At 64.3% G+C, this 54614-nt stretch carries 65 protein-coding genes and 4 tRNA genes (1 of these 69 running past the window's edge); 12 read left to right on the top strand and 57 right to left on the bottom strand.

Features of this window, described 5'->3' with window-relative positions; translation table 11 throughout:
* Both EJ105_RS18630 and EJ105_RS18625 read left to right on the top strand, forming a co-directional pair.
* On the top strand, nt 1-916 hold the 3' portion of the coding sequence (locus EJ105_RS18630) for a glycosyltransferase family 2 protein (RefSeq protein ID WP_250167524.1). Its footprint begins 65 nt before the window's first position; only the last 916 of its 981 coding nucleotides appear in the window; its start codon lies off the left edge, out of view; it ends in the stop codon at nt 914-916.
* 83 nt (nt 917-999) lie between these two features.
* A tRNA-Cys gene (locus EJ105_RS18625) sits at nt 1000-1073 on the top strand.
* Nucleotides 1074-1148: 75 nt separating this feature from the next.
* On the opposite strand, the gene EJ105_RS18620 is transcribed toward EJ105_RS18625, so the two are convergent.
* The 50 genes from EJ105_RS18620 to EJ105_RS18380 all read right to left on the bottom strand — a co-directional run bounded on the left by EJ105_RS18620 (nt 1149) and on the right by EJ105_RS18380 (nt 43440).
* The gene (locus tag EJ105_RS18620) at nt 1149-2150 is read right to left on the bottom strand and encodes a tyrosine-type recombinase/integrase (RefSeq protein ID WP_250167523.1); all 1002 of its coding nucleotides are present in this window, start codon (nt 2148-2150) and stop codon (nt 1149-1151) included.
* A 28-nt stretch (nt 2151-2178) separates the two neighbouring features.
* Entirely contained in the window at nt 2179-2556 is a 378-nt protein-coding gene (locus EJ105_RS18615; protein WP_234049865.1) for a MarR family transcriptional regulator, read from the bottom strand.
* 65 nt (nt 2557-2621) lie between these two features.
* Nucleotides 2622-2900 carry a hypothetical protein gene (locus tag EJ105_RS18610; protein ID WP_250167522.1) on the bottom strand — a complete coding sequence of 93 codons (279 nt, stop codon included), beginning with the start codon at nt 2898-2900 and terminating at the stop codon, nt 2622-2624.
* Nucleotides 2901-3049: 149 nt separating this feature from the next.
* On the bottom strand, nt 3050-3340 hold the full coding sequence (locus tag EJ105_RS18605; protein ID WP_250167521.1) for a hypothetical protein: 291 nt from the start codon (nt 3338-3340) through the stop codon (nt 3050-3052).
* Between the two features lie 276 nt (nt 3341-3616).
* Nucleotides 3617-3850, bottom strand: coding sequence for a hypothetical protein (locus tag EJ105_RS18600; RefSeq protein ID WP_250167520.1), 234 nt, complete (start codon nt 3848-3850; stop codon nt 3617-3619).
* Between the two features lie 8 nt (nt 3851-3858).
* Entirely contained in the window at nt 3859-4242 is a 384-nt protein-coding gene (locus EJ105_RS18595; RefSeq protein ID WP_250167519.1) for a hypothetical protein, read from the bottom strand.
* A 345-nt stretch (nt 4243-4587) separates the two neighbouring features.
* A complete protein-coding gene (locus tag EJ105_RS18590) occupies nt 4588-4809 on the bottom strand; it encodes a hypothetical protein (protein ID WP_250167518.1) in 222 nt (73 codons plus the stop codon).
* Between the two features lie 457 nt (nt 4810-5266).
* Complete coding sequence (locus EJ105_RS18585; protein ID WP_250167517.1) at nt 5267-5542, bottom strand: hypothetical protein; 276 nt, start codon at nt 5540-5542, stop codon at nt 5267-5269.
* A complete protein-coding gene (locus EJ105_RS18580) occupies nt 5535-5702 on the bottom strand; it encodes a hypothetical protein (protein WP_250167516.1) in 168 nt (55 codons plus the stop codon). The genes EJ105_RS18585 and EJ105_RS18580 overlap by 8 nt, the downstream gene beginning before the upstream one ends.
* A gap of 519 nt (nt 5703-6221) precedes the next feature.
* The gene (locus EJ105_RS18575) at nt 6222-6386 is read right to left on the bottom strand and encodes a hypothetical protein (protein ID WP_250167515.1); all 165 of its coding nucleotides are present in this window, start codon (nt 6384-6386) and stop codon (nt 6222-6224) included.
* Between the two features lie 189 nt (nt 6387-6575).
* Nucleotides 6576-8315, bottom strand: a complete 1740-nt coding sequence (gene terL, locus EJ105_RS18570; protein ID WP_250167514.1) for a phage terminase large subunit — start codon at nt 8313-8315, stop codon at nt 6576-6578.
* A 102-nt stretch (nt 8316-8417) separates the two neighbouring features.
* Nucleotides 8418-8867 (bottom strand): hypothetical protein, encoded by a 450-nt coding sequence (locus tag EJ105_RS18565; RefSeq protein WP_250167513.1) that lies wholly within the window; start codon nt 8865-8867, stop codon nt 8418-8420.
* 14 nt (nt 8868-8881) lie between these two features.
* A complete protein-coding gene (locus EJ105_RS18560; protein ID WP_250167512.1) occupies nt 8882-9067 on the bottom strand; it encodes a hypothetical protein in 186 nt (61 codons plus the stop codon).
* A 9-nt stretch (nt 9068-9076) separates the two neighbouring features.
* Nucleotides 9077-9262, bottom strand: coding sequence for a hypothetical protein (locus EJ105_RS18555; protein ID WP_250167511.1), 186 nt, complete (start codon nt 9260-9262; stop codon nt 9077-9079).
* Nucleotides 9262-9492, bottom strand: a complete 231-nt coding sequence (locus tag EJ105_RS18550; RefSeq protein ID WP_250167510.1) for a hypothetical protein — start codon at nt 9490-9492, stop codon at nt 9262-9264. The genes EJ105_RS18555 and EJ105_RS18550 overlap by 1 nt, the downstream gene beginning before the upstream one ends.
* Nucleotides 9489-9737, bottom strand: coding sequence for a hypothetical protein (locus tag EJ105_RS18545; protein ID WP_250167509.1), 249 nt, complete (start codon nt 9735-9737; stop codon nt 9489-9491). Before EJ105_RS18545 ends, EJ105_RS18550 begins: the two co-directional genes overlap by 4 nt.
* Nucleotides 9737-12868: a non-contractile tail sheath protein gene (locus EJ105_RS18540; protein WP_250167508.1), complete on the bottom strand. Its 3132-nt coding sequence runs from the start codon at nt 12866-12868 to the stop codon at nt 9737-9739. The genes EJ105_RS18545 and EJ105_RS18540 overlap by 1 nt, the downstream gene beginning before the upstream one ends.
* Nucleotides 12865-13566, bottom strand: a complete 702-nt coding sequence (locus tag EJ105_RS18535; protein ID WP_250167507.1) for a phage tail fiber domain-containing protein — start codon at nt 13564-13566, stop codon at nt 12865-12867. The genes EJ105_RS18540 and EJ105_RS18535 overlap by 4 nt, the downstream gene beginning before the upstream one ends.
* A 54-nt stretch (nt 13567-13620) precedes the next feature.
* Nucleotides 13621-19146, bottom strand: a complete 5526-nt coding sequence (locus EJ105_RS18530) for an LPD23 domain-containing protein (RefSeq protein ID WP_250167506.1) — start codon at nt 19144-19146, stop codon at nt 13621-13623.
* Between the two features lie 12 nt (nt 19147-19158).
* Nucleotides 19159-21297, bottom strand: a complete 2139-nt coding sequence (locus EJ105_RS18525) for a hypothetical protein (RefSeq protein ID WP_250167505.1) — start codon at nt 21295-21297, stop codon at nt 19159-19161.
* Nucleotides 21298-21413: 116 nt separating this feature from the next.
* Nucleotides 21414-21920 carry a virion core protein, T7 gp14 family gene (locus EJ105_RS18520; protein WP_234049847.1) on the bottom strand — a complete coding sequence of 169 codons (507 nt, stop codon included), beginning with the start codon at nt 21918-21920 and terminating at the stop codon, nt 21414-21416.
* The gene (locus tag EJ105_RS18515) at nt 21893-22420 is read right to left on the bottom strand and encodes a hypothetical protein (protein ID WP_250167504.1); all 528 of its coding nucleotides are present in this window, start codon (nt 22418-22420) and stop codon (nt 21893-21895) included. Before EJ105_RS18515 ends, EJ105_RS18520 begins: the two co-directional genes overlap by 28 nt.
* Before the next feature lie 2 nt (nt 22421-22422).
* Nucleotides 22423-24909, bottom strand: a complete 2487-nt coding sequence (locus EJ105_RS18510) for a phage nozzle protein (RefSeq protein WP_250167503.1) — start codon at nt 24907-24909, stop codon at nt 22423-22425.
* Nucleotides 24900-25496 carry a hypothetical protein gene (locus EJ105_RS18505; RefSeq protein WP_347881331.1) on the bottom strand — a complete coding sequence of 199 codons (597 nt, stop codon included), beginning with the start codon at nt 25494-25496 and terminating at the stop codon, nt 24900-24902. The genes EJ105_RS18510 and EJ105_RS18505 overlap by 10 nt, the downstream gene beginning before the upstream one ends.
* A gap of 57 nt (nt 25497-25553) precedes the next feature.
* Nucleotides 25554-26489 carry a major capsid protein gene (locus tag EJ105_RS18500; protein ID WP_250167501.1) on the bottom strand — a complete coding sequence of 312 codons (936 nt, stop codon included), beginning with the start codon at nt 26487-26489 and terminating at the stop codon, nt 25554-25556.
* Between the two features lie 364 nt (nt 26490-26853).
* Nucleotides 26854-27108, bottom strand: a complete 255-nt coding sequence (locus EJ105_RS18495) for a hypothetical protein (protein ID WP_250167500.1) — start codon at nt 27106-27108, stop codon at nt 26854-26856.
* On the bottom strand, nt 27105-27884 hold the full coding sequence (locus EJ105_RS18490) for a lysozyme (protein ID WP_250167499.1): 780 nt from the start codon (nt 27882-27884) through the stop codon (nt 27105-27107). The genes EJ105_RS18495 and EJ105_RS18490 overlap by 4 nt, the downstream gene beginning before the upstream one ends.
* An 8-nt stretch (nt 27885-27892) precedes the next feature.
* Nucleotides 27893-28705, bottom strand: coding sequence for a capsid assembly protein (locus EJ105_RS18485; RefSeq protein WP_250167498.1), 813 nt, complete (start codon nt 28703-28705; stop codon nt 27893-27895).
* Between the two features lie 2 nt (nt 28706-28707).
* Complete coding sequence (locus EJ105_RS18480) at nt 28708-28887, bottom strand: hypothetical protein (protein ID WP_234049839.1); 180 nt, start codon at nt 28885-28887, stop codon at nt 28708-28710.
* Nucleotides 28884-30458: a portal protein gene (locus EJ105_RS18475; RefSeq protein ID WP_284145528.1), complete on the bottom strand. Its 1575-nt coding sequence runs from the start codon at nt 30456-30458 to the stop codon at nt 28884-28886. The genes EJ105_RS18480 and EJ105_RS18475 overlap by 4 nt, the downstream gene beginning before the upstream one ends.
* Before the next feature lie 568 nt (nt 30459-31026).
* Nucleotides 31027-31377 carry a dATP/dGTP diphosphohydrolase domain-containing protein gene (locus tag EJ105_RS18470; protein WP_250167496.1) on the bottom strand — a complete coding sequence of 117 codons (351 nt, stop codon included), beginning with the start codon at nt 31375-31377 and terminating at the stop codon, nt 31027-31029.
* Nucleotides 31377-31859 (bottom strand): 5' nucleotidase, NT5C type, encoded by a 483-nt coding sequence (locus EJ105_RS18465; protein ID WP_250167495.1) that lies wholly within the window; start codon nt 31857-31859, stop codon nt 31377-31379. The genes EJ105_RS18470 and EJ105_RS18465 overlap by 1 nt, the downstream gene beginning before the upstream one ends.
* The gene (locus EJ105_RS18460; protein ID WP_250167494.1) at nt 31856-32596 is read right to left on the bottom strand and encodes a hypothetical protein; all 741 of its coding nucleotides are present in this window, start codon (nt 32594-32596) and stop codon (nt 31856-31858) included. The genes EJ105_RS18465 and EJ105_RS18460 overlap by 4 nt, the downstream gene beginning before the upstream one ends.
* A gap of 100 nt (nt 32597-32696) precedes the next feature.
* A complete protein-coding gene (locus EJ105_RS28120; RefSeq protein WP_255684170.1) occupies nt 32697-33002 on the bottom strand; it encodes a GIY-YIG nuclease family protein in 306 nt (101 codons plus the stop codon).
* The gene (locus EJ105_RS18455; RefSeq protein WP_250167493.1) at nt 32974-34836 is read right to left on the bottom strand and encodes a DNA polymerase; all 1863 of its coding nucleotides are present in this window, start codon (nt 34834-34836) and stop codon (nt 32974-32976) included. Before EJ105_RS18455 ends, EJ105_RS28120 begins: the two co-directional genes overlap by 29 nt.
* Nucleotides 34833-35003 (bottom strand): hypothetical protein, encoded by a 171-nt coding sequence (locus EJ105_RS18450; protein ID WP_234049833.1) that lies wholly within the window; start codon nt 35001-35003, stop codon nt 34833-34835. Before EJ105_RS18450 ends, EJ105_RS18455 begins: the two co-directional genes overlap by 4 nt.
* Nucleotides 35004-35032: 29 nt before the next feature.
* The gene (locus EJ105_RS18445) at nt 35033-35236 is read right to left on the bottom strand and encodes a hypothetical protein (protein ID WP_250167492.1); all 204 of its coding nucleotides are present in this window, start codon (nt 35234-35236) and stop codon (nt 35033-35035) included.
* Nucleotides 35236-36699 (bottom strand): DnaB-like helicase C-terminal domain-containing protein, encoded by a 1464-nt coding sequence (locus tag EJ105_RS18440; protein WP_250167491.1) that lies wholly within the window; start codon nt 36697-36699, stop codon nt 35236-35238. Before EJ105_RS18440 ends, EJ105_RS18445 begins: the two co-directional genes overlap by 1 nt.
* Nucleotides 36700-36859: 160 nt before the next feature.
* Complete coding sequence (locus EJ105_RS18435; protein WP_250167490.1) at nt 36860-37093, bottom strand: hypothetical protein; 234 nt, start codon at nt 37091-37093, stop codon at nt 36860-36862.
* Nucleotides 37093-37338: a helix-turn-helix domain-containing protein gene (locus EJ105_RS18430; RefSeq protein ID WP_234049829.1), complete on the bottom strand. Its 246-nt coding sequence runs from the start codon at nt 37336-37338 to the stop codon at nt 37093-37095. Before EJ105_RS18430 ends, EJ105_RS18435 begins: the two co-directional genes overlap by 1 nt.
* A gap of 76 nt (nt 37339-37414) precedes the next feature.
* Entirely contained in the window at nt 37415-37873 is a 459-nt protein-coding gene (locus EJ105_RS18425; protein WP_234049828.1) for a hypothetical protein, read from the bottom strand.
* A complete protein-coding gene (locus EJ105_RS18420; RefSeq protein ID WP_250167489.1) occupies nt 37873-38577 on the bottom strand; it encodes a hypothetical protein in 705 nt (234 codons plus the stop codon). The genes EJ105_RS18425 and EJ105_RS18420 overlap by 1 nt, the downstream gene beginning before the upstream one ends.
* A gap of 9 nt (nt 38578-38586) precedes the next feature.
* On the bottom strand, nt 38587-38733 hold the full coding sequence (locus tag EJ105_RS18415) for a hypothetical protein (RefSeq protein ID WP_250167488.1): 147 nt from the start codon (nt 38731-38733) through the stop codon (nt 38587-38589).
* Nucleotides 38730-39482: a Rha family transcriptional regulator gene (locus EJ105_RS18410; RefSeq protein ID WP_250167487.1), complete on the bottom strand. Its 753-nt coding sequence runs from the start codon at nt 39480-39482 to the stop codon at nt 38730-38732. The genes EJ105_RS18415 and EJ105_RS18410 overlap by 4 nt, the downstream gene beginning before the upstream one ends.
* Nucleotides 39483-39565: 83 nt before the next feature.
* Complete coding sequence (locus EJ105_RS18405) at nt 39566-39901, bottom strand: hypothetical protein (RefSeq protein WP_250167486.1); 336 nt, start codon at nt 39899-39901, stop codon at nt 39566-39568.
* The gene (locus EJ105_RS18400; RefSeq protein WP_250167485.1) at nt 39898-40158 is read right to left on the bottom strand and encodes a hypothetical protein; all 261 of its coding nucleotides are present in this window, start codon (nt 40156-40158) and stop codon (nt 39898-39900) included. The genes EJ105_RS18405 and EJ105_RS18400 overlap by 4 nt, the downstream gene beginning before the upstream one ends.
* Nucleotides 40155-40397, bottom strand: a complete 243-nt coding sequence (locus EJ105_RS18395) for a hypothetical protein (RefSeq protein WP_250167484.1) — start codon at nt 40395-40397, stop codon at nt 40155-40157. The genes EJ105_RS18400 and EJ105_RS18395 overlap by 4 nt, the downstream gene beginning before the upstream one ends.
* A 69-nt stretch (nt 40398-40466) precedes the next feature.
* The gene (locus tag EJ105_RS18390; RefSeq protein ID WP_250167483.1) at nt 40467-40712 is read right to left on the bottom strand and encodes a hypothetical protein; all 246 of its coding nucleotides are present in this window, start codon (nt 40710-40712) and stop codon (nt 40467-40469) included.
* Nucleotides 40712-40900: a hypothetical protein gene (locus tag EJ105_RS18385; protein WP_250167482.1), complete on the bottom strand. Its 189-nt coding sequence runs from the start codon at nt 40898-40900 to the stop codon at nt 40712-40714. The genes EJ105_RS18390 and EJ105_RS18385 overlap by 1 nt, the downstream gene beginning before the upstream one ends.
* A gap of 74 nt (nt 40901-40974) precedes the next feature.
* The gene (locus EJ105_RS18380; RefSeq protein WP_250167481.1) at nt 40975-43440 is read right to left on the bottom strand and encodes a DNA-directed RNA polymerase; all 2466 of its coding nucleotides are present in this window, start codon (nt 43438-43440) and stop codon (nt 40975-40977) included.
* Nucleotides 43441-43793: 353 nt separating this feature from the next.
* On the opposite strand from EJ105_RS18380, the gene EJ105_RS18375 reads away from it, so the two are divergent.
* The 3 genes from EJ105_RS18375 (at nt 43794) to EJ105_RS18365 (ending at nt 46162) form a co-directional block, all read left to right on the top strand.
* The gene (locus EJ105_RS18375; protein ID WP_250167480.1) at nt 43794-45644 is read left to right on the top strand and encodes an ABC transporter ATP-binding protein; all 1851 of its coding nucleotides are present in this window, start codon (nt 43794-43796) and stop codon (nt 45642-45644) included.
* 123 nt (nt 45645-45767) lie between these two features.
* Nucleotides 45768-45843 (top strand) — tRNA-Asn (locus EJ105_RS18370).
* A 242-nt stretch (nt 45844-46085) separates the two neighbouring features.
* Nucleotides 46086-46162: transfer RNA gene (locus EJ105_RS18365), tRNA-Pro, on the top strand.
* A 28-nt stretch (nt 46163-46190) separates the two neighbouring features.
* Here EJ105_RS18365 and EJ105_RS18360 read toward each other — a convergent pair.
* Entirely contained in the window at nt 46191-46337 is a 147-nt protein-coding gene (locus EJ105_RS18360; RefSeq protein WP_197023028.1) for a hypothetical protein, read from the bottom strand.
* A gap of 211 nt (nt 46338-46548) precedes the next feature.
* On the opposite strand from EJ105_RS18360, the gene EJ105_RS18355 reads away from it, so the two are divergent.
* Nucleotides 46549-46833: a hypothetical protein gene (locus tag EJ105_RS18355; protein ID WP_024278987.1), complete on the top strand. Its 285-nt coding sequence runs from the start codon at nt 46549-46551 to the stop codon at nt 46831-46833.
* Nucleotides 46834-47023: 190 nt separating this feature from the next.
* On the opposite strand, the gene EJ105_RS18350 is transcribed toward EJ105_RS18355, so the two are convergent.
* Entirely contained in the window at nt 47024-47878 is an 855-nt protein-coding gene (locus EJ105_RS18350; RefSeq protein WP_024278986.1) for a transporter, read from the bottom strand.
* Nucleotides 47879-48435: 557 nt separating this feature from the next.
* On the opposite strand from EJ105_RS18350, the gene EJ105_RS18345 reads away from it, so the two are divergent.
* The 3 genes from EJ105_RS18345 to EJ105_RS18335 are packed head-to-tail and all read left to right on the top strand — an operon-like array spanning nt 48436 to nt 50489.
* Entirely contained in the window at nt 48436-49272 is an 837-nt protein-coding gene (locus EJ105_RS18345; protein ID WP_250167479.1) for a hypothetical protein, read from the top strand.
* A gap of 54 nt (nt 49273-49326) precedes the next feature.
* Nucleotides 49327-49944, top strand: coding sequence for a chromate transporter (locus tag EJ105_RS18340; protein ID WP_250167478.1), 618 nt, complete (start codon nt 49327-49329; stop codon nt 49942-49944).
* Entirely contained in the window at nt 49941-50489 is a 549-nt protein-coding gene (locus EJ105_RS18335; protein ID WP_024278983.1) for a chromate transporter, read from the top strand. The genes EJ105_RS18340 and EJ105_RS18335 overlap by 4 nt, the downstream gene beginning before the upstream one ends.
* A 12-nt stretch (nt 50490-50501) precedes the next feature.
* Here EJ105_RS18335 and EJ105_RS18330 read toward each other — a convergent pair whose 3' ends face one another.
* The 3 genes from EJ105_RS18330 to EJ105_RS18320 all read right to left on the bottom strand — a co-directional run bounded on the left by EJ105_RS18330 (nt 50502) and on the right by EJ105_RS18320 (nt 52468).
* A complete protein-coding gene (locus EJ105_RS18330; protein ID WP_250167477.1) occupies nt 50502-51023 on the bottom strand; it encodes a DUF192 domain-containing protein in 522 nt (173 codons plus the stop codon).
* Nucleotides 51023-51598, bottom strand: coding sequence for a cold-shock protein (locus EJ105_RS18325; RefSeq protein WP_024278981.1), 576 nt, complete (start codon nt 51596-51598; stop codon nt 51023-51025). Before EJ105_RS18325 ends, EJ105_RS18330 begins: the two co-directional genes overlap by 1 nt.
* 99 nt (nt 51599-51697) lie before the next feature.
* On the bottom strand, nt 51698-52468 hold the full coding sequence (locus EJ105_RS18320) for an SIR2 family NAD-dependent protein deacylase (RefSeq protein ID WP_250167476.1): 771 nt from the start codon (nt 52466-52468) through the stop codon (nt 51698-51700).
* Between the two features lie 66 nt (nt 52469-52534).
* Between EJ105_RS18320 and EJ105_RS18315 the strand changes: the two genes are divergently transcribed.
* From EJ105_RS18315 to EJ105_RS18305, 3 genes are all read left to right on the top strand, one after another.
* Entirely contained in the window at nt 52535-52957 is a 423-nt protein-coding gene (locus EJ105_RS18315; RefSeq protein ID WP_024278979.1) for a VOC family protein, read from the top strand.
* 185 nt (nt 52958-53142) lie between these two features.
* Nucleotides 53143-53217 (top strand) — tRNA-Glu (locus tag EJ105_RS18310).
* A 179-nt stretch (nt 53218-53396) separates the two neighbouring features.
* Nucleotides 53397-53747, top strand: a complete 351-nt coding sequence (locus EJ105_RS18305) for a hypothetical protein (protein ID WP_250167475.1) — start codon at nt 53397-53399, stop codon at nt 53745-53747.
* 26 nt (nt 53748-53773) lie between these two features.
* Here EJ105_RS18305 and EJ105_RS18300 read toward each other — a convergent pair whose 3' ends face one another.
* On the bottom strand, nt 53774-54403 hold the full coding sequence (locus tag EJ105_RS18300; protein WP_250167474.1) for a DUF8758 domain-containing protein: 630 nt from the start codon (nt 54401-54403) through the stop codon (nt 53774-53776).
* A gap of 60 nt (nt 54404-54463) precedes the next feature.
* Nucleotides 54464-54607: an integrase core domain-containing protein gene (locus EJ105_RS18295; protein WP_431192972.1), complete on the bottom strand. Its 144-nt coding sequence runs from the start codon at nt 54605-54607 to the stop codon at nt 54464-54466.
* Nucleotides 54608-54614: the final 7 nt, after the last annotated feature.

Below are 54614 nucleotides of genomic sequence, written 5' to 3'. Positions count from 1 at the left end.
CCACAGCGTACTGGGCCAGACCCGACCGGCTGATGAGGTGATCGTCGTCAACGACGGCTCCACCGACGAGGGCCCCGCCATCGTCGAGGAAGTCGCGCGTCATCATCCCGTGCGCCTGCTGCACAAGCCGAATGGCGGGCAGTCGTCCGCGCGCAATCTGGCCATCCGCTCGACCACGTGTTCCCACATCGCGCTGCTGGATCAGGACGACATCTGGTACGAGGATCATCTGGCGGCGCTGCACCAGCCGTTCGTCGACGCCGAGATTCGTCGGCTCGGGCTGGTTTACGGCAACCTCGACCAGATCGACCGGAACGGCCGCCTCATTACAGAGCATTGCCTGGATCAGGTCCCCACGCCGCATCCCAAGCGGTCCCTGATGCAGTGCCTGCAACACGACATGTTCATCCTGCCGGGCGCTTCGCTGGTGGACCGGCAGGCCATGCTCGACGCGGGCCTGTTCGACGAGCGCCTGTCCGGCTACGAGGACGACGACCTGTTCGTCCGCCTGTACTCCATGGGCGTGAAGAGCTGCTATCTCGACAAGTCCGTCACCATGTGGCGCATCTATCCGGAATCGACCTCCTTCAGCGCCCGCATGGGGCGCTCGCGGATGATCTATTTCCACAAGCTCATTGAGGCGCATCCGGACGAACCCCGCCTAGGGCTCTTCTGGGGCCGGGATGTGATTGCCCCCCGCTTCACCAGCATCCTGCGCAGCGAGTTCCTGCAAGCCTCGAAGGCCGCCGACTTCGCCCGCGCCCTCCGCGCCTGGGACGACCTGAAAGCGGTAGCGCCCCACATGAAGAAAAGCGTGCAGATGCGGATCAGGCTTGTGGGACCGCTGATCGAGGCCACGCTCGCCGGACCGTTGACCAGTGTCGCCCGCCGGCTCCTGCGGCACGCCCTGCGCTGACCCACCGCGTTTGCGAAGACGGGGACAATCCGAACCGGTGCTTGCGCGGTCTGGGCGAACGCCTTAAGAACACGCGCTCGTGAGGCCACGTGGCGGAGTGGTTACGCAGCGGACTGCAAATCCGTGTACGCCAGTTCGATTCTGGCCGTGGCCTCCAATCATTTCAGTGACTTAGCGCTGCCACGCTTTGTCACCGATTGTGGCCGTTTGCTGGTTTTGTCACCGGGATTTGTCACCGCTGATCCGGTGACAAATGCGAGTCGTCCCGCCCGTGGACCATGGCGTCGAGGTCATTAGGCACCAAGTTCGTGTAGCGGCGAGTTGTCGCAAGGGACGAATGCCCCATCCATTTCTGGATGCGCCAGAAGTCCCACCCCTCCAGAGCAAACCACGTGCACCGGGTGTGGCGGAGGGTGTGGATTGTGGTTTCATCCGGGAGCTTCAGTTTCTCCTTTATGCGGTACCACACCTTCCGCAGCCGGGCCGGTGAAGTGTCCTGGAAGGGGCGCTCCAGGTCACCCGTGACGAGGCGGCATCGCTTCATCACTTCCGTGGTGGTGGGGAAGAGCGGAATGGTCCGGTCATGCGACGTCTTGGTGATGTCACGAGCGAACGTCACGGCCGTGAGGTCGGCGTTGAAGTCCCCCCACCGGACCTTGGTCAGCTCCCCCAGGCGACAGCCCGTGTCTATGAGGAACTGGAACATATCCGCCTCCCGCTGATAGCCCCAGCGGGTCGCGAGCTTGATGATCGCTTCCACCTCGTCCCGCGTGAAAGCGATGGTGCGGCCCGGCCCCTCCTTCTGCCAGGGGATTTCCGGCATCTTGGTGATCCGGTCCGCCTTCAGCGCCACGCTCGCCATCTTCGAGACGTTCGATAGATAGCGGTTGACGGTGCCATTCGAGCATCCCGAGGTCTTCAGCATCTCGACGAAGGCGCCCAGGTTCTCCACCGTGAAGGCGGAGGCCGGCGGGATGTTGCCGCCCACGAAGTCCACGAAGCGCTTCGCGTTTCGCAACTGATCGGCCGCCGACTTGGCGTCCTTCCAGTGGACCTTGCAAACGTGCTCCATGAGCCCCCGCATTGTGCGGAGACCTCCCGCCGCGACAGCCGGGTTGAACTCCTTCCGGGGCACCGGCTGGCCCAGCTTGAGCGCGGCGCGGCATTTCAGCTCCCACGCCTCCGCCTCCGGACGCGAACCGAACACCTCACGGTAGCGCGTCCCGTCCACCATGAAGTCGGCGAGAAATTTCCCGCCCTTCTCACGAATTGCCACCTTCTGTTACTCCCGAGAGTATGTGGTCCAGGGTGCGTATGAGCCTCGCACCCTTGGGGCTAACGCCAACGGGCTTTGCTCGCTCGTCAACGTCATCGGCACGGAGGTCGAGAAGCCCCAAGCCTGGGTTTCCTCGAACCCCCTTGTCCTGTAGGAGCTTGATGTTCCGGTTGACGGAGGTCTTCGGCCATCCGTAGTACCGAGCCAAATCGCTTTGCGTGGTCCCTTGGTCCAGTGCGAGGCGCAGGAAGGTGATCGCCGTCCGGATGGTCATTTCATCGTGGACGTCGTGCAGCGCTTCCAGCGCCGTCGTCAGGGTGGTGAGGGCCTTGGCCTCACGTTCGGTCAAAGTACGGTCAGCCATTTCATCCATCTCCATAGACTATCCGCCCAGACGTACCACACCGGCGAGAACACGTCGAGGGATGGCTACGGATTGGCCGGATAGAAGTCCAACAGGAATGCCGTTGGGAACGCTATGGCCGAAGGGGCGCCTAGCCATTCGGGGGCTGGGAGGTCTATGGTGGGGACGCCTTGCGCCCTCGCCGCCTCCAAGGCCCGCTGCTGGTCTTCAAGCAACGCCTCTTCCCAATCATCCAAACCCTCCAGCGCCTGCGGTTCCGTTCTGTTGAGGAACCCCCACACCGTTTCATAGAAACGCGGGTCGGGCTGGAAAAAAGTGCTGCCTCTGTGATGCACTTGGTTCATGTCAAAGTCCCTGATCGGGAACGAAAATCATCTAGTTCCCTCGCAAAGGGGCAGGTGTACTTTGTATGTGGCAAATTAGAGACACCTGCCCACTTTGCTGGCACATGAGTCAAAATGACTCATGCGTTCCGCCCCCTTCCCCGCATACCTCACCTGTAAAACGCCGCTTCGGGCCAGTCGGCCAGGATGACGGATTTCGCATATTCCCGGCTCTTCGCCCGAAGGTAAGCCGTGTTCCCGTCCTGGTCGGCGACGCAATAAAGCGGCTCGCCCAGGCCCCAATAGGCCCCGCCCTTGTCATAGCCCCCGGCATCGAGAGGGACGCGGACCAGCCGGAGCCGGCCGGCGCAAGTTTCAAGATAGGCGTTGCTTCGGCGGCCCATGGGCGCCCCATAGCGGCAGTTGACCGGCGGCGCCGGATCGAAGGCGGTTGCAGACATAGTTCGTTCTCCCGGATAATCCGTTCAGCCGTACTCCGAAGGGGCAAGGACACACCTCGCCCCTTGAGATTGCGGCTATTCCTCCGGCACGAAGACGATGGCGCCGGGAAGCAGTGAGAGGATTTCCCACCCACCCGGCAAGCAATCGTCGATGTTGGCGACCAGAGCCGCTTGCACCTCATGCAATGGCGCGTCGTGCCGCACGGTTGTCGTGCCGAATAGGATGGGGCTTTTGCCCGGATAGCGGATGCGGGCGCATAGCGGCGCCTTCCATGGTCATTTCGCGTTGACCGCAGGCGGCACCCAATAAGACCGACCGATTTCCCGGCACAGTCCGCGCAAGGTGTCGTCACAGCGCATGCGTCGATCCACCGAGGCCCGCAAGTGGGAGGGCTTGGCCCACCACGTCTTCCCAACCTTGTAGGCGCGGAAAGCGAAGCCTGCGGCGTCATAGACGATGTAGGTTCCCCGGTGCAGCGGGTGTTTCTCGCAATTCGGTTCCATGGTCACGCCTCTCCTCAAACGGCTTGCAGGACGGCGAAGCCCGCCCGTTCCAGACGACACGCCCAGTCGTGCCCGCTGTCCCCCTCCAGGGCGCCGGTGAAAGCGGCTCGAAGTGCCTTTTCCTCCGGCGCGGCGTACCGATGCCCCTCGGCTTCCGCATCCGCGATATGACGGATTGCGCTGGCGACGGCAGCCGAGCGCTTGTCATAGCCGAAGCCCCCGGCATAGCCGCGCACCATGGGCAGCCCGAGCCAATGGACGTATGCCCAAAGCCGTCCCGCCCCGTCCTTGGGGAACTTCAAGGCGACGGTAGCAACCCGCTCGCCGTCCTTGAGGATGACGAAGGCCGACACGTCGCGAAACGCCTTGTCGTGTTGCTCATAGATGTCCGCAGGCATTGTGTTCACTCCGATGGATGGTCCGCTTGAACGTACTTTCAGGCGAAATGAATGAGACCTGTGGCGTCACTGTAGCGCACCACGAAGCCGATTGAGGTTGACCGGTCCGCCTCCCGCTTCACGGCGGGGATAACCGAGGCGCTGCGCTCCCGCCCAATGGCTGAAGCCGCGCGTTTGGCCCCCTCCCGTGAAATGAATACGGAAGCGCTGGAGTTCTTGCCAAGGTGAAGCATGGTCACATGATCCGCATGGCACGATAGGTGCAGACCACCACCGCCAGGGTGAAGGCGATGGGCATGATTGTCGCCATGGCGAAGGCGGTTGCTGGATTTGTCGGGTACATTTTCAAGCCTCCAGACAGTCTTCAATGGCCGTGAAATCCCGCCGCCATCCCTTAATCCAGATATATTCTTGGTTGTCGTGGTCGAATGCACGGAAGCACGTGTCGAAATCCGTCCCCGGCTTGACGCTGATATGGAGGGCGGCAAAGGGGCCATCCGGCTCCGCCATATATTCTTCCGTGTACCCGCCCAGATGGGCGCCGTTGTCGGAGTTTTCGTAAGCCATTTTCAAGCCTCCTAAATCGCTTGCGGAGGCCACACAGCGGCGCGGTTCGCTCGCACGGATGATCCGCTTGAACGTATCACAGGCGCCCCTGTGTGGCCTTCGGAAGCGCCCGAAGGCGCCAAGGAAGCGATGGGGGCCGCATTGCACCGCCCCCTTGCTCCTTCACGCGACTTGCAGGCTCCGCATGGTCAATGCCCTGTCGCGTCCGCACCCCTCGCCCTTCGCCATTCGACGTTGTGCAGGATGCCGCCCCACTATTTGCTTGCCCGTGGGACCGGGTGCCTTGCCTCCACTCCACCTTGCGGTGGAGCCCTGGTGGCAATCTGGAGGGCCTCGCCTCTACTCCACCTTGCGGTGGAGCCTCTATCAAGGCCCTCGGGGCTGCCGCCCTAGCTGGTGATTTGGACCTTAGACGATGTACGTTCAGCCGTCAAGTCCATTCTAACGTACTTTTTCATCAAGCGAGATGTGCGTCGTCGAGCGGCCTCCAGTTCCCTGAATAGGTGTCGGCCTCCGCCTTCCGGCTCGCCAGTTCTTCTTCCCCCGCCCGCTTGGGGCATATGGCGACTTCAAGAACTCGGTCCGCCCAGCACTCCCACACCCCCGCGCCCTTCCGTCCCACATAGGGCTTCAGCCCGTGCAACTCCGCCAGGGCATCCACCCCATCCACCGTCCGGCGCATGTCGAATGCCTTCAGGTGGCGGGCGGCTTCTTCGCGAATGGCCTCACTCATTGGTCGAGCCCTCCGCCTTCGCCAGAAGGTCTTCCACGTCGTTAGGGAAGCGGCTGGCAAGGTAGGAAAGCAGGCCCTCGGCTGTCGTCGTGTCCGCCTGCTTATCCCGGTCCGCGATCCTGAGTGCGTCGCGGAGGATTGCTTCAATCTCGGTGCTCATGTCGTGGGCTCCCCGTGTTTCGATGGTTCCAATCTAGCGTTGGTACGTTCAGCCGTCAAGTCCGTTCTGACGTATCTTGTGGATAAGTCAGATTGCCCCTGTTCGGTCAATGGGTTAGCGGAGGCTTGCAGTGCCCTTGAGGGGCCATGCAAGGGGTTTGTGGGCGGGTGCGACAAAATGACAGATAGCCGGAAACACACGGCGGAAATCGCGCACGGCCCACACCCAGGCGCCTCCGCGCGTTGCAGGCCCCGTGCCAGCGGAGAGCCAGGGCGTTGCCCAGCCGGTGCACGGATGCTATATCCGTTGACAATCCAGCATCCATGCGGGTTTGCGGCCGACCGGTGACAAATCCCGGTGACAATCGCCCACGCGCGGCATTCCGTATCACGCGCGAAACGGCAAGCCGGGCGCACGCGACGCGCGGGACGGGCCACGGGGGGTTCCGCGCGAGCTTTTATCTATCGAGTGGCGTTCAGAAATTTCCGGCAAATATCGCCGGTGGGGTGCGGAAGGCCGCTACCGCCCCCGCGTCACGAACCTTATGAGGGCAGCGAGGACCACACCCACCCCCACAGCATAGGGGGTCGGAAGCCACAGAGCCTCCAGAAGGCCCATGCGCCCCTGCTGAAGGGGACCGATGGTCTGGCCGAAGAAGACCAGCCACACCGCCAAGATGGTCACCAGCGGCATCCTGAAGCGAACCAACGGGGTTGCCTCCATCGTTATGGGTTGTGTTAGGGAGTGGTCTTGTAAGTGTCCCTTCAGGGGAACTTCAAGATACCTTCAAGGGAACCTGAAGGGACACTTAAAGAGAAACCTTCCCACCCCTGCCGGCTAGAGTGGCGGGAAAGTCACCGGCCGCCCCAGGCCCTATCGGCCGCCGAAGCGGCGCTGCATGAGTCCGGAGGACCAGTGCTCGGGGTCCGCCTTGCGGCCGAGGGCGCCCTGCATGAAGCGCTCGATCTCGGCGTCCAGGAGACGCTCTCGCTGGTCCAGGGCGGCCTTCTCGGTGTCGCGTGCCATCACCTTCGACCAGTACGCCACGGCCCCCGCAAGGGCGTCCAGGCGGTCGTCATGGCCCAGGGAGCCCCTGTCGGCGGTGAGGCGGGTGAGCTGGTAGAAGAGCCGGTAAGGCTGCTGGTCCTCCGGGCGGTAGTCCTCGGTGGAGCGGTAGTCCTGCTCGATCACCTCGGGGGCGACCACGAGACGGTGCTGGTTCAGGACGGGCTCCATGGTGTCGATGATCCGGGCTTCCTTCTGGGCCTTGGACCACTCGGCGTCCTCAATCCGCACAGGGTAGACAGACTTCGAGACGCCCTTGAGAAGCTCGGCGAACATGCCACCGCCATAGTTGGGCTCGGTGAGGATCAGGTTGACGTTCTGGCGCCGGGCCACCAGGAGGAGGCTCTCCAAGGTCTTGGCGTCGTAGCCACCCCGGAAGCCGCCGGCAGCGGTGAGGAACATGCGGCCGTGGAGGGTCTTGACCACGGCATAGGCGGTCTCGTCCTTGCCTCGGCCCGAGGGGTCGATGAACATGACCGAGCCCTCCCACTCCTCGAAGCGATTGGAGGTCCAGGCCGGCTGGTGGTAGCGGTCGCCAGCGAGGCCAACGGCCGGAAGGCTGTCTATGGCCTGAGCCGGCCCGGACGCCCACACGAGGTCAGTTGGACCGCGATATGGGTCGCAGGAGAAGACGATGAGGTCGGAGAGCTTCAGCGGGTACTTGTCGGCATCGGAGAGCGACGTGTCGAGCTGGAACTGCAAGGCGAAGCCCGAGCGGCCGTAGGAGGCTTCACGCTCCTGGAGGTCCTCGTGGGTGAAGCGCTTCGGGTCGGTGGGGAGACCTGCTACCGAAGGCTTCTCGTCAAGCGCCGTGGCGATGAACGGGGCGAGCTTGGCGCCATACTTCTCGCGCTTGTCGGCGGTCGGGTAGCGGGCCGGCCAGATGCGGGCGACATATCCGCGCTCCGGAAGCTCGTTGTAGAGGGACTGCTCGGACTGCGGGGTGCCCAGGTAGATCACCCGTCCGCCCGGCTTGAGCACGGCGTCAAACTCCTTGACGGTCTCGGCGAGCTTGTCGCGCTGCACCTGGGTCGAGGAGTTGTTCGCGACCTCAATGTCGTCGGCCACGATGTAGTCGGCGCGGGAGCCGGTGAGCTGGCCGGTGATGCCGACCGACTTGACGGACGGGGAATGGTCAGGCCGGGCCGGTCCGACGTCGAAGGCCACCGCGCTCTCGCGCTGGCCCTCCTTGGGCTCCAGGAAGCGGAGCACCTCCACCTCACGGATGAGGCGCAGGGTGAAGACGGAGAACTGGTCGGCGCGGGCCTTGGAGGCCGACACCACCAGGATTTTGAGCTGGGGGTTGCAGTAGAGGAGCCAGCACACGAAGGCGCTGGTGATCCAGCTCTTGCCGACGCCTCGAAACGCCTCGATCACCAGACGGCGCGGGCCGTGCTGGAGGAACTGGGCGATGTCGTACTGGACCGGGGTCGGCTCTGGAAGGTTGAGGTGCTGCCAGATGAGCCAGAGGAAGTTTCGGAAGTCCGCCTTCAGCGGGTCAGCGGGGGTCTTGCTGGTCGAGGATAGGAGGTGGGTGCGGGTGTTCAAGGGTCGCTGGATCGACAGGGATGGTCACAGGCGGGCATCCGCAATTCCAGAGCATACTGGTAGCCTGGAGGGGGATTGCCCGCCTGCGGCCTCTGGAGGCGATTACGCGGAGGGCGGCGTAAGGCAGAGGGAATATGCGCCGAGGCGGATTTTGCCGGCGGTGAAGTCGCCGCCATCGGCGGTGATGATGACCGGGAGGTCCCCGCCCCAGAAGAAATCCACGGGGGAGTAGGGGGGCATCCAGGTGGAAGCGCCTGCCGCCAAGGAGGGCAGCACGTGTGAACCCGAGCTGAAGAGCGTGGTGGAGCCGGCGATACCCACCTGAATTGCGGTAGGCCCGACGATGTCCTCAAGAACACGGACATGCACCCCAAGCGCGAAGCAGTCGGAGAACACGCCAGTGGGAATGGAAACAGAAGCCCCGGACAGCGGGACATCGAAGACGGCGACACGGCCCACCATGCTCGCCCCGGTGATTGCCGGGACGAGCTGGGCGTATCCTTCCGTCTCCACCTCCGAGATGTACGGAGGCCAGATGGGAAGATCAGACATTTTTACCTAGTGGGTCAGGCTGCGCCGACGTACTGTCCGTTATAGCCGTCGCTCTGCACCGTGGACGACACGATGTCCCGGAGGGTCGTGGTGCCGTCGATGGACTTGATGCGGAGCTTGTAGGTGTGGCTCCCCGCGGCGGGCGACACGCGCATGGTGATGTCGCCGTAGGGGGTCCGGTAGAGGTTCACAGAAAGCATGAGGTCGGGTCAGTCCTTGGAGTTGTTGTCGGGCTTGGGGTCGGGGAAGTGGACGAAGCCGATGGGCGGCTTCTTGGGCAGCCGGCGCCGCTCCTCGTTGGAGACGGAGTAGGCGGAGCCGATGCCGAGGCACGAGTTGTAGGGTTCCCAGTCCGGCGCGGAGCCGGGAACCGAGACGGGAGGCGAGGCTTCCATCAGCCGATAATGTCGGGGTTCGGGGGTTCGGGCTTGAACGGCAGCAGGGCTCCGAGGCGTTCATCCAGCTCGGTGGCGTCCTTGGACCTGGCGTCGATGCCGTTGTCCTTAAGGAGCCGGACGGCGGTGGCGAGGTCGCCGGCCGTGGCCGTCCCATCCTGGATGCGTTTCATCAGCTCCAGGACGACGAGGGACTGGAGCTGTTCGAGGATGCTGGCGTCGATTTTCAAAGGAGGCGCCCCAGCAATGCCCTGAGGTCGAGGAACGAAGAGGCGATCCACGCGGCGGCGGCAGCGGCGCCGGTGATGTACCACTGGCGCTTTTCGAGGGCTGCAAGCCGCATGTTGTGGGCCTCTTCGAGGGCCTGGAGGTTCGTCTCAATGTTGGTTGCGGACTTCTGGATGGCGTCAACCTTACCCTCCAGGCGACCGAGGTCGCGCTGGAGAGCGAGGTCCACCGTGTCCGTGGGGGACATCACGTTACTCTGGCGTTGGTTTGGATGGAGATGGTGGGGGTGGTGCGCCGCTGATAGATGAAGCCGTCGCGGAGGATTTGCTCTCGCGACCAGAAGAAGACGTGGGCTGCGCCATTCTTGCGGCCAATCTCCGCCGCAGCGTCGATATAGGCCCACTTCCAGTCGGTCGAGGCCGACAGGTTGAAGCCCGAGAAGTAGAAGATGCGGGACAGCGGGTAGCCCAGCGTCTCCTTGGCCATGACCCAGGTCCCCTTCATGAGAGCCCAGTTGTCGTCGCCGAGGGCCTCGGTGTCGTAGTCCTTGGTGACCCAGTCGTAGTCCTCAATCATGAGGATGTTGAACTTGCTCGGCCCCCACTGGTCCGCCGGGGGCAGATTCATGATCGCCGAGGCGTTGGCTGTCGGGTTGAGAACCTGGGGGGTGAACACCAGGATGGCCGTCTGCGCCTTGGGGAAAGCCGCCTTGACGATGTCGATCTGGGTGTTGGTGCTCTCTCCGAGCTGCCGGCCGAGCCATTCCAGGAAGGGCCGCTGAACTTCAAGCTCCGCCTCAGTGAGGTGGGTGCTCTCCATGTACGGCGCCGGGGCATAGAGGCCGGTATCCTCGTTGTACTTGGTGACGGTCGCGAGGCTGTAGACGCACGGCTTGTTATCCGTGTAGCTGCCGTCCCACCACCAAGGTTCTCCGATTTGGTATCGAGGGACGAGCCCATTGTCCTGGGCGATGCCGAGGAACTGGATGGCGACGTTCGCGAGATATGCGGCGGCCTCCGAGTTGGAGGGCTCGACGAGGCCGGAGGGCGGGCTCCAGCCAGTGGTCGCCATAACGCCATCCACGTTAACCTGCGCCCACTCCACCGGCATGATGGACTGAAGGATTTCGTAGGAGATGGACACCCACAGGTCGTAGTTGCGCTTCTGGAGCTGCTTGCAGAAGTCCTCGAACCACAGGCGTGTGGGGGAGTTCACGAGGCTCCCAGTCTTGCGCAGGAGCCACCTCTCACCAGTCCAATCGAAGTTGTGGAAGTGCGAGATGCCCATGTATAGGACGTATGGGCCACGGTAGCCCAGCGACCACGTCCGCTCCGCCACGAACTCAGGCGTCAAGTTGTAGCAGTTGTCATACCCATCCGTCATAGACATGGAATGGGCCGGCTCGTATCGCAGGTCGATCTTGAGCGTCGTGTTGGAGCCGGAGACCACGATGCCTTCGACAGCCGTCCAGCATTCGTTCTGAGACGCCAATGCGACATTGAGCTGCGTCTTGACGCTCACTCGCGTCCCGCTCCCAACGGCCGGGCCGAGATAGGCGCGGGTCGTGCGGACGGTGTAGGAGCCCCCGCCATTGTCCACGATGGGCGGCGTGAGATACACCGCCGGGACGTCCCCAATCCCAGGAGCCGTGCCAGTCCCGTCCAGCGACATCTGGTTGTCGTGGATCGACGTCGCCAGGAGGTTCGCGAGCTGGTGGTAGATGGTCGTGGCGTAATGGATGTAGGTGATGTCCTGCTTCAGAAAGTCTGAAGGCTGGAAGCAGAGGTTCTGGGCGCCGATGTAGGTCAGGGGATCAGTGGCCGCGATGTCGTCCTGCGCTGCCCGCGCCGCTTCGTAGGCGCTGACGAGAACCTGATAAGGCGGGTCGCCGTACCACGACGTGCACACCTTCTGGATGTACAGGGTCATGTCGGGATTGGTGTTGGCCCGGAGATAGGCGAAAATCTTGATCCAGGATTGCTTCATCCGGTCGATGGTGGGCTGGGGATTGCCATGCCCGGACCAGCCGACGTCCGTGTAGCTGACGTCATTCTCGCCCTGCGCCCAGATGCCGACAGGAGCCACCTTGCCGATGGAGTTGATGATGCCCACGGCCTGGAGGAGGCGAGGACCGGGCTTATCCTCGTTGAGGTCCCACCAGTAGTTGACGCCGTTGATGGGGTCGTCATCAGCCTGACGGTCGGCAGCGGAGGAACCCCAGCACACTTCCAGCGGCATGACGCGGACAGCACGGATGCCGTACAGCTCAGCGAGCTTGCGCCGGAAGGTGGCGGCAGAGCACGTGTCCCGCCCGCTTCCGGAGAGTTCCGTGAAGTGCCCCACCGCATTGGACTGGCCCAGGAAGGGCACCACGACGGTCACGAAGGAATTGTCCACGGCGACAGCGGAAGCGGCGTCCACGAAGTAGGACATCTCGCTCGTCACTTTGACACGCCACTCGATCCACGAGGGCGAGTAGTCGAAGATCGGGACGTTGTCTTCGACGGGGAAATCGAACCACGTCTCGGTGGTTGTCCCGAGAACGGCCCAGGTTCCATCGGGCTTCTTGACGCTCACCTCATAGGTGGGGCTGGTGAAGCCTTCGGGGGCGGACCACTCGAAGACCACGTCGCCCCAATCGGAGCCGTGGGCAACAGGATCGCCCTCCTCGCCCGTGACGCCGGCAATCGCCAGCTCATACCCGCCGCCATCCGACGTTGGGACGGTTATGAGGTCGCCGCCCATCAACGTGGCGCCGTTGTTCAGTTGAACCGTCACAGTCCGGGTTCCGCTGGCGAGCGGAGAACCCAGGGTCGCCTCTCCGCCCAAGTAATCCCTGGGCGTGATGGGGAGCATGAGGCGGACGATGTCCGTAACCGGGACGCGGCGGGCTTCCTTCTCGGCGTCGCTGGTCTCGTCCGTGACCTCCCCATATCCGCTGTACAGGTCGGAGGTGAACGGGATGGTTATCTTCTGCTTGTACGGGTCGGAGTTGTTCTTGTCCGTCCGATAGTTCCACAGTCGGACGTTGTAGGTCTTGCCGTCTCCGGTGTCGATCACCAGCGTGGCGCCATAGAGCGCGTCGAGGCGCGGGCAGTCTCCGCCGATGGAGATGGAGAAGGTCCAGACGAGGCCCGTGTAGTTGTTCTTGGTCTCGTATTTGAAGCGGGGGTGATCGAACGGGTGGTCCGAATGCCACATGATGCCGGTGATGTCGCCGTTGCGCCGGAACACAGCGTCGGCCCGGATGGCCGTCGAGGACGTGGTTCGGATGGAGCCGGACACCTCAAGGGGCATGTCCAGGGTCCAGTAGCGCGGCATGAAGCGGCTGATCTCGCTGCTTCGGTCGGACCTGTAGGTCTTGACGAGGTAGCTCATTCGTCGGCTCTGGTCGTGCGCAAGGTGATGCCGATGTCCTTGAAGACGCTGTCGGCTTCCGAGGTGAGGGCCACGCGGAGCACGGCCCCGGCGGGAATGCTCGCAGCGCTTCCAGAGAACACGCCGGTGCTGGAGCCAACGGCGAAGGTGAGCGTCCCGATGGACGTCAGGTCGCGCATGATGGAGAACACCTGCGCCCTCTCCGCCGGCGCCGTAGCGGCATAGGCAAGGCTCCCGGAGAAGTTCGCGGGGACTTGCACATCGCGGACGACAGGGAGAATGAGGACGTACTCGCCCTTCAGCGGGGTGTAAGGGATCGACGCCGAGACGTCGTACCACCAGGCACCCGTCTGGATGGCCGAGACGTACTGATTGATGACCGAGCCGGAGAGGTCTTCAAGCTCCTGGGCCACATAAAGGGCCTGCCGAATGGCATCGTTGAAGCGCTCCACGTCCACCGCTTGGTCGTTGTAGAAGGTGACGACGGGGAGGACCTTGGGGGTGGAGCGGAAGATTTTGATGCCGATGCCGTCAGAGGGCGCGACGGCGAAGCTGACGGTCTGGGCGTTGACCCACGTGAATGCCGGCATGGTATCGCCGACCGTGGGGTAGACGTGGGACTTTTCGAGATAGGGGAACGGGACCGCGAAGTTCTTGGTGACACCGTCCCCCGTGTAGGTGACGTAACTGAGGGCCATATCTCACGAGGGGAGGATGGCCCGCCGCCACAGGGACGACGGGCACCGGTTGGATCACGAACCTGGGAGGAAGTCCGTGACGTCGAAGCCAGGGTTCTTCGGCGGCTTCTGCGGGGCATCGCGGACCATGTGGCTCAAGGCGCCTTGAACCGCGATGTTGTTGGAGAACGGAAGCACGGAGAGGAGCTGCTTCCATTCCTGCTGCGACCGTTCCCGGCCTGTGATGATGGGCTGGAAGAGCGCGGATGGCGCCACCCGGAGGACGTTGTTGATGAACGCGACCGAGGGGTTCCCGAACCACGCATCGGACGGGAGAGCGGAGTTCCGATAGCCGAACATGGGATTGGCACCGGTCATGCCGATGCCGATGTCCAGAAGGCCGGGGATGAGAGAGGAGTAGGCCGAGAGCTGGAAGGCCGCCATGGCGATGGCTCCGGGCGTGAGCTTCTCGTCGAGATACTTTTGCGGGTCCTCCTGGGTGGCCGCCTGGATGCGGGTGCGCCCGGCGTAGAGCGCCGCGCCAGCCGTGGTGGACCACACCACGTCGGCGAACGCCTCACTATCCCGCATCGCCCATCCATTGAGAATGTTCATATGCCAAGCGTTGAGGGCGAAGCGCCGGAGCTGGGCGAAAGTCCGGAAGATCGGGGAGCGGTCATAGACCGTCCCGGCACCGAAGTCGTGCTCCATGCTGGCCCGGCCGGCGGCGCGGTTGAGCGCGGAGGCGAAGGCGGTCTTGGCCTCCGGGTCGGTCCACTCCTCGGGGTGCAGACGAGAGAGCTTGGCACCGGTCCAGTGGCTCGTCACCTCGCTGTGCTCCGCGACCTGGGCGAGAACTCTGGGGAGCATCTCGTCATCCATGCCGAACCACTTCAGGCGGTTCCGCTCGGCCTTGGAGAGCTTGGACAGGTCAAACTTCTCGGCGGCGTCTCCCGCCAGCATCCGGTCCATGACGCCGCGAACGTCGTCGGAGATGGGGGTTCCAAGACCCTTGACGGACTGGTAGATGCGCACGAGCCAAGCTCGGAAGTTCTGGAAGGCGCCCTGGAGCTGGGGTGTTGGGGCCTTGCCTTCTCGCAGATACTGCTCAAAGCCCTGCGCCCACTGCTCATGTTCCTTGCGGCCGATCTTCGACACGTCGTCCACGCCGAGCCATTTCAGGACGGTGTCGAGGTCCTTCTTCGCGGCCTTGTTGATCTGGGCATCCTGGATCATTTCGCCCAGCCATTGGTGGCCCATCTCGTGCATGAAGGTGGAGGCGTCACGCTCCTCGAAGAGCTGGATGACGGCCTTGTTCCGGCTTGACGTGATGGAGCCGCGATACCCGTCGCCGTTGGACTGGAAGAACTTCGCATACTTGTCGGGAGTGGTTGGGGCAGCCGACTGGTCCTTGGGGACCTTGCCATCGGGATACATCACCCACTGACGGCTGCGGGGGGTGTCCTCCGCTCCCGGCCCAGTGAACCACGGCGGGAGGTCCCTACGCTGCTCGGCAGTCATATGGCCCCGGACTTCGGTGGACCGACTTTCCACCTCCCCGGACATCCGCCGGTAGAAGTCCCTCGCCTCCTCTATGGTCAGCCCCCACCTCTTCGCAAGATACTCGGGGTCCGTGCCATACCCATGCCCCTCCAGATACTGGATGGCGTGCTGTATTTCGTGCAGAAGCGTGCCGTGGTGGTCGGGGCTCAACGGGCTTAAGGCGATTGAGCCGGTGTTGTGGTCGAAATAGCCCCACGCTCGGTCCTGCATCTCCACAGGAACCTGCTTAATCTGTAGGTCGAACAAGCTCGGATAGGCAGCTTCCAGCTCCGGGGACCTGTAGACATCGCGGAGGCGGATGACGGCCCCACGCGCGGCGTCGTCCAGGGCTTCGTTGATGCGGGGGGCGATCTTCCCCTTATCGTCGGGGACTTCAAAGCGCCACTTCCCGTCCTTGCCCTTGCCCCACCCGGTGATGGCCCAGATGTCGTCCGGGCCGAAGCCCTTCCCCTCAAGGTCGATAGCCATCATCAGGTCATCAATGTTCGACGTCTTGGCCCGTACACCGGCGAACTGCCCCATCTCTCCCGGACCGAGGGCATCGGGGGACTTGCCGGACCGGACCTCAATGCCTTCCTTCTGGTAGAGCTTGAGAGCATCCTCGCCCAGACGCTCGGCGCGGGCCGCGTAGCGAGCCGACACGATCTCGGCATTGATCCTGGCTTCGCGCTCGGCCACACCCGCCGCCACGAGCTGGGCCTTGATGTCGTCGCGGACCGCCTTCACGGACTTTGACGCCTTGCCGAGCCCCTTGTAGGCAGCCTTCGCGTCCCGGTAGAACCGGTCGGCCAGGATGCGCCGGGCGGCGCCACGCACCCGGTGGTTAATGGCGTTCATGCCAGAGGCCGACACCACGAAGTCCGAGGTGGCCTTGGTGGCCCCCGCGATCTTCGCCAGGGCGCCATCCATGGGCGCCGTGAGCATCCCGTCCTCAGGGGCGCGGCGGGCCGACAGGTGCTTGAACTCGTCCACGGCGCCCAGGGCCGCGATGTCCCGTCCAAGGTCATCGGTGGCCTTCAGAACGCCCCCTTCCAAAATGTGGGTGCGGAAGGCCGGCATATGCTGGAGCATGGCGCGAAGACCACCCTGGGTGGCCTTACCTCCAATGGTCGCGAGGCGGGCCATGTCGGGGATTGCCGACAAGCCGAAGTTTCCGCCCATCGTGGCAGTGCCGAGGTTGCGCAGGATTTCCAGGCCCTGGGCGACGCGGGTGTTGGCATTCTCGCTGGGAACACCGAGGAGCCGGTCAAACTCCTCCTTCAGGAGCGAGACGTCGTTTGCAATTTCCTTGGGGGACTGCCCGCTCTCGGCGCCCTTTGCGGCCACCTGCTCAAGAACGTTATTCATCTCCTGCCGGGAGCGGATGCCGTCCATGAGCACCTCGCCATCCTTGCGGACAAGCTGAATGCGGCCGGCGGCCCGCCACGCGGATGCTTGGTGGTTGTAGTGGTCGAACAGGTCGAAGGCGTTGTTCTCGACGAAGTCCCCCAGCTTCAGGCCAGTGCGGGGATGGACGTAGTTCTCGTCGATGTCGATACGGAAGTGCATGAAACCGGGCTTCGAGCCCTTGGGCAGCCGGGCCAGGATTTCGTCGATGTCGGCCTCCGACAGGCCCATGTCGCGCATCCCGGAGCGGATGACGTCGGCGGTGGCCCCGTCGCGGGACATCATGAAGAACTCGTCCAGGCCGTAGGCGCGGCGGTTGAGGTTTTCCCAAACGCCGTTGGCGATGGTGTACGCCTTGTCCCCCAGCTCCTTGTGGGAGGCGAGGAGAGCGCCCTCGAACCACTCCTTGAACTTCCTTCCACTCGCGTCGATCTTGCTGATTTTGTCGAGACGCCACACACGGGGCAGGTAGTGACTGTTCGGGGGGACGTTCTCGCGCCCGGCAAGCGCCCGGCCGGGGTTGTCCGGCGTCTCGGCACGGGGCGTGAGGTTGCCCTGCCGGTGCTCCTCCATGAGGGCATTGAGCTGCTTGCCGACCTTGACCACCTGGGGGTCATAATGCGCATCCCGGTCGGGCCGCATGTCTCTGGTGTAGTTGGAGACGGCATCCCCGAAGTCCTCCCACGCCTGGGTCATGCGGGGGGCAATGGAGGACTTCCACCACGGGATGCCCTTGGCGTCAGCCCACTCCTTGAACTGCGGATAGGCCGTGCTGTAGAAGCGGTTATCCGCGTCGTGCATGATGCGGAGCTTGTCCTCGCCGGCCGACACCGGGTTGACCACGAAGTCCCCGTTGGCGTCCTTTCGGCCGACCACGTCCAGGCCGAGAGCCTCGCCAACCTTACGAGCCAGAGGGTTCTTGGAGGAGCCGACACGGCCCGCCATGTCCGGCCGGGCGGCCTCAACGGCGGTGCGGGAGGCGTCATCCTGCCCCACCTTCATGAGGTCACCCTTCGAGAACTGCATGGTGTTCTCGGGGTTTACGGCGGCGCTCAGGGAGCCTTCACCGCCGCTGAAGACGGGAGTTCCGCGCTGGATGTCGGAGACGACGCGGTTTGCCGCCACCGATCCACGGGCCGCGATGTCCTCGGTGGCGGGGTTGCGGCCGAACGGCCCGAAGGCGAAGCCCAGGCCGGCTCCGAAAGCGGCTGCCATGGCATAGTCCTCACCGCTCACGGACTTGCCGAGGGCGTCCTCACCGGCGGTCAGTGCGAGGTTTCCCCCAGCCGCCGCAGCCCCGGCCGCGATCCGAGAGCCAACGGCGCCGAGCTTCATTGCTCCGCCGGCCGCCGCCCCGAGGCCGCCCGTGCTGATAGCGACGGCAAGCCCGGTCGGATCAAGCATCCCGGCGGCAAGGCTCACGCCCGTCCCGGTCCATCCGGCCCGGCTGATATTCAGCTCGTTCTCGTACTGGCGGTGAGCCTGGGCCGTCAGATAGTCGGAATGAGCGGGGGAGACGCCGAGGAGCTGCCCCCAATATTTCTCGGGGAGCCCCTGCTTACGCTGTTCAAGCTCCTCGGTGGTTGGCTGATAGTCGGGCGCCGGTGCGAACACAGGGCTGTCGCGGAACAGGTAGGCCGTGGTGCTCTCGTCGGCGGCGGACTCCACCGTCTGCCAGAAGGTCGGAGGCGGATTGAAGGTGCGCTTGGCAACGCCTGCCGCGACATCCTCGGGCGAGCCGGCGGGGGTGACGCCCGGGGCCGTGTCTACCCAATGGGTCTTGGGGCCGGTGAAGTCGAGAGGAAGTCCGCTCTTCCGCAGCTCCGCCACGCGCTTATCAATCTCAGCCTGGGTGCTCTGGGCGTAGCGGACGCCCTCCATCCCCTTGCGGGAGAACCACTCATTCCCGACCTTGATCTTCCCGCCGATGCTCGGGTTCGCGTCGGCGAAGGCGTGTTCATTCTCCATCCCCTGGTCGGTTGTCAGGCCGACGTAGTTGCTTCCTGCCGCGATGTCCTCCAGCGCGGACATGGCCTTTTGGTAATAGGCCGATCCTGATTGCTCAGGCCGGACGATGCCCCGGCGGACCGGTCCGTAGAAGCTCTTTGCGGTGTTCCCGCCATTGAAGACCAGCTCACGAACCGACTTCCCGTACATCACGGACCGGTTGATGAGGTTCTCCATCGCCGTCTCGGGGTGATCGCCCGTCTCCAGCCGCATCAGCCCGAAGACGTAGGAGCGCAGCTCCGGGTCGTTCGCGAGTTCGTTGATGGCAGATTGCCGCTGCTTGGTCAGAACCTCACGGGTCGCGTACTCGACCGCAGGGTCGGAGGCCGTCCACCCCCCGGCTCTCCGCCGAACCTTAGGCTCCGCAGGGGCCGGGGTGATGGGCGTCTGGTCGGGGTCGCCGGGTCGGGCGGGAATGGGATCGACACCGGGGGCCGCCTGAGTGGGCTGGGGGAGGTTCTGGTCGGCCCCGGAGGTGTCCGGGAGGGATTGTGCCGGGGCCGGATCAGGGGCCACCGGAGCGGCGCCCTGTGTATCCGGGAGGCCGGCGTCGGGGAATGTGGAAGGGGGTGCCCCCTGGCCGGGGGCGGGCAACTCGGTCGTCTCGATATTGCTTTGCGGCCCAAGGCCGAGGGTGTCGTCCATCAATCCTTGCTGTTATTCACCAAACCACGGAAACACGGGCTTGGAGGCGTTCTTGTTCACATCGGAGTTGGGGTCGGCCAGGGCCTTGAAGCCCCCCGTAAGGCCGCCCAGGTTCGGTTTCTGGGGGTTCGTGAGGAGGTCGAAGATGGGTTCCGCAGGGGTGCCCTCGAAGAGCTTCAAGCCGGCATCGCGGGACTGCGCGGCCTGCTTGCGGTCGTCGATGATCTTCGCGTTGGCCGCCAAGCTCATGGCCTTGTCCGTCTTCCTCAGGTCCCGGTCCGTGAAGGTGAGCTTGTCGCCGTTGACGGAATATAGGGGCGCACCCGTCGCGGCGTTGATGACGCGATAGATGCCGTTCTCGAAGCGGATCGAAAGGTTCCCTGGGCCGTCGATGCCCTGGGCCTTCAGGTCGTTGGGGAACTGCTTGTAGACCTGATTGAGCACCTCGTTGACCACCGGCTCCTTGCCGATGGAGAGGAAGGAGGAGCGGTTGAACTGCGCCTGCCCGTTGATGACGGGGACCTCCTCGCCAATGCTGGCGGCGGCGGCCTTGACCGCATCCTTGGCGGAGACGCCCTGAGTGCGCACCAGGAGCTGGGCGCGGCGGGTAATCTCGGTCTGGGCGCTCCCGAGGTTGACCGGGTTGGACTTCCAGTTCCACGGCATATAGCCGGACTGCGGGTCGCGAAGACCCTTCACGGCGTCGTTGATCTCCTGGTAGGCGGCCTTGATCTGGTCGCCGTTGGCGCTGTCGGGGTCGATGGCTCGGGAGGCACCTTCAATGGCCTCCTGCCCCGTCTTCCCCATCTTCCGCAGGAGATGGTAGCTGTCGTAGAAGTCCCGGTCCTTGGCGTCCAGGAGGTTGTTCACATAGGCGGGGGAACGGGTGCGCAGCGCTTCGTAGAGGTTCGCGGCCTGCTCCGTGCGCTGCTGCTCGTCGGGGTTCGTGAGCGAGGTGGTGTTGGATGCCGACTGGATTGCCGAGTGCAGGTACCCCTTCCACTCGGGGTTCTCCACCCCGTTGCGGACGAACTGCTCCGCCTGGGCGGCGAACACGTGGCCGTTGATGACGCTCTGCGGCTGCCCCTGGAACTGCTTGGCGACCTGGGAGCGAATGCTCTGGGCCTGGAAGGTAACGGCCCCGTCCTTGATCTCCTTGGCCCCGAAGGTCTTCATCTCGCCGGTGAAGGGGTTCCGAGCGACGATGTCCTGGACCGCGTCGAAGGAGCCATCCCCGCGCGTTAGGGCCGCCTGGGCCTGCTTGAAGAGGCCATCCTTCTGCTGCGCCTCCCAGTCCTTGCCGAGCACCCGGTTGGCGTCGGCGCGGAGGGCCTGGGCATCGGCGACATACTTCGGGTCCTGGGAGAAGGCGGGGAGCGCCTGCCCAGTCTTCACGTCCTTGCCGGGCGCGTCGAGGATGGCGAGCACGTTGCGGGCGGCCTGGGGCGTGGCCCGGCCGTCCGAAAGGCTGGTCTTCAGGACGCCCATGAGGCTGTCGTTCATCTCCGCCCAGGTGGCGCCATTGACGCTTCCCGCCAGTTCGGCCTTGGCCTGACGGACGCGCTCAGCCACCTGATCGGGCGTGAGGCTCCCCATGTCGGGAGCGTTCAGCACGTTGCGGAAGCCGGTGGAGATGGTGACGCCCCGCACGTCGGCATTGTGCCGGGCGATCTGGCCCTGCTGTTCCTTCAGGAGCTGCTCACGCAGCCCTACCACGGACCTCTGGAAGTTCTCGGCGCCGTGGGGCGTCCCCGTGGGGATGCGGTCCATGTAGCCCTTCGCGCGATCGGCGATGAGCTGGTCGATGTCAACGGGGGTTCCGTCCGGGTTGAGGAGCGACTGGGTTCCGCCGGGGCCGAAGTCGGCCTTCATCGCATCGCTGAACTCATTGCCGACGTTGATGCCCACGGCGGCCTGATAGGCACCATTGGCGACAGGGTTCGCATAATAAGGCACCGTGCCGTTGCGAAGGCCCTGGGCAAGCTCGGTGCTGGAAGAGCTGGCGATGTAGCGGGCTGCCGCCTCCTTCGCCTGATCGTTTTCCAGCTTCTTGCGCTCTGCCTCCTGCCGCTTCAGGTCCGCCTCATTGCGGCGGTAGAGCCCCGCCAGGGCGCCGGAGAAGGCCGACAGGGACTGGCCCAGGCGGGCCATGTCGTCGTTCTGAACCGGGCGCTCGGGCTGGACGTAGGTGTCCCCTCGGGCGGGCGCGACCGACAGAGGCTCCGGGGGTGCCAGGTCTCTTGTCTCTTGGCGGCGGTATGGGGCCATCAGCCGAACGCCCCCAGGCCGCCGGAGATGCCGCCGATGAGGAACGGCAGGAAGCTGGGGCTCTTGGCCCGCTGCACGGAATTGATGCGGGACTGGGTGTTGGCCTTCACCTGATCCATCTGGGCGTAGGCGTCATCCCGCGCCGTCTGATAGTTCTGCATGGTTGCGTCGTCCCGGCGCCCCTGCTGCGCCCACAGGTCATTGACGAGGGCGTTGACGGAGAGGCCGGTCACGCCCGCCTCGCCAGCCGAAGTTCGGGCCTGGGAGCGGGCGCGGAGGGCGTCTATATTGTTCTCGAAGAGCTTCTGGTCGGCGGCGTTGCGCTCCTGGATGCTCTTGTGCTGGAGCGCGGCATACTGGTTGTCCGCCGCCTTGTTCGCGTCGCGAGCGTTCTCGCGGTACATCTGGTTCTGCGCGTCCGCCTGGGACTTCGCGGCCTGATAGCTGGCGACACCGCCGGCAATGCTCAGGCCCAGGCTCAGGAGGGGAAGAGCGGCGACGCACATGGCGTGCTTCTGGTCCTTTCAAATGGGTAGAACGGGAGGAGCTTCGAGCCCCACAGGATGGGCTCCTTGGCGACCTCGAAACCCAGCCACTTGAGCCACTGAATGTGCTTCGCATTGCGGGCATCAACAACGTTGTTCAGGGTCTCATACCGGGCCTGCTGTTCCTCCACCCACTTGCGGCTGGCGCGGAGGAACTCGACGGTGTGCTTGTCGAGCACGTCGCTGCCCATCATCCACGGCTGACCGAGCTTCGGGGTTCCGGTCTTGAGAACGCCGGGGTAGTCGGGGGTTGGCGGGTAGATCGGGTCCACGCCGCACATTCCCGCCAGCTCCCCGGCGTCGGAATACATCGCCCAGGCGTCGTGCTCCCGGACCATTTCCAGAAGCACCCCCAACGGCTCGCGGCCGGTGAGTGCCTCGATCTCGGCCCGGTCAGCCGGCCGCAGGATGGGCGCCAGGGCTCGGGCGTGTTCTTCAGTGGCCTTGACGATGTATCCCACGTCTATCTCTCCATGTTGTTCTGGTTCCACATACCCCGCCAGGAAGCGGAGATGAATGAACTTGGAAGCCAGCTATCGTTGACGAGGTCGATGATGACCCTGTCATTGCGGCTCATGATGGGCACGCTCCAGCGCCGGTTCTCGGGCTTTACGGTGCCGAAGACGTGCCTGGAGTCCCCAAGCACTCTGCCGTGGTATTCCTCGGACCGGAGGGAGCGCCCGTCAGGCGTCACCTCAACCCGGAAGTACCCGGTTTTGTCGAACGACAAAGCGAGGTGGTGGAGCTGGAGGCGACCGTTGATCTTCGCAATGGAGCTTCCATCGGCGGACTGGCCCCGAGCAAAGAGCGTCGAGAAGCGGTACCGGCTCTCATAGGGGTAGCCAAAATAGACCAGCTTCCCCCGCGTGTCCCCCTTGAGGGACACCGACACACCTCCGATGGAGGAGACGTCGAGCATCCGCCCGGACGACACGGCTATGATGCCGTCCTGGGGAACGAAAGGCAACGTGTAGGTGGTGACCTCGGATGATGCCTTATACACCGGGGACTTGAGCTGGTCCGAGGTCACGCGCCGGTCCAAGTGGATGAGGTAGCCGTGGTCGGCGTCGAGCGCGGAGGTGCTCATGCGGAGCTTCTCCAGGCATGTCCCGCCGGGCCGGGCCACCAGGGCGTAGATGTCGGACTTGATGAAGGCGGCGCGAAGGATGGTCCCTGCGGTCGTCCAGCGCATCCAGGCGGACTGTACCTTGTTCTGGCCCGCCCAATAGAAGCGATGGATGTAGACCGCCGAAGGGTCTCCATCGGTCAGGACGGCGAGGCAGCTCTCGTCCGGGCTCCCGATGATTTGGGTGACGCCTGTTGGAATGTAGCTCGGGGTATGGGCGGTGACGTTGTCAGCGTCTCCGGTCTCGCTGTTGTTGTCGTAGAAGAAGTCGTAGACCGCCGCGTAGTCCCGGCTGGCGGTGCTGTCGGCGATGAAGAAGACGCTCTTGCCAACGGCCACCGGAGGCACGGTGGGGGACGAGGAGAACTCTGTCATCGGCCGAAGGGATACCGACTTGGGGGTCAGTGTCTCGTTGCCGGATAGGCGGAACTGGGTTCCATCCGAGAACAGGATGAGGTTGTCCTGGGTGGGCACTACATGCCGCATGATCGACACCTTGACGTGACTGGCGGCGACGTCAATGGGGTCGTCATCCAGATAGGCGGTGGCCGTGGTCCGGTAGAAGTTGAAGAAGTCCCCAGAGCGCGAGAGTATGACGTTCTCGTCGGAGAGGAAGCCGAGCCGGTTGTGGTGGAAGAAGACGTCCTGGATGGTCCCGCCCACAAAGGACGGGTCCGGGTTGACGTCCTCGTCGTCACCGCACTCACGCTCGTTCCAGGATGCTGGCTTGAAGGTGAAGCTACCGTCCGCCTCGCGCACCAGGATGTGCGGCATGGTCGAGGCGTCCAGGCCCTTGCGGGAGCCGGGCTTGCAGGTCTCCTTCCAGATGATCTGGGAGTTTCCGTCGTTGTCCCCGTCCTTCTGCGCCCACACCCAATAGCTGTCGGTGGTGGTGCCATCGGAGCCGGTGATCTCGACGGTGTAGCCGATGGGGGCGAAACTGGGCAGGTCCGAGAACCGCTGTGTCTGCGTCTTCACCACCTTGGCGGCATTGCCATTATAGCCGTCGCCGACCGCAATGGAGAAGTCCGCAGAAGGATGCTGGATGTAGATCGCGCTGGTGTACCGAGTGACGTCCCATCCATTGGCGGACGTGATGCCACGCTTGGACATGATCTTGAAGACCATGCCAGCGTTGTCGATGATCTGGTAGTTGTCCTCCGAGTTGCCCCAGATGGCCCGGCCCTCCGTACCGTTGGGGGCCATCCCCATATAGAACACGCCACCTCCGGAGGCCATGGTCCCGGTCATGAGGATTTGGGCGATGTTCTCGGTTGATGCGCAGTTGGCGGAGCCATAGATGCCGCCACCTGGGGTCCGGTATTCCGCGACACGGGTGCCGTCAATATCCACCGTGTAGGTCTTGGAGTAGTTGCCCTGGAGGATGTTGATGAGCGCCTCGTAGGGCCGCGTCGCGAACGTGGCGGAAGAGACTGCCACCTTCTTGTTCCGATTGACAATAAAGGTGTAGTCCGCCACCGTCAGCGCAGCATAATCCCCATCGCCTCCGGACAGGTAGCTGTAGCCGGACGGAGCGTTGACGGCGCAGGCGTTGCCCTCGAAGTCGAAGATGTAGGGCTTCCCGTTGCGGATCACCAGAACATAGCGCTCGGTCTCGTCGCGCACGATCATGTGCATGAACATCTCGCCGTCTGAGACGGGGATGTTGGCGACGTGCTCGAACGGCGGGCGCTTCTTCAGGCCGGCCACGAGGGTTGAGTCGAAGTTCTCCTGAAGCTCCCCCTGGGTGGGTAGGCGCATGGCAACGGCCTGCTGGGAGACGCCGTTGTAGAGCCCCGGAAGCTCGCCCGTGATTAGGCCCACGAGCGGCTCCGGCGGCGGAGGATGCGGGACGGAAGCGAGGCGTCGAGAACGTTGAGGTCCTCGTTCTCCGCTTCGTCCGACACGAACTCGGCCCAGGCGGCCTGCTCGTCCTTGACGGAATAGTTGTGCAGGTTGTCGGCTCCAAGGAACTGGTCCTCGAAGCGGCGGCCGGCGGCGATCACGATGAAATTGCGGGCCGTCTCTGGAAGCTCGTAGAAGTCGAGACCGAAGACGATGTCCACCTTCACCGGCTGGCCGATGTCGTAGGTGTGGCCCACCGGATCATAGAGGCGCCCGCCACGCTGAACGTAAGGGCACGACGGGTCGGAAGGGTCCACCTTGAGGGTGTTGAGGGGGAGGATGATCTCGCCGTCCGTATTGGGAGACAGCGGGAAATTCTCCTCGGAGTTGAAGGACCAGCCCGATTTCTGGAGCTGGCGAGAGAAGCGTCGGATGGAGGCCAGGGCCGTGCCGGCATCAGCCGGGAGCACGGTCAGGAGGGTTTCCACAGGGCTCTCCCCGATGGCGGAGAGAAGCGCGTTTACGGCCTCCAGTTCGGTGGTCGGTGTGAGGAGAGGTGCGGTCACTTCGAAAAAAGGCAGAAGCCCCGTGAGGGACCTCTGCCATTGGAGTTGAAGGGAAGGTTACGCCACCGCGCCGGTCGCGACCTCAATCGCGCAGTCGGGCCGCAGAATGCCGTGACCCACGAGGTACTTGGCGATGAAGAACGTGCCCTGGCGGCGAATTTCGTATTCGCTCTCCATGGACATATCCATGAGCTGCACGGTGCCGGCGGCCATCTTGTTGAAGACGAGGCCCACGGTGGTGCGGAAGTCGCCCTGGTACTTGGCCGGGCCGGTCGTCACGTTGGTGGACGGGACGTGGTTCGACTTCACGATGGGGAAGCCGGCGATGGTGTCCACGCGGCCCGTCGCGACAGAACCGCGAGCGCCGAGGGTGGTGTCCACCAGACGGTCGCGCTGGGCGAGGAGGTAATACTGCGCCGGGCGGAACACCGCCTGGGTGTCGGTGAGGCCGACGTTCTTCTCGTCCAGGGTCTGGGCGGCGGTGAACAGGGCCGCTTCCAGCTTCGCCGGGTCGGTCGCCATCGCGGCGTCGGTGATCCGGGAGCCGCCGGGACGGCCGGTCAGCGGGGATGCAGCACGCGCCGCCAGGGTGATGACGCGGGCGACGTTGCTGTCATAGGCGAACGCCAGGGCCTGACCCAGCTCCTTCGAGTAGGGGCCGCGCACGTCATAGTGGTTCATGGCCTCGTCCACGTTCGCGATGAACACGTTCGACTGGAGGAGGTCGTCCACGGTGATGATCGTCTCGGCGTGGTCGATGGAGCTGCCGTCGATCCAGTTGCCGGGCGTGTGATAGCCGGAGGTAGCCCGGCCGATCAGCGGGAACTGGGCGGACTTGCCGTTGCTGATCTGGCGGACGAAGTGGAGGCCCTTGAAGATGTTGATGCGCTCGAACTCGGTGAGCACCTCACCAGAGAAGAGCTTGAGGAAGAGGGCCTGAACGTCGCCTGCGCCGTTGATCTGGCCGAGGCGGCTGACAGTGGTATTGGTCACTTAGAAAATTCCTGAATGCGGGAGGATGGTTCCTCGGCATCCAGCACACGGGTCGGTAGTTGTCGGAGAGAGAACCTCAGCTCTTCTGCGACAGCCGCTGTAATGCGGAGCCGTGGCAGCCCCCTAGAGAGGGGCACTGCTTCACGCGCTTTCAGGAATGCTTGCCCTGGGGCGCATACCACCCCGGAGGATGGCAGAGGCGGTCCCCAGGGAACACAGCCAGTTTCAACCGCCGCAGCGGTCGAGCTTCTGGTAGTGCTTGTCGAGGGCCACCGCATAGTTGCAGGTGGCCGTGTCGCCGGCCTTACACGCCTTCTCCATCACGTCGATGGTGGCAGTGGGCGGGGCGATGAGGGAGGGGCACTTAACGGCCCGGACGGGCTCGCTGACGCAGGCTGTCAAAAGCATCGCCAGCGGCAGAAGGAGCGCTGTCAATCGCATCCCATTCCCTTTCGATCTTCTGGATGGCATCCGTCTGGGCCTTCCGCTCGGCCGCCTTTCCGGCACCGCGCCCCTTGAGGAACACGGCGCCGAGGAGGGTGAAGACCACGCCGAAGATGGCGAGGTACTTCTTGAACGGGGAGAGGAGGTTGACGATCCACGCGAGGAGCGCGGTCACGCCCGGCGCATCAGGAAATAGACGGCGCCACCGGCAACGGCGGCAGCCACCACGGCGACGAGAACGGCCGGGCCAATGGAGCCGATGCCGGACACGATGCCGACAGCCTGCTTCATCGGCTCGGACACGGCCGACACTGTGTCGGAGACCTGCTGAACTCCCGCCAAAACCACGGCGGTGCCGGTGGCGGACGAGAGGATGGTCTTGACCGGGACCGGCGCCTTGGGGGCGTCCACCTGCTCGGGGACGTTGGAGGGCGCGGCGGGCAGGTTCTTGGCGGCGTAGTCGTAGTCCGCGTCCCACAGCGCCACCTCGCCGGTGCGGCGGCGGACGAGGCCATTGAGGACCTTGCCCTTCGAGCGGGTGTAGAGCGCGAACTTGGCGCGGGTGCCGTCATAGTCACCCCGGTTCAAAGGGGCGATGAGCTTCTTGAGGTTGCCGGTGCCGCAGTTGAAGGTGAACGACACCAGGGCATCGAACTGGCCCTGGGAGAGCGGCACCTTCACGAGCCGGTTGACGTCCCCTTCACACTCGTCGAGGTCCACGTCCAGGATTTCAGACGCTTCCTCCTCAGTGATGGAGATGCCGGGGACGACGCGAAGGGAATGCTTGGCGGCGTTGGTGTGGCCGTAGCCGATAGTGGCGGTACCCTTGAGCGGGCTTCCGGTCCACTCCCGGTACTTGCCCTTTACGGGCGCCAGGAGGTCGTCATAGGGGTATGCGACGAAGCTCTCGAAGCCCTTGATGAAGTCGAGGCCTCGCTTGGAGATTTTCATGGTGGGCATCAGAAGCTGGACTTAAAGACCCTTTGCTCGACCTCGGCTCGGTATGCGGGGTCGGAGGAATAGCGGGGATCGGCCATGGCCTTGGTCATCTCGTAGACGCTGCTGAAGCCACTCTTGGTGGCAATCGGCTGGCCGGCATTGAGGAGCTGTGGCTCGTGGCCGTTGGCGCCCTCGAAGCGAGAGCGAAGGCCCTTGATCGCGAAGAGTGCGGCGTTGTGGTCACCGCTGGTGATCGTGCTGTCGAACTGGGCGATCTCGGCCGGCGTGAGCGCGGTCTTGGCCCAGGCGACCATTTCCTTGTAGCCGGCCTCCCCACCACCTGCCGAGAACAACTCAGCGGTGCGGGCGGCGGAGGCGGCCTTCTGGCCGTCGATGAACTTGTCCACCACGGCGCGAGCCTGATCTCCGAACAGGCCCTTGAGGCCCTCGGCCAGCTTCTCGCGGCTCTCGGGGGAGACATCTCCGGTGGTGTCGAACTCGTCCTGGTAGGAAGCGACGTCGAGGCCGGCCGCCTTGACGGCATCCTCGGCCGCCTTCTGCTCCTCGGTCTGCTTCGGGGGCTCGGCCGGGGGCGGCTCCTTGGCGGGGGTGCCTTCAGGAACGGCAGGCGTCTCGGGAGTGGCCGGGGGCGGCTCCTGGACGTGGGCTTCCGGAGCCTTCTTCAGCGCGGCCAGCTCCTGATGAACGCGGGTCAGTTCGGCCTTGGTATCGGAAAGCGCCTTTTCCAGGTTGGCGGGGGCGGCGGGCTCTTGTACTGCGGGAGGAGCCTCCGAGCCGGTGGTGGCCGGCGCGAAGGTGACGGTCTCAACCACGTTCAGAAGCTCTCCAGGACCAACCCGTTGTGGAGTTCGGTCTTGGCCCCCGGCATCACGGTCTCGGGGAAGAGGGCAGAGGTAGGCACCGGAACGGACGCATCAGCCTTGGCGGTTTCGACCTTGGTCTCGGTCTCTTCGTCGGCGGGGGCGGCAGTCTTGGTTGCGGTCTTGGTGTTCATTGGGCCTTTGCGGGAGGGGGGTTGTCGATCTTCATCTGCGTCTGCGCCATGCCACCGAGCTGCTGGAGGGCCTGGGGGCCGAGCTGCTGGACGAGCTGCAGCATCTGCGCCTGCTGTTCCTGCTGGGCGAGCTGCTCGTCGGAGGCCAGGAGGCCGCCGGGGTCGATGCCGTAGGACGCGGCCGAGCGCTTCAGGAACTCCTGCGGGTTGAGGAACTTCATGGCGAGTTCCGGCCCGAGGACCTGGAGGATGTCGGCGACGAAGAGCTTGAGGTTCTGTTGGTCGTAGCCCCGGCCGATGGCCTGGAGGCCGGTGACAATCTGGGGCTGGACGAGGTCGTGGGGGAGCGGGGGAACCTGTCGGTTCTTCTCCATCCTCCGCTCGAACAGACGCACGACGGGAAGCTGAAACTCCGCGCCGAGGAGCGTGTAGACACCGCCAAGGGCGTCATCCAGCTCCGAGGCCATGTAGCGGATTTCCTCGGCCGTCACGCGCTCGCCGGAGCGCTGCACCGCAGCGTTGAGCATGAAGGCATAGGACAGCGACTGGGCGATGTCGGTGGCCTGCTGACGGGCTACGGAGAGGTCAACCTGACGGTTCGTCTGGATGACGCCGACGTCGTCCGCCGATCCGGCGATGGTGTCTCCGGTGCGGGCCTTCGCGAACTGGCGAAGCTGCACGGTGCCATTGGGCGACACCACGAAGATGACGCGAGCGGTTGCAGCCGAGCCCTCGACGATGGCCTCGACGAGCCCTTCCAGGCTGTCCAGGTCTCCCAGGTACTCCTCGACATAGGACCTGCCATAGTCCTCGCCCGGCTGCACCGACAGGCGCAGAGGGAGCCACGGCAGGGCATCGGGCGTGTAGGAGCCCGTGCTGCCGGGGACCACGATGTCGCAGATTTCCTGATAGACCTTCCACATTCCGCCTTCCAGGTGGATGCGGGTGTACAGGTCCAGGTCCTTATGCTCGTCTCCCGGCGTGCCCTTCGAGAGCTTGTCCGCCAGGGCGGCGGCTGTCTCGCGCGGGAGTGCGGCGCGGGCCACGCTTTCCTTGACCACGATCTCCAGCAAGTTGCCGGAGGCGTCGCGCTTGACGACGTATTGGTCGAGGCGGAAAACCCTCACGCGGCCTTTAGGTGGAACGTAGACGAGAACGTTGCCAACCACGATGAGGTGCTGGAGGGTGGTGAAGGCGGCCGGCCGGAACAGGGCGCTCTCCATCTCGGCGAGCACCGCCTTCTCGCGGGACGACAGCGCCTGCTCAACGGTCCCGCGCATCTGGTCTGATTGCGTGAGCTGCTGAAGAGCTTGGTCGTCGATCTGGTAGCGAAAGAACGGGGTGTTCGGGGGGAAGAGGGAGAGGAGGAGCTTCGAGCTTAGAACCCGCTGACCTCGCGCTCCCAGGGACTGGAAGGGCGTGTCGAGCTTGGAGTTCGGGCTGAAGCCGGACGGCGGTAGAAGGTAAGGTACGGTAAGGGCGGCGCAGTCTCGACCGCGATCCAAGAACGGGTCTCGCCCGCCTTCGAGCGCGGCATAGCGCTGCGCCGCCGTGGCCTGTTTCTGGTCCAACGCTAAGCGATGGTCAGGCCAGAGGAAGTGGAGGGAGCGTTGAGGTCGATGCGCAGGGCACTTCGCCCGCGCCGGGCGCCCTCAACCGCCTTCGAGGCGTTCTTGGCCTCGGTCGTGGACTCATTCAAAGCGGGTGACTTCGGGGTATCCGCAGGAGGCGGAGGAGGTGGAGCCGATGCCGCTTGATGAGGAGGGGTTTTACTGCCCCCCAGGCACATGAGAGTTCTCCTGTTCTTCGCGGAGCTGGCGAAGGTGGTCGATGACGCGGCGCGTCCCCATTGCCTCTCGGACATCTCCGAAGTCCCGCCATGCGGGGTCAACGCGGTCTTTGAAGACGGCGTCAAGATAATCGAGAAGTTGCTTGGAGATGTCAGGAAGCGGTATCTTAAGAGGGGACGGTCCGCTGTAGGCTAGAGTGGCGGGAAAGTCTTCGCCGAGCGGGGGCCGGGAGATGCGAGCCACTAGCTCACCTTGAGGGAGGCGTTCCGATTTAGGCTCAGGTGCAACCTATCTCCGCTGCCCGTGGCAGGCGCCGCATCCATCTCGGAGGGCCGGGACAGTCGGGCCATCAGGCAGTCGCCTTGAACCGGTCGTCCTCGCCGAGCCCCCGCTCCTGGTACTCGATCAGGAAGCCGGCGGTGGCGCGGAGATGCGCGAGGTGGCTCTCGCCCGTCTCGGGGTCAACATCCTCGCCGTCCAGCCACGCCAGCAGATGGCGCAGGGCCGCATCGCCCAGGCGGGACCACAGCATGCCCTTTCGCCAGTTGTGGCGGGCGTACTTCCGGGCGCCGAAATCGAGAACACGCGCCTCGGCCAGCAGGGCGGAGCGTGGGATCAGGCCAACGGGGGGCTTTCCTGTGTCGGCCTTGACGCCGCCGCCAGCTTGGTCGGCAACAGCTTCAGGGTTCGCGACCTCCATCAGATCATCCCCATCTTCCAGAGGCGCTCGATGGTGGATCGGGCATCGGTATGGAGGATGAAGTCGCCACCGGCGGCCCACCACGCGCTGCGGTTCACGGCCCGGTCGTCCACCAGCACGTCGCCGGCACGGCAGAACTTCGGCTTGTCCTCCGTCTCGCAGGTGATGACGCGAACAGTGGGGCCGAGATGGCGGGCCACCCAGTCGCGCTTCTGCCGGTCGACCGCGGCGGCATTGGTCTTCGGCAGGGCGGTGAGGATGGCCGGGTCGAGGTGCTTCACCGCATCCCACAGCTCATAGGCATCGGGCATGGGATCGAAGGAGGCGAACAGGTCGGGCACCTCGTCGAGGCGGCGCCAGAACTCCCGGTTCCCGTGAACGAACTCGAACTTGTAGGTGTTGTCGGTTCCGAGGATCGCCCCGGCGGTCTTGTCGAAGTCGGCCAGAACGCCGTCCAGGTCCAGGAACAGCGTCTCGGTCATCGTGGCTCCCAAAGAAGGGGCTCCTTTCGTTGGTGGTCGTAGTCGGCGTAGCGCAGGATGCGGGCGAGGCGGGCCTGGATCAGCGCGTCCGCTTCCGTAAGGCCGGCCTTGGCGTAGGCGGCGACGATGGCCGCCCAGCCGCCGGCGGCGATGCCCGGCGCCCGCTTGGCGCCGATGCCAGGGCAGCCGGGATAGTTGTCGGTCGGATCACCTGTGAGGGCCTGGAGAAGGAAGAGCTGTTCGCCCTCCTCTTCGGTGATGGTGGTGAGCGTCCCGCGCTTGAAGTCAAGGATTTCGCAGGGGATCTGGGCGAGATCCTTGTCGCCGGAGACGATCACCCGCCGGAACGCCGCGTTGGCCGGATGGGTTGCCAGGATGCCGAGGCAATCGTCGGCCTCCAGCCCCGGCTTCTCCACGCTCGGGTAGTTCAGCTCGGTCTTGGCCCACTCCACCAGGGCCTTGTGGACCAGCGGCTTGCGCTTGCGGCCCTCCTTGTAGGTCGGCCACAGGGCATGCCGGAAGGTGGGGCCAGATGGCGTGAAGCAGATGACCGGAGCCGCGTCGGCGGCCTCGGCCTCCTTCTTCGCCTTGGTCAGCATCGTGACGAAGGCATCTTTCGCTTCGTCGAGGTCGGCAGCTAGGGTGAACGTGTCGTCGTCCCATCGGGTCTCCCGCTCCACGGCAGCCCCGGCGGTATAAGCCAGGATGTCCCCGTCAACGAGGACGAGGGTCTTCACTCCCCGCCGTCCTCGTCTTCATCGCTCTCGAAAGTGACGGGGCACGAGATACCGTACTTCTCTTTGAGGAGGTCCATCCAATCGAGGACGTCACCAATGTTCATCGCAACTCCTTCTTGAGTGTGGCTAGGATGTTCTTGGCATCCTGAGGGTGAACTTGAAACCATTCCGTGCTTCCAACGCGATAGCCCTTCATCGCCTCGTGAAAGCGATGCTCGAACCCACGGCGGTCGGGGACGAACACGGCGTCCACGAGGGCGTAATCTCGGAAGGGGCTGGAGGTTTGATAGGTGCGGAGGCGCTCTGCGACGTCGAAGCTGGAGCCGACCTTCACAAATCCAGGCCATGCCGGGTTGCGAAGGACGTAGACCCAACCGTCAGTGCGTCTCCGCCCAGTTGTCGCCAATGTCGAAGTTGCCTTTCAGTGGGCAGCGGAATCCGAAGTATTCTCCGGACTTGCGGATGGCGTCGGCGGCCAAGGTGCCGACCAGCTCCGCGAATTGAGGAAGCACCTCAATCTGCCATTCGTCGTGGTACGTGATTACGAACTCGTAGTCCTTGCCCGGAACGAGGCCGGCGGCCTGGATGTCGGCATCTAGGATCACCTGGGCCTTCTTCATGAGGACCGCCCCAGCCGATTGCAGGAGCGTGTTGAGGGCAGCGTGCTCGGACCGGACGCGGAGCTTGCGGCCGTCGAGACCCAAGAGATAACCGCGCCCCGGCTTGATGAGCCGGCCGTCCTTGCTGCGCTTTCCGTTGAGGGTCACGCCAACGGCCTTCACGAGCTTGGCGAGAGCCGGCAGGTTCGCCAGGAACTTGGCGCGAGCGGCTCGGCCTGCGCCGACTAGGCGAGCTTTCGAGAGGGCACCGAGGAGGGTGAAGCCCAACTTCGCATCCCCCGCCCCATAGATGAAGGCATAGAACCAGGTCTTTGCGGTGTCCCGGTCACACCCCAGCGCCTTGGCGTTGAGCGTGTGCATGTCCGTGCCATCTTCCTTGCGGCCTTCCAGCACGGTCTTGATGTAGGCGCCGCCGTCGTGCCGGGCCATGAAGCCAGCGAGGCAGCGCAGCTCCAGGGCGTCGGCGTCGCAGCCCACCAGTTTGAAGCCGGTGGAGGCCCGGAACAGTGCCCGCATCTCGTGGCCGTAGGTGGTCCTCTCCGCCGGGACGTTGGCGATGAGGCGATGCGTCATGCGCCCGGTGACGGCGCCGTTCTGGATCACCCAGCCGTGGACGCGGCCCTTGCGGGAATGCTGCATCCAGGCTTCCCGGCCGTCGCCGAGCTGGCCCATCCTCTTGGTAACAAGGAAGTATTCAGCCAGGAGCTTGGCCTCGGGGTACGGCAGCTTGTTGAGGACGTCGTCATCAACCTTGGGGGTTCCGTCCTTCCCGAACTCGGTGGGCTTCCAACCAAGGTCCATGAGCCGCTCGGCGACTTGCTTCCGCGACGACGGAAGGAACGGGACCACCTTCTCTTTGAAGGTCGGAACGCCCTTGACGTAGCCGCGCTTGGCGTTGTTCACCTTGGGGGTGAACGGGGTGCGAACGATCTTGGGCGGGAAGATGGTGGACAGTTCGTCCGCCAGCTCCGCCTTACGCTTGGCGAGGGTCCCGTAAAGAGACTGGGCTGCCTCGTCATCAAAGGCGAAACCGCGCCGAGTCTGCCTCTCAATGATCCAGGCGAGGTCATGCTCAAGCTCGACGCATTCGGTTCCCCACCCGTCCGCCAGCTCCTCCCGCTCGCGCTTCCAGAGCTTGGCGGTGACCGCGACGTCCTGCTCGCAATAATCCTGCATGGTCACGGACCACGCATCCCACGGCCCCTTGTAGTCCCCCTTGTACTCGCCCAGGCGGTGGCCCCAGGCTTCCAGTCGCTGAAGCCCGATGAGCTTCTTCGGGAGGCGGCCCTTCTCGGCAAGCCGGAAGTCCTTGTCCCGGAGCACCTCACGCGGGAACAGGAGATAGCCGAGGATCAACGTGTCCCGGACGACGCCCTTCGGCTTCCACTCCGGATAGAGCTTCTGGATGGCGGGGATGTCGAAGCCGATGACGTTGTGACCAACGATCATATCGGCATCGGCGAGGAGCTTTAGGCCCGTCTCCAGGCGGTCGTAAGTGAAGTCCTCATTCGTGCAGGACCAGACCTTTCCCGTGTCGGCGTCCTGGATGACGAGGCAATGGATGGTAGTGAGTTCGTCGAGAAGCCCGTTCGTCTCGATGTCAAACAGGAGGGTGGTCACTCCGGAGCCACCTCTTCCTGCGCGTCGGCCGCCGCCCATCCCAACTCCTGGGCGAGTTCAGCGGCCCCCTTGGGGGTAAGAGTCCACGTCATGAAGCCGGGGACGTGGAGTTCAATGGCTTTCCTCCCCGTCTTCCGCTCCTTCAAGATGGTGATCTCGAAGGACACGGGAGACGGGGCATCCCATGTCCCATCCATCAGTTGAGGGCTTCTCCCTCGGGCACCGAGAAGGTGGCCTCCAGGATGTCCATGAGTCCGTCGAGGACAGCCGGCATCCAGGACGCGGGGAAGGCAACGGCCTCCCCGGCGACGCGGAGGACGACGAACGCCGTTCCGTCCTCGGCCAAGCCGATACCGAACTCCACGTCTTCGGTCTTGGTTGCGGTCGTGATATTGTCCACTAGAAGTCCTTCTTCTCTTCGTCGGTTTCGGTAGGTGGAAAAGCCCGTGCCTCCACTTCGGAGAGGCGGCCGGTCTCGGTGTCGTATTCGAGAGGAATGGTCAGGCCGTTGGCCCGGCCAGTGTAGCGGTCCTTGAGGACGCGGAAGGTGGTCGTCTGGCGCTCCTCCTCGTCCTCCGCCTGGGTGTCGCGTTCCATCCCGAACATGAAGTGGCTCCAGTAGCCGATGGCGCGAGAGCCCTTGAACTGCTTGATGGTCACCCGGCCGCCCTCTTCGTGTGGCTTGCCCTCCGGCGTGGTGAGGTGCGAGACGAACAGAACCCAGATGTCCAGCTCCTTCACGAGGGCTCCCAGCTCGGCCATAATCTTCTCAAGGGAGCCGCGCTCCTCGTCGCCGTGGCCGGCAAGCGCGGTGAGGTGGTCGATGTAGAAGATGCGGACACCTTCGGTGTGAGCCAGGAAGCGGATGCGGGAGGAGACGATGTCCCAATCGCAGGCGCCGAAGTGGTTATAGAAATAGAGCCGGTCGTCGTCCCGGAGCTTGGTCAGGGCCGCAACCTTTTCCTCCTTGGACCAGCTCCCATCCGGGATATGGAACGTCTTTCCGGCTGCCTTCCCGGCAATTCGCCATAGGGTCTCCTTCGGCACCTGCTCGAACGCGAACACGGCCACCTTCTTTTTCAGAACGTCGATGTCGAAGGTGATCTGCTGGGTGATGAAGTCCGTCTTCCCGATGCCGGTTCCGGCTCCGAGCGCCACCGCCTCGCCATATCGTCGTCCGAAAGTCTTGGCGGTCAGGGTGTCGAGGAACCACGGAAGCCCATCTTCCGGCTCCTCCATGGCCTCGTCGAATATGTCCGCCACCGTGACGATGCCATCCGGGCGGAACTCGACGGGGGACCACAGGGCGTCGATCAGCTCCTTGCGCCGGCCCTCCTGGAGCATCTCGTTGGCGTCCTTGAGAGGAAGCCGGATGATGCGGGCGTGGCCGGGCGGGAAGAGTTCGAGGCACGCTTCGGTCGCCTCCCGGCCAGGGTCGTCCTGGTCGAAGCACAGGTCCACATGCTCGAATTTCAGGAGCCATTCCAGGTGCTTGCCCAAGGACTTCTTCGCGCCCTGGGCTCCGTTCGGGACGGACACCACGGGCCACTTGTAGCCCATCTCCTGGAACACGGTGAGCGCATCCACCTCACCCTCTGTGATGATGATGCGTTTCCCGCCGTCCCTCCACAGGTGCTGCATGAAGAGCCCAGCGGACTTGGTGTCACCAAGGAACCGGAACTCCTTGTCCCGGCCCCGGACCTTCTGGGCGACGATGGCGCCCGTGTCGTCCCGATAGTTGGCGACCTGGACCAGCTCCCCGCCCATTCGGGACACGGTGTAGCCGGCGCGGCGGCATGTCTCTTCGGTGAGGTGGCGCTTGGTGAGGTCCTGGGCTTCTCCGAACGGGATCAGACCGGCCACTCGCCGTCCCTTCCCGTTAGGTCCATGTACATCCCGAGGAGAAGAATGGCCGTCCCCGGAGACAAAAGCCCCACAAGAAAAGCAGTAAGAATGTCCATCGCTGTAGGTTGCGCAAGCATCGGAGGAGCCGCACGATGCGCACGGCCCCTTCGATACAAGTTCACTGCTGTCCGTTGGTCACCTCCACCACCTGGAAGGAGGGCTTGAAATGCTTCTCCACCTTCACGACGAGGTGCGGGAGGCCGGTGCTGGCGGCCCGCTTCCGCGCCTCCTCCTCGGCCACCTCAAACTGGTAGTAGGAACCGCTCGCGGTGCCCGTGACGCCGGGCGCGAGGGAGAGCGCGATGAGGAAATACTGCCCCACCTTGCAATGGGTGGCGTCGATGAGCTGCATCACGCGGCCTTCCCTTCAGCCTTCAGGCCGATGAAGTGGTAACGGGTATAGCGCTGCTCGGTGGGGTCCTTCTCCTCGGACCGGGCGAAGATGTAGCCCCGAGCTTCGAGGTCGTTGATCCGGCGCGAGAGACTGCGGATGCGGTAGAGCGCCTGGGCTTCGATGCCGGAGATGGAGCCCTTCACCCGGAAATGGTCGAGGAGGAGCTGGGTCTGCGACTTGGACATGAGCGGCTTGAAAGCCATTGCCTTACCTTTCGTTAGGTTGCTGGAGAGCTGGCGGTGGATGGGGAGCGCCGACGGAGGACGCTCCCCGTGAAGATCAGGGCCAGGACGGCGGGTCCCAGCCGAGGGCCGCCTTCGCGGCGATCATGCGTGTGAGGTCGAGAGGCTCGTCGAGCCACTCCTGCGGTATCCACTTGTCGGCAAACAGAAATCCATTGCGCTCACACCACATGGCGTAGGTGGTGGGGCTAGCCTTGCCGATGCGGGACCGGGAATTTGAGAAGACGAAGCGGACATCCAAGGCGGGATGATCGGCCTTGATGAAGAGGTGCTTCTGCCTGTCGGCGGTGACGAAGCGCCCCTTGCTTTCGATGATGATGCCGTTGTGGAGGATGAAGTCCGGCGTGTAGGTGCGGGGCTTCTCGGGCTGCGTGTAGCGCAGCTTGAACTGTTCATAGACCACGGGCTCGCCGGCCCGGTTGAGCTGGTCGGCGAGCTTCTCTTCGAGACCGGAGCGATAGCCTTCGACCACGCCCCGGTCTTTCGTCACTGCCATCAGAAGTCGGCCGAGCCCTCGTCGTCATCGTCGGAGGAGGAGCTGTCGTCTTCGCCGTCGTCCTCACCGGAGCCGCGACCGAAGCCCTCCTCTTCGGAGGCCACATAGCCGCCCTCGACCTCACCGAAGGCGCTCTCACGCTCGCCGGAACCGGCCACCAGCTCGATAACCTGGACGCCAACCAGCTCCAGGGTGATGCCGATGGCGTTGTCCTTGGCGGCGAAGTAGGCGTAGACGTCGATGTCGGCCCGGAGCTTGGAGCCGCCCCAGATGGACGGGACCGGGCTCAGCTTCTTGCCCTTGCTGTCGAAGACCTGAACCTTGGCCGTCCAGGGCGTGCCGTCCTTCTTGACGCCGGACGCCGTCTTCTTCGGGGACAGCTTGTAGGTGCCGGTCTCGTTACCCTCCTCGTCCTCCACCGCCTTCAGCGGAACGTCGAGCTTGGCGCAGCGCTTCGCTTTGGCGGTGTTGGGGTTGTCGCCATAGTGCTCCTTCTTCATGGTCTCGAAGCCCTTGTCGAGAAGTTCTTCGAGCTTGGGGCGGAGGTTTTCAGCGACGTCTTCGTCGTAGATAAGAGTGCAGCGGTACTCGCCGGCTTCATTCCACTTGGTGTCCGGCTTGTTCAGATGCGGGTAACTCGCGATGCCGATGGGGCTCACGAAGCTGCCGATCTTGATCTTGTTCCGCTTCTTCTTGTCAGCCAATGTTGTGTCTCAGTCCTGGTTGTAGAGGTGTTCGTCTTCCAGGGCCTGGGCGTCGAGGCCCAGGTCCAGGAGTTCGAGAAAGAGGTCGATGGGGATGGGTTGGCCGTCAGCCCAATAGAGCTTGGCGATGCGCAGGGCGCGGGGCATGTCGTTCACCGGGCGTCAATTCCGTAGCGACCGCACACCTCAATAAGGAGGTCGCGGCGGTGAACCCGAAGCGTGTTGACGTAGGTGTCCCCGAACTCGTCGGTGTATTCCTGCATCTCCTCCCGAACTTCGATGCCGCGAAGGAGCGCCAAGGTCTTGGCCTGCTGCCCGAGCTTCTGATTGGTGAGTCCATGCCGGCGGAAGTTGGCAGCCCCATTCTGCCGGACGAACTCACCCACCGTGACGTAGCCGAACTCGTCAGCGATAAACTTCTCCGCCTTGGCAGCCCGCTTGTCGGACAGCGCCCGAGCTTCCACTTGATCCGCCCAGGCACGGGCGGCAGCGGCGGGGTCCGTGAAGTCAGGGAGCTGGAAGGGGGACTTCTCGACGGCCGCGTTCAGCTCGGCTTCCATCGCGTTGAACTCGGCGATGTAGGCCATCTTGAACTGGAGCGCCTTGGGGCCGGTGAAGCCCATCGCCAGGAGCGTGAAGCCGTCCCGGTCCATGTCGTAAGTGGGAGACTTGCGTGTTCCGAACCCGACCTTCACCTCGACCTCATTGGCCGCAAAATTGCGGGCAATGGACGGAGCCTGATCCAGCAAGGATTTGATGGCCTTCAGCACGTCGTCATGCCGTTTCCCGAAGTACCGGGCGACGTCCCGCGAGTTGGTGACGGGCCGGCCGGCGGCGCCACGGGTGACGATGGGGCGGAGAGTGACGATGCCGTTGGAGGAGGCGTAGGCAGAATGCGCGTTCATTTGGTGTGCTCCAAATTCCTGAAGAGGGAAACCAGTACGTCCGGCCGTACCACTTGGGCACGGCTCGGACGCGCCGGATGCGTTCACTCGCCGCTGTGCTTGGGGTCGAAGAGGTCGAACTCTTCCTGCTCGAAGATGGCCTCGGCGAGCATCTCCTTGATGGCATCGAGCGCCTGGGCGACCGCCTGCTCCTCGGCCTGATTGGCGGCCTGGACGGCATAGTCGCCGAACGCATTCAGGAAAGCGGTGCCGAACGCATGCTCCGACGCGCCGCAGTCGATGAGGACCTGGGTCACGATGGAGGCACCGATGGCGAGGCCGGAACGAATGGTGTTCGGCATGGCGCCGTCGATGGCGAGGCCCTCGTCGGTGAAGGTGATGTTGACGTCGCCCATGTTGATGGTGCCGTGGATGTTCATTTCAGCTCGTGCTCCGCATAGAGGCGCAGCGCCCGGAACTCGGGACGCTCGCCGTGGATGGTGTCGGCCATGAGGTTCTGGGCGACGTTGAGGACTTCGTGGGGGTTCACTCGGTGCACCCGGCAGGCGGCCAGGAAGACCGAGGCGAGGCCGGCGCACTGGAGGGCCGGCGGGTGATCCTGGAGACGGTCGAGGAGCGTCATCGCCACCTTCGCAACCGCCTCGGAAGGCGCGTTGACGAGCGTGTCGGGGTTCACTCGGCGGCCACCTCTTCGCTGACGGCGGTGCGGGCGGCGGTGTTCACGACGACAAGGTGCGGGCGGGCCTTGAGGCCGCTCTCCATGACCACCATGGCGGCGGTGAAGCCCTCCACCTTGGTCACGGGGATGCTCATGTAGCCGCCGGGGCCGCGCTTCACATGGGCCACTTCGTCGCCGATGCGGATGTCATTGCCGAAGATGTCGGTGAAGGCGGGGGCAGTGGTGGTGTCGTTCATTTCAGGGGTTCCTGTCGTTGTTGTAGGTGTCGAGGAGAAGGTCGGAGAGGAAGGCAAGGAACTTGCGGATCACGGCCGGCGCTTGTCGAAGCAGACGAGACCACCCTTCTTGTCTCCGGCCACGAAGACGCACTGCTTCGTCGGGTCGGACTGTGGCGTGAACTCGTAGACGCGAAGGTCATCTCCGGACGCTTCGAGGCGGCCGACCTTGTCGGACTTGAGCTGCTTGGTGTTGGCGTTGAAGTAGCTGCCATCCTCGCAGCCGGCGAGGGTCAGCCCGGCGACGGCCAGGGCGGCGATGAGGAAGCGCTTCATCACCGGCGAGCCCCCTTCACGTTGTGGCCATAGGTGTCCCAGACGATGTCGCCGAACGCCCGGTACCACTGCCGGCGCTCGTTCGAGGTCATGCTCGCGAAGTCGAAGTTGGTCCCGTCCGCCAGGGTGGCGTCCCAATGGGCAGCGCCGATGCGGATGGTGATGGAAGGCTTAGGAGAAGCGTTCATGGGCTGGATGTTCCAATTTAGGCAAGAGTGGCGGGAAAGTCCGTTCGAGCGTTTATTACGCCTGAACGTACCTTCTAAGCAAAGAAGTAGGCGGACTCCCGCACCCGTTGAAGATCGAGGGTTCCCATCCGTGGGAGCGGAGGGATGTCGAACTCCGACGCCTCTGGAGGAAGGGCCGCGACCACGGCATCCCGGAACTCACGCAGCACATCGTGCTCTTCATACATATCCACGAAGGCCGAGCGCAGGTGCTGCGACAGCCGGTCGGTGTCGGCCGCGTAGGTCCCATAGCTGTCGTGGATCATGGCGAAGGCACCGATGCCATCGTCAAGGCACCTGTTGATGGTGAGCATCATGGCGCTGGCATCCATGCTGTGCACGAAGTTGGGCGAGATGCCCAGGGCCTGCCGGCTGACGTTGAGCTGGTCCGTGTCTTCTTGATAGTAGACCTTGACCACGGCCCCCCGAAGGCGGCTCTCCACACGGCGGCGACGCAAGTCGCGGTACTCCTGGTGCGCCACGAAGCCGCTCGGGGTGGTCCACTGGAGCGGGACGCCCGCCTTCGCGGCCACCCGCGCGACCTTCTGAAGCCACGACATAACGGCCCGCGCCGCGACCACCACGTCGCCGATGGCGGCCCAGATGGTGGAGGCCAGATAGGCTTCCGCCTTGGGCAACTCGTCGCCGAAGTTGTGCCCCTTTCCATCCTTGATCTGCTCGCGGACAGCGGCGCGGGTGTACTCCAGGCAGCTCGTCATCGTGCCCCCATAGGGCAGCACCATGACCGGGCGCTTGGTGATCTTCCGGTTGAGGCCGAACGCCAGCCAGCCATAAGCCCAGCGAGCCTTCTCGTCCTCCCGCCCCTCGGCACGGGCATCAGCCACTTCCTTTGCCAACCGCTCAACCGCGCGATCCGCCACCCGCTGATAGATGTCCTGCGGGACGTCGGAGGGCACGAGGTTAACCGCCGCGCCGCCGACAGGGTCGCGCAGCATGGCGCTGAAATGTTGGAGCCCGTTGCAGCTCCCGTCCTGGGCGACGGGGAGGTGGGACACGAAGGCTTCGGGGCTGTTGCTCCAGTCGATGGCGCCGAACTCGAAGCACCACGACAGGAACTCCCAAGGCTTGTCCGCCTCGGTCCACCAGCGGTTCGAGAACGGATCGCGGGCGCAGGCAGCGGCGGCCTCCCGGTGCTCCATGGCCCAGGCGACGCGGTCGTCGAAGCTGACCTTGTCCACACCAAACTCGTTGGCGCCGTGGATGCCCAGCCAGCGCAGCCCGGTATCTCCGAGGGGCTTGCCGGGGCCGAAGTGCAGAAGAGCCTTGCCACGATCGGAGCCTTGCGGGTGCAGCGTGTTGGGGATGGAGTAGACTCTTCCGCGAAAGTCAAGCTGTTGCGGAAAATAAATCTGCGCGTCGCCCCGATACTCCTTCCCTATCGTCAGGAGCTGCGCCAGCTCAAGCCGCCGGCCTTCGTCCTCCGCGTTCTGCTCATAGACGAGCTTCGCTTTCTCCTTCCAGGCCCGCCGCACGGCCTCGTTGGTGTCGATGTCGGCCGGCCGTTCGGGAAGCGGGTTCGGGTTGGGCGGGGGCATCCCAGGAAGGAGGATGCCGCGCTCGTCCGCCTCCAGCATGACGTCGAGGACCTTCCCATTGATCGCCCACGGCGTTTCCTGGATGGCGTTCATGGCCCGGTAGATGGCGGGCATCCCTGGCGCCGCCTTCAGGGCTTCGACATGGGAACGGTAGGTCCGCTTCACGACGCAAAAGCTGCGGATTGCGTGCGTCAAATAGCCACCCCCGGTGGTCCCTACCCACTTGACGGGAGGGACGACGGTGGGCGTGAGCGAGGGGCGGAGAAGGCCGGCCTTGCCGTTGAAGTCGGCGATCCACCGGCGGCCGAACTCCGTCATCTCGACCACCTTGACGGTGCTGTTCTTGCGTTCATGGACATCAAAGGCCGTCATGAGCCCAGTGCGCTCGATGAGGATGTCCACAAGGCGGGTTCCGACCTGCATCTTGTCGGCACGGCTCCACCGAGGAAGCTCGATGTCCGCCGCTTTGGCGGCAGCGGAGAAGATCAATTCAGCGTGAACCGCGTCCCACGATTTGCGTTTCACGTCGCGGTCAACGGTCCGGTAGAGCTTCGGCGCGGCGTTATCGAACACCGCCATGCGCACCTCGTCTTCAAGCACCGAGCCAATGTGGTGGGTCAGACGGCCCAGCGGGCAGCGCCCCGCCGCATAATTGATGGTTTCCTTGATGGTGAGGTAAGCGACGAGGTCGGGCTCCATCTCGCCGATCTTCGACATGACGATGGACGGGCGGCCCATCTTCCGCGCCCGCTCCGCCGCGAACAGTTCGGCCACGCCATCGGCCATGGGCTGGATGAGGGACCGGATTGCATTCATAGCGCCGGGCGTCTCGCTGGCGAGCCCCTTCGCCTCCGCCTTGGAGACCAGGGTTTCCATGCGATCAATGCCACGCTCACGCATGAAATGCTCAAGCGTGGCCTCGCGGCTGCCGTCCTCGATTGCCACGGAATTTGTCACTAGGTCCATTTGTCACCAAATCCGTATGTTCAGCCGGATTATCCGCAAAGCCGACTTCTCTGGCAGTAAGCCGCTTTGCGGATACGCTTTTTCGGACTGTACGTTCGGACGTCACGGCTGTCACCGCCCTGCAAATCCGTGTACGGGGGTTCGATTCCCTCCGTGGCCTCCAGTTCCCGCGAAGCTCCCGGAATGGAAGCTCCTGGAATAACCGAGCTTCTGCCCCATATGCGGCGCTGCGCTGCAGCATGCTCTCGGGCCGGAAAGTTGACTTAGCCTCTTGCTGGCAGTTCATGGGGACACCGAAGCGGTCCCGCATCCGGACGCCGCCGGAGATGTACATGAACGCGAAAGCCGCCCAGCGCCACGGGCCTCCGCCCTCTTCGGACGAGACCAATGCCGTCCTGCGGCGCCTCCTCCTGTCCGATGGCCGCAAGCACTGGAAGGGCTATGTGCTGGCCTTCGTCTTCATGGGCACCATGGCCGCCTGCACGGCCGGCCTCGCCTATCTGATGAACGATGCCGTCAACGCCATCTTCGTGCATCCCACCCCTGCGGCGGTGTGGGCAGTGTCAGGTATCGTGATGGTGCTTTCCATCATCAAGGGCGCCTCGGCCTACGGGCAGAGCATCACCATGGCCCGCATCGGCAACCGGGTGGTGGCGGACAACCAGAAGCGCGCCTTCGACCGGCTGATGCTTCAGGACGCCGCCTATTTCGGCCATCGCCACACGGCGGAAATCACCACCCGCTTCACCGCCGGCGCCGCGGGCGCGCGTGGCGCGCTGGACCTGATCGTCACCAGCATCGGCCGCGACTTCCTCTCGCTGGTGATGCTGGCCGGCGTCGCCTTCGTACAGGACCCCTTCCTGGCCGTCATCGCCCTCGTGGTGATGCCGGCGGCGGTGCTGGGCACGCGCAAGCTCATCAAGAAGGCCAAGACCATCTTCACCACCGGCTTCACCTCGGGCGTGAAGCTGTCCTCCATCGTCATGGAGGTGTTCCAGGGCATCCGCACGGTGAAGGCCTATACGCTTGAGCCGGTGATGCGGGAGCGCACCCACAAGTTCATCGACGACGTGGAGATCAACGCCAACCGCCTCGTGCGCACCCAGGCCAAGTCCAGCCCCCTGATGGAGACTCTGGGCGGCCTCGCCATCGGCGGCGTGATTCTCTACGCGGGATACAATGTGATCGAGCTCGGCCGTTCGCCGGGCCAGTTCTTCTCGGTGCTCACCGCCCTGCTGCTGGCCTATGAGCCCGCCAAGCGGCTGTCGCGCCTGCATGTGGAGCTGGTCAGCCACGTCATGGGCGCGCGCATGTTGTTCGATCTGCTCGACGCGCCCGCCCCCGACGCCGACTCCCCCGGTGTCGGCGCCCTGCCCCGCCCCCGCGGCCGGGTGGAGTTCAAGGACGTAGTGTTCGCCTATCGCCCCGGCGAGAACGTGCTGCGCAGCCTCGATCTGGTGGCGGAGCCCGGCCGGACGACTGCGCTGGTCGGCCAGTCCGGCGGCGGCAAGACCACCATCATCAATCTGATCGAGCGCTTCTACGATCCCCAGTCCGGCGCCGTGCTGATCGACGGCGTCGACACCCGCACCGTCTCCCGCACCTCCGTGCGAGCCTCGGTGGCCCTGGTGAGCCAGGACGTCTACCTGTTCTCGGGCACCGTCCGGGAGAACATCGGCTTCGGCCGACCGGGCGCATCGGAGGAGGAGATCGTCGCGGCGGCCAAGGCGGCCCACGCCCATCCCTTCATCATGGGCTTCGAGCACGGCTACGACACGTTCGTGGGCGAGCACGGGGCGCAGCTCTCCGGCGGGCAGCGCCAGCGCATCGCCATCGCCCGCGCCTTCCTGAAGAACGCGCCCATCCTGCTCCTCGACGAGGCCACCGCCGCCCTCGATTCCGAATCGGAGGCCGAGGTGCAGAAGGCGCTGGCGGAACTGGCCCACGAGCGCACCACCATCGTCATCGCCCACCGCCTCCAGACCGTGGTGCGCGCCGACCGCATCTGCGTGATCGAGGGCGGCCGCGTGGTGGAGAGCGGCACCCATGACGAGCTGATCGCCCGTCGCGGTCGCTACTACGGATTCTATTTCGCCCAGTTCGCCCACGAGAGCGAAAATGCCGGCTCCAGCGTGAGCGGCACGGTGGAGTCCGGTCCGGAAGGCGATTTGCTGCGCGCTTGAAAATCCAGCACCGGCGCCACTTTGCGCGCCGGTGCGGCAACTTCCCCCGGAAAAGCGCGTGTTACGGCTTCACAAGCGGCGATGTGGTTGCTATATCGCCGGCCTCGGTCGCGAGACCCACGGTCCCTGATAGCTCAGTTGGTAGAGCGTTCGACTGTTAATCGAATGGTCGCAGGTTCGAGTCCTGCTCAGGGAGCCACTTCTACCTCCGCCCCGAAAAGCCCATCGCCCGCGAGGCCTCAATAGGCGATTGCACGCGGGGCGCGATCTTCGGGCGCTCCGTGGCGCTGCTCGATCCGGGTCGGAATGACCTTCGGGACTTCTTCGGGACTTTGCGTCACAAACCTCCCCGTTCGTCCACCATGCGTTCTCGTAACGTGTCCCCCGCCCCTTGCGCCCCCCGTCCTGAAAATGTAGCAACGAAGCCGTTCGGCGGAATGTCGGAGCATAGCGCAGCCTGGTAGCGCATCTGCTTTGGGAGCAGAGGGTCGCAGGTTCAAATCCTGCTGCTCCGACCACCCTCCGCCGCCCTTCCCCGCCGCAGGCTCAGCGGCCGGGCGGATCAACCTTCACCCCGTTGGGGCCGATCTCGATCTGCATGGTGTTCCGGTCGCGCTCATAGGCCTGATAGGCGAACACCCCACCAACCACGACGAGAATCGCGATCACGCCGTAGAGGACATTGCGCGGCATCTGTGTGCTCCTGTTGCTGCTTCGCTGACTGGAGCTGCAACGCCCCCGCTTCCCCGATTGTTCCGCTAAAGCCGGGTGAGGGCTAATCTTCCCGGGCGGTGTGACGGCACCGGGTGGATGCGACTCACCCGGCTCCGGGATGGTCTCGCGGCACCAGGCTCAGGGGGCAGGATTGCGCCGCCGGGCGGGATTTTGGGAAAGGACGATTGCAATGGCTTCGGATACGGAGCTTGCCGAGTGGCTCGGCTCGATGCTCAAGGCGGTGGGCACCACGCAGGCCCACACCATGGTGCAGCATTACATCCTGCGCGACATCGTCACCCAGCTCGCCGGGCAGCAGGACCGCCCGGACGGCTTCATCGCCGACATGTTCGAGCGCGTGAGCGGTCTCGTCGATCAGTGCGAGCTTGCGGGCAAGCCGGACATCGAAGCCGAGATGCGCTGGTACGCGGAGACGTTCTTCACCTCCATCGGCAAGACGCTGGAGCCCAAATAGGTCGCCGGGACCAAGTGGGGCACAGGCACGACCCCGCCTCCGCGCGCGAAGGCTCGCCGACCGTTCTGCGACGAAGGGGGTCGGCGTCTCGGGTCACGGAGGCGGATCGGCCGCGCCAACCTTGGATGGAGGCCCGGCCTCGCTCATGGCCAGACCTCCCTCGTGAGGAGGTCTGGCCACTTCACGAGCTCTATTTGTGCAGCAGCGCGGTCTGCTGGGTCGACGCAGGCGGGTTCCAGAGCGGAACGATGATGCGGCCCCACAGGCGGGTATCGTTGCCACCGTAGTTCTGCTCATAGACGTCGGTGGTGAGATAAGCTTGCAGGATCACGGGACCAAAATCATAGCCGACAAGGCCTCCGATCGCGAACTGGCTCTGCTTCTGGTAAAATGGGATGGGATTGTTCAGGTCGGTGGAGTAATAGGCCACCGGGCCGATCTCGAACTTGCCGAATTTCTTCGTGGCGGTCAGATCGACGTTCAGGAAGTTCGGGTTGATCGTATTGCTCACGCCGTTCGCCTGGATGCCCCAGATGGCGTTTGCCGTCAGATTCCAGCCATCCGCCGTGTAGCTGAGGGCAAAACGCTGGTTGAACGAGGTTGAATCGAAGGCCACTCCCGTATTCACGCCGAGATAGAAGCCGGCCATGTAGCTGAAGCCGAAGCCGTTCCCCAGATCCCAGGCGACCTGAGCGGCGAAGAACGGATTATAAAAGCCGGAAGTATAATCTCCGTTCTGCACGCCGACGCCGACGACCGGTACGGCAGTCAGAAGCTGTAGCCGCCCGCCGAACAGGAATACCGGAGTAGCCCAGGCCAGAACGGGAATATCCACGCCGACGCAGGTGCTGTCGGGCGAAGTATTGCGGCAGCCATAGTCAGCCGTATTCACGGCATATACGCCTTCCGGCAGCGGCGCGCCGGCAGCCAGACCAACCGTTTCACCTGGCTGGGTCACGGAGCCGGCGTGTGCGGGCAGGGATTCGGGCAGCAAGGCTGCCGCAGACAAAGCGGCTACGGCCGCCATTCTTGCGAATGTCGTCATTTTTTCCTCCGAAAGGCGGAGCCCACGACCGCCGTCCCAACGGCGGGGCTCATCGCTGGCGCTTCCTCAGGCGCTAATGCGCCGCTCTCTTTTCGGTCCAAGGCGTCGAGGCCCTGGACGAGATCACTGCACGGCCCGCGAACGGGCGCGTGCATCGTGGACACTTCGGACAACGGCCCGGAGTGCAGAGGCATCAACTGGGGAATGCTAACGGCAGCGTGTCACGACCTTAGCGGTGCGGGGATCAATCCCAGGCGCCGCTCGGGACCTTCGAGGATGACCGGTATCCCTTGTCCGGGTCCTTGAAGCCGAAGCGGCGTCAACGTTAGCCCAATTTAAGGGCACGCAATACTATTCGAGCGGTTCATCCGCCCAAATCGGACGCAAACGCGTGCGATGTGACGTTCGCGCAACAGTTTCGGAACGTCGCCGGTGCCCGGTTGCGGGCAGGACATGGCGAGGCAGTAGACATCCGGTCGCAGGCGACGGAAGGTGTGCGCCTTATCGGATTCTGGGGTCCCAACGAATCCGACGTTACGCAAAGTGAGCACGACGCCATGCTCGACATCCACTATCGTGAATACAAGATTCTGCTCCGGCCGCAGCAATTCTACTCGCCCAAGCGTTTCGAGGATTACTGGAATGAAGTGAAGGCGGTCGCCAAGAAGCACGGGGTGGGCGTGGTCACCAACAAGGACGCCTTTCACCGGCAGGTCCGCGAAGTGCTGTTCTATGATACCCCGGACTTCGACCTCTACCGAAACTCCTTCATCCTTCGGAAGCGCACCTTCTACGACGACGGCTGGCCGCGCCCGGAGCATGAACTTGCCCTGAAGTACCGCAGCCCGGATCGCGAGAAGGCCACGGCCGTGGAGATGGCTCCTCGCATCACCGGCGCGGTCCAGGTGAAGTTCAAGGAAGAAATTCTTCCCCTCAAGGAAGAGTTGGGCGGCATCCGCTCGCTCTATTCCCACAATTGCATCATTACGTCGCTCGGTGCCGTGCTGAGCCCGGCATTGAAGAACATCATGTCCATATTCCCCTCCATGTCGGCGGTGGATGCGGACGGGGATTCCCAGATCGACCTCGTGAACAGCATGGCGGTGGAAGAAATCCAGGTGGACCCCGGCCACTTCGATTTCGGCCACGGCTACGAGGCGAAGGCGACCATCGCCATCTGGCGCAACCGCGCGTCCGAGCAGTCGCTGGTGGGGGAATTCGCCTTCCAGGCGAAGTTCGATCACTACAGCGAGGTCAACGACAAGGCGAAGCGCCTCTCCGAGGACTTCTTCCGCGACGTTCAGAACATGGCGCCCGAATGGGTGCAGCTCGGCACCACCAAGACCGCCATGGTCTATGGCATCGGTGCCAAGGAAGTCGCGCACTCCGAATAGGGGTCATGGCGGGCCCAACCGGCCCGCTCACCTTCACCCTCCCGGCGAAAATCCATGAGCGTCAAAGAGCCGCCGATCCCAGCACCACCTCCCGAGCCCGGCGCCCCGCAAGGCGCGGCCGCAACGCAGGTTTCCATCCTGGAAATCTTCATCACCTTTCTCATCATCGGCGGCATCAGCTTTGGCGGCGGCGTGGTCGCCTATCTGCGCAACGCGCTGGTGGTGGAAAAGGGCTGGCTGGACGAGGAGGAGTTCCTCACGGCGCTGGAGATCTCCCAGGCCCTCCCCGGCCTCAACGCGACCAACATGAGTGTCATCGTCGGTGACCGGCTGCGTGGTCCGGTGGGCGCGATCGCCGGCTTCCTCGGCATGACGCTGCCGGGCGGCCTTCTCGTGTTCGCGCTCGGCATCTTCTACGTGTCGAACCACGGCAATCCGGCCATGCACGCCATCCTCGCCGGCATCGGTGCCGCCGCCGTGGGGCTGCTCGCGGCGGTGACGGTGCAGATCGGGCACAAGCAGCTGGAGCACCTGCGCGAGATCCTGCTCATCCTCATCACCGTGGTGATGGTGAGCTTCCTCCACGTCTCGCTGGTGCTGGTGCTGCTCACCGTGCTGCCCCTGGCCCTCTTCATCTACCGTCCCGGCCGCGGAGAGGTCGACGAGCCATGAACAATCCGCACACCGACCTCAGCGTCCTCGGCGTCTTCTCGCTCCTGTCGCTTCTCGCCATCGGCGGCGGCACGGCGGTGCTGCCGGAGATGAAGGCGCTGACCATTGATGCCCACCACTGGCTGACCGACAGCCAGTTCCGCGACATCTACAGCCTCGGACAGGTGGCGCCGGGGCCGAACATGCTGATGGTGATCGTCATCGGCTATCACGTCGCCGGCACGCTGGGGGCGTTCCTCGCCTTCACCGGCTTCTTCCTGCCGGCGTCCGTTTTGGCGCTCGGCTCCTCCCGCCTGTGGAATCATTTCGACGGCTCGCCCTGGCGGCTCGCCCTGCAGATGGCGCTGGCGCCCATCGTCGTCGGGCTGATGGCTGCCGGCACGGTCGCGGTGGCGCGCACCGCCATCACCGGCACCGAGACGACGCTGATCGCCGTGGCGGTGTTCGTCCTCGTCTATTTCGGGCCGAAGATGATCGGGAAAAAGGTCAACCCGGCCCTCTACATCTTCGCTGGAGGGTTGCTGGGCTATCTGACGCTGAAATAGGGGGCGCCCCCCCTATTTCGCCGGGAACATGGGGTGGGCAATCTTGTCGCCGGCCTTCAAGCCCTGCCTGCGCGCCTCGCCCCCGCCGATCTCCAGCACCGCCCGCACCGGCTCTCCGGAGGAGATGGTCTCGGTAGAGAGCGGGGTGGTCATGGCAGCGATCCGGGCGATGGAGCCGTCGGCACGGATGAACACCATGTCCAGCGGGATGAGGGTGTTCTTCATCCACATATAGACCGGCTGGTCCACCTTGAAGTCGAACAGCATGCCGCCCCGCTCGGGCAGCGTCTTGCGGCACATGAGGCCCTGGGTGCGCTGCTCGTTGGTGCGCGCGACCTCCACCTGGAAGGCCAGCACGCCCTTGGCGGTGACGATCTCCAGCGGGTCCAGCACCGGGTTGGGATCGATCTTGATCTGGGCGCACTCGGCCTCGGCCGCGCGGGCAACGCCCGGCAGCCCCGCGAGCGGAAACGCGAGGGTGAACGCAAGCGCGAATTTGGCCGCCAGGGCGGCCCGCGACGGAATGTGGCTCATCAATTGTTCCCGCTGGGGCCGCCGTCGGCCTTCACTTCCGCGGCCATCAGGCCCTTGGACCCGTCGCCGTAGCGCACCAGCACGCTCTGGCCGGGGCGCAGCTCGGTGAGGCCGTGACGGCGCAGGGTTTCCATATGGACGAAGATGTCGGGCGTGCCGTCGCCCTGGGTGAGGAAGCCGAAGCCGCGCAGCCGGTTGAACCACTTCACGGTGGCCCGCTCGAAGCCGCTGGTGGGCTCCACCACGGCGCGGGTCCGGGGCAAGGCCGGCGCGGTGTGCACCGCGGTCGACAGGTCGAGGGAGAGCACGCGGAAGGCCTGCCGCCCCTTGGTGCGCTCGATGGCCTCGCATACCACGCGGGCGCCTTCCATGGCGGTCTGAAAGCCGTCGCGGCGCAGGCATGTCACGTGAACGAGGACGTCGGGACCTCCGTCGTCCGGCACGATGAATCCGTAGCCTTTCGACGCGTCGAACCATTTGATGGAGCCGGTGACTTCGACGAGCCCGGCAGGCTCCTCGGTCCCCTCCTCCGAGCCGGCGGTCCGTGGCCCCAGCCCCAGTGCGTCAGACCCCATGACCACCCCGAAACTAACGCGCGGCGGCGCACCCGTTGCCGCGGAGAAGGTAGGATAGCAACTGAATGGCGCAACGCCCACCCTCTTCGCGCGCCATTGTCACCCGTCACCGGCAAAGGGCGCGAGCACGTCGCCGATCTCGTCGCGAACCACCAGTTCGGCCATGTCGTCGAACTCCGTGGGCTCCCGGTTGAGGATGATCAGCCGGGCCCCCTTCTGCCGCGCCTTGAGCGGGAAACCGGCCGCCGGAAACACCACCAGCGATGAGCCGATCACGATGAACAGGTCGCTCACCTTCGCCAGCGCATCCGCCCGCGCCATCTCGCGCTCGGGCATGGCCTGGCCGAAGGAGATGGTGGCCGCCTTCACCGGCCCGCCGCATTCCGGGCAATCGGGGGCGATGCCCCCGGCGGCATCGAACCGCTCCTTCACCCAGGCAAGCTCGTAGCGCGCGCCGCAATCAAGGCAGGTGGCATAGGTGCCGTTGCCGTGCAGTTCCACCAGTGCGTCATCCGGCACCCCGGAGGCCTGGTGCAGGCCGTCGATGTTCTGGGTGATGACGCCGGCGATCCGTCCGCGCCCCAGCAGCCGGGCGAGCGCCCTATGGCCCCGGCCGGGCCGCGCCCCGGCGAACGCCTCCTCCATGGCGAACTTGCGCCGCCACGCCTCGTTGCGCGCGGCCTTGTGGGCGACGAACACGTCGAAGGGAATGGGCTTGTTCTGCGTCCACAATCCGCCGGGGGAGCGGAAATCCGGGATGCCGCATTCGGTGGAGATGCCCGCTCCGGTAAAGGCGACCGCGCGCGCCGACCCGTCCAGAAGTTCGCGGAGGCGCTGCTGCGCCCCCTTGAGATCGCCTTCATAGATCATACGTCACCTGCTACTTCACTCCGGCCGGCCCGCCGGCTTGCGCCCCTCATACGGACGAGACCCCCGATGCGCTTCCTGCACACCATGGTCCGCGTGACCGACATCGACCAGTCGCTGGACTTCTACTGCAACAAGCTGGGGCTCAAGGAGGTGCGCCGCAAGGAGGTGCCGCAGGGTCGCTACACCCTCGTCTTCCTCGCCCCTCCCGGCCAGGAGAACGTGGCCGAGATCGAGCTGACCTACAATTGGGACAAGGAGCCCTATGGGGAGGGCCGCAACTTCGGCCACCTCGCTTTCGAGGTCGAGGACATCTACGGCCTGTGCGAACGCCTGATGGCCTCGGGCGTCACCATCAACCGCCCGCCCCGCGACGGCTACATGGCTTTCGTGCGCTCTCCGGACAACGTCTCCGTCGAACTGCTGCAGAAGGGCGGCCCCAAGCCCCCGGCCGAGCCGTGGGCCTCTATGCCCAACACCGGCAAATGGTGAGCGCCTGACACGCCGCTTTTGAGCCGCCGCAACCTCCCGCCGGCGGCCACCTGATCCCGGGCCGCGCCCTCTGCCCACAGGGCGTGAGGACGCGGCTTTGGATAATTTCCCCACAGGCTTGCAGCCAAGCCGCCCGCCCCCTATAAGGACGCCCTCTCCGGTGGCCAAAACCCCGGAACGGCCGCGCGCCCTTCGTCTATCGGTTAGGACGCCACCCTTTCACGGTGGAGAGAGGGGTTCGACTCCCCTAGGGCGCGCCAGAATACCTTTACTCAAAATTTCTATTGATTTTCAAGGGGCTACGGACCCCATCCTCGGCTATGGTACCCCAGCCGGGACCCCAAAACGGGACCCCAGAATGACCAACTCCGAACAAGGAGACCCGCCTCCATTGTGGAGGAGGCTCCTGATTTCTCCTGCGGTGGTGTGGGGAGTATGGGTGGCAGTTCTGATTGCGCACCTTTGGTGGCTCTGCGTGTCCATGGACCCGGTTATCGTCCAACGTTTCGGGGCATTCACCATCATCATCGGGATTTTGATGGCTGCTCGCCCCTATCTTCGAAACGGTCCTGAGAAGGTGACGCAAGCGGCTATCCCGCGTCCTCCAGGACTTTTTCCGGTCAAGAGCGAAGACATCGCTCTCTATCGCGAGCGCGTCGCCAAAGAGGCTCCTGAGGTTCAGAAAGATGTGCTTGCCGAACGCCGGAATGGCGTTCTCATGGTCGGCATGGGAACGCTGATCAACGGCTACGGCGACGTGGTTGCGAAGTGGCTACTGGGCCAAGTTTGAGCCGCCAAGCCAGCCGTGCCGGGGTACTAAAGCAATCCGAGTTGCCCCTTCTCGTCCAACCGAACGACCCCGAGGAGTTGCCACGTCTTGGGACGCTTCATCATGTTCCCCGTGGCGAACAGCATTCCCTTGGCAGGATACTCGTCATTGAAGCGTCCGCCGAGCCGTTCCAGCGCTGACGCTTCTCCGTACCTCTTACGCCAGTAGAAGAAAGTGGCGTGCGTTTCCCAATCGCCGCAGGTCCAGGTATGCGGCCCTTCTGCGTCACGAAACGTGAACGCGAATGCGAAGGGGGTGGGCTCAAAAGCGGCCAAGTCCGCGTCAAGGAGGCTCTGCTGCCTTCCCGCTTCTCGGTATTCCCGGCGCTCTGCTTCGAGTTGCGCCTCGGATTTCCGACGCCAGCGAAATCTCGGATTGGAAGGCCGGATCAGGGCGAGAGAAGCGCCGGAGCTTGCCGCAGCCGATGCCGAGGGCGTGACCATCGGATCGAGAAGTGCGAACCTGTCGTTTTCCGGAAGGGTGCCGACAACCTTAATGGCATCCTCGAAGACGTGGCAACTTTCTCGACGACGATCTGTCGTGGGTGGCCGATGGGCGAATTCGACCCAGTCCCAACGCCGAAAGCTCCGCCCACTGGTCAGTTGCCGAAAGCGCACCTGACGTGAGCCCCATTTCTCCTCCAGTTGAGGAGAGAGTCCGCCGGTTGATTTGTGGCCTCAGGCGGCCACGGTTTCCAGTGTGATTGTTGCGGCAAACTCGGCGGGGGATCGATGGCCCAGCGCCGAATGAGGTCGGTTGAGGTTATAGTCCTCCTTCCATGAGCTGATGGTGGCGCGGGCCTGCGCCAGGTTCGAGAACAGGGTCTCA

Source organism: Xanthobacter aminoxidans (assembly GCF_023571765.1).
GTDB classification, from domain to species: domain Bacteria; phylum Pseudomonadota; class Alphaproteobacteria; order Rhizobiales; family Xanthobacteraceae; genus Xanthobacter; species Xanthobacter aminoxidans.
Note: the sequence above shows the minus strand (reverse complement) of the source record. Positions and strands in the feature narration are given on the sequence as shown.

What these genes read in the sequence shown, in the direction of transcription:
- EJ105_RS18620 (WP_250167523.1), bottom strand. Translation starts at nt 2,150, where the DNA reads ATGGTGGACGGGACGCGCTACCGTGAGGTGTTCGGTTCGCGTCCGGAG.
- EJ105_RS18615 (WP_234049865.1), bottom strand. Translation starts at nt 2,556, where the DNA reads ATGGCTGACCGTACTTTGACCGAACGTGAGGCCAAGGCCCTCACCACC.
- EJ105_RS18610 (WP_250167522.1), bottom strand. Translation starts at nt 2,900, where the DNA reads ATGAACCAAGTGCATCACAGAGGCAGCACTTTTTTCCAGCCCGACCCG.
- EJ105_RS18605 (WP_250167521.1), bottom strand. Translation starts at nt 3,340, where the DNA reads ATGTCTGCAACCGCCTTCGATCCGGCGCCGCCGGTCAACTGCCGCTAT.
- EJ105_RS18595 (WP_250167519.1), bottom strand. Translation starts at nt 4,242, where the DNA reads ATGCCTGCGGACATCTATGAGCAACACGACAAGGCGTTTCGCGACGTG.
- EJ105_RS18590 (WP_250167518.1), bottom strand. Translation starts at nt 4,809, where the DNA reads ATGGCTTACGAAAACTCCGACAACGGCGCCCATCTGGGCGGGTACACG.
- EJ105_RS18585 (WP_250167517.1), bottom strand. Translation starts at nt 5,542, where the DNA reads ATGAGTGAGGCCATTCGCGAAGAAGCCGCCCGCCACCTGAAGGCATTC.
- EJ105_RS18580 (WP_250167516.1), bottom strand. Translation starts at nt 5,702, where the DNA reads ATGAGCACCGAGATTGAAGCAATCCTCCGCGACGCACTCAGGATCGCG.
- EJ105_RS18565 (WP_250167513.1), bottom strand. Translation starts at nt 8,867, where the DNA reads ATGTCTGATCTTCCCATCTGGCCTCCGTACATCTCGGAGGTGGAGACG.
- EJ105_RS18560 (WP_250167512.1), bottom strand. Translation starts at nt 9,067, where the DNA reads ATGCTTTCTGTGAACCTCTACCGGACCCCCTACGGCGACATCACCATG.
- EJ105_RS18555 (WP_250167511.1), bottom strand. Translation starts at nt 9,262, where the DNA reads ATGGAAGCCTCGCCTCCCGTCTCGGTTCCCGGCTCCGCGCCGGACTGG.
- EJ105_RS18545 (WP_250167509.1), bottom strand. Translation starts at nt 9,737, where the DNA reads ATGTCCCCCACGGACACGGTGGACCTCGCTCTCCAGCGCGACCTCGGT.
- EJ105_RS18540 (WP_250167508.1), bottom strand. Translation starts at nt 12,868, where the DNA reads ATGAGCTACCTCGTCAAGACCTACAGGTCCGACCGAAGCAGCGAGATC.
- EJ105_RS18535 (WP_250167507.1), bottom strand. Translation starts at nt 13,566, where the DNA reads ATGGCCCTCAGTTACGTCACCTACACGGGGGACGGTGTCACCAAGAAC.
- EJ105_RS18530 (WP_250167506.1), bottom strand. Translation starts at nt 19,146, where the DNA reads ATGGACGACACCCTCGGCCTTGGGCCGCAAAGCAATATCGAGACGACC.
- EJ105_RS18525 (WP_250167505.1), bottom strand. Translation starts at nt 21,297, where the DNA reads ATGGCCCGCCTGGGCCAGTCCCTGTCGGCCTTCTCCGGCGCCCTGGCG.
- EJ105_RS18520 (WP_234049847.1), bottom strand. Translation starts at nt 21,920, where the DNA reads ATGTGCGTCGCCGCTCTTCCCCTCCTGAGCCTGGGCCTGAGCATTGCC.
- EJ105_RS18490 (WP_250167499.1), bottom strand. Translation starts at nt 27,884, where the DNA reads ATGAAAATCTCCAAGCGAGGCCTCGACTTCATCAAGGGCTTCGAGAGC.
- EJ105_RS18480 (WP_234049839.1), bottom strand. Translation starts at nt 28,887, where the DNA reads ATGAACACCAAGACCGCAACCAAGACTGCCGCCCCCGCCGACGAAGAG.
- EJ105_RS18470 (WP_250167496.1), bottom strand. Translation starts at nt 31,377, where the DNA reads ATGGAGGTCGCGAACCCTGAAGCTGTTGCCGACCAAGCTGGCGGCGGC.
- EJ105_RS18465 (WP_250167495.1), bottom strand. Translation starts at nt 31,859, where the DNA reads ATGACCGAGACGCTGTTCCTGGACCTGGACGGCGTTCTGGCCGACTTC.
- EJ105_RS18435 (WP_250167490.1), bottom strand. Translation starts at nt 37,093, where the DNA reads ATGCAGCTCATCGACGCCACCCATTGCAAGGTGGGGCAGTATTTCCTC.
- EJ105_RS18430 (WP_234049829.1), bottom strand. Translation starts at nt 37,338, where the DNA reads ATGGCTTTCAAGCCGCTCATGTCCAAGTCGCAGACCCAGCTCCTCCTC.
- EJ105_RS18425 (WP_234049828.1), bottom strand. Translation starts at nt 37,873, where the DNA reads ATGGCAGTGACGAAAGACCGGGGCGTGGTCGAAGGCTATCGCTCCGGT.
- EJ105_RS18410 (WP_250167487.1), bottom strand. Translation starts at nt 39,482, where the DNA reads ATGAACGCGCATTCTGCCTACGCCTCCTCCAACGGCATCGTCACTCTC.
- EJ105_RS18405 (WP_250167486.1), bottom strand. Translation starts at nt 39,901, where the DNA reads ATGAACATCCACGGCACCATCAACATGGGCGACGTCAACATCACCTTC.
- EJ105_RS18395 (WP_250167484.1), bottom strand. Translation starts at nt 40,397, where the DNA reads ATGAACGACACCACCACTGCCCCCGCCTTCACCGACATCTTCGGCAAT.
- EJ105_RS18390 (WP_250167483.1), bottom strand. Translation starts at nt 40,712, where the DNA reads ATGAAGCGCTTCCTCATCGCCGCCCTGGCCGTCGCCGGGCTGACCCTC.
- EJ105_RS18385 (WP_250167482.1), bottom strand. Translation starts at nt 40,900, where the DNA reads ATGAACGCTTCTCCTAAGCCTTCCATCACCATCCGCATCGGCGCTGCC.
- EJ105_RS18375 (WP_250167480.1), top strand. Translation starts at nt 43,794, where the DNA reads ATGAACGCGAAAGCCGCCCAGCGCCACGGGCCTCCGCCCTCTTCGGAC.
- EJ105_RS18360 (WP_197023028.1), bottom strand. Translation starts at nt 46,337, where the DNA reads ATGCCGCGCAATGTCCTCTACGGCGTGATCGCGATTCTCGTCGTGGTT.
- EJ105_RS18355 (WP_024278987.1), top strand. Translation starts at nt 46,549, where the DNA reads ATGGCTTCGGATACGGAGCTTGCCGAGTGGCTCGGCTCGATGCTCAAG.
- EJ105_RS18350 (WP_024278986.1), bottom strand. Translation starts at nt 47,878, where the DNA reads ATGACGACATTCGCAAGAATGGCGGCCGTAGCCGCTTTGTCTGCGGCA.
- EJ105_RS18345 (WP_250167479.1), top strand. Translation starts at nt 48,436, where the DNA reads ATGCTCGACATCCACTATCGTGAATACAAGATTCTGCTCCGGCCGCAG.
- EJ105_RS18340 (WP_250167478.1), top strand. Translation starts at nt 49,327, where the DNA reads ATGAGCGTCAAAGAGCCGCCGATCCCAGCACCACCTCCCGAGCCCGGC.
- EJ105_RS18335 (WP_024278983.1), top strand. Translation starts at nt 49,941, where the DNA reads ATGAACAATCCGCACACCGACCTCAGCGTCCTCGGCGTCTTCTCGCTC.
- EJ105_RS18330 (WP_250167477.1), bottom strand. Translation starts at nt 51,023, where the DNA reads ATGAGCCACATTCCGTCGCGGGCCGCCCTGGCGGCCAAATTCGCGCTT.
- EJ105_RS18325 (WP_024278981.1), bottom strand. Translation starts at nt 51,598, where the DNA reads ATGGGGTCTGACGCACTGGGGCTGGGGCCACGGACCGCCGGCTCGGAG.
- EJ105_RS18320 (WP_250167476.1), bottom strand. Translation starts at nt 52,468, where the DNA reads ATGATCTATGAAGGCGATCTCAAGGGGGCGCAGCAGCGCCTCCGCGAA.
- EJ105_RS18315 (WP_024278979.1), top strand. Translation starts at nt 52,535, where the DNA reads ATGCGCTTCCTGCACACCATGGTCCGCGTGACCGACATCGACCAGTCG.